37 protein-coding genes (1 of these 37 cut by a window edge) are annotated in these 43,787 nt (G+C 73.3%); 13 read left to right on the top strand and 24 right to left on the bottom strand.

All coding sequences use genetic code 11. The features are described from left to right. Positions 1 to 193: 193 nt before the first annotated feature. Complete coding sequence (locus ACIQ87_RS32410) at positions 194 to 625, top strand: hypothetical protein (protein WP_402413776.1); 432 nt, start codon at positions 194 to 196, stop codon at positions 623 to 625. Positions 626 to 656: 31 nt separating this feature from the next. On the opposite strand, the gene ACIQ87_RS32405 is transcribed toward ACIQ87_RS32410, so the two are convergent. Both ACIQ87_RS32405 and ACIQ87_RS32400 read right to left on the bottom strand, forming a co-directional pair. Further along, complete coding sequence (locus ACIQ87_RS32405) at positions 657 to 2,060, bottom strand: SDR family oxidoreductase (protein ID WP_402413773.1); 1,404 nt, start codon at positions 2,058 to 2,060, stop codon at positions 657 to 659. Between the two features lie 149 nt (positions 2,061 to 2,209). Continuing rightward, positions 2,210 to 3,733 (bottom strand): carbohydrate binding domain-containing protein, encoded by a 1,524-nt coding sequence (locus ACIQ87_RS32400; RefSeq protein WP_402413771.1) that lies wholly within the window; start codon positions 3,731 to 3,733, stop codon positions 2,210 to 2,212. A 426-nt stretch (positions 3,734 to 4,159) separates the two neighbouring features. On the opposite strand from ACIQ87_RS32400, the gene ACIQ87_RS32395 reads away from it, so the two are divergent. Both ACIQ87_RS32395 and ACIQ87_RS32390 read left to right on the top strand, forming a co-directional pair. Further along, positions 4,160 to 4,804, top strand: a complete 645-nt coding sequence (locus ACIQ87_RS32395; protein WP_402413769.1) for a GDSL-type esterase/lipase family protein — start codon at positions 4,160 to 4,162, stop codon at positions 4,802 to 4,804. Between the two features lie 167 nt (positions 4,805 to 4,971). Beyond that, a complete protein-coding gene (locus ACIQ87_RS32390; RefSeq protein ID WP_402413766.1) occupies positions 4,972 to 5,925 on the top strand; it encodes an aldo/keto reductase in 954 nt (317 codons plus the stop codon). Positions 5,926 to 6,050: 125 nt separating this feature from the next. Here the strand turns inward: ACIQ87_RS32390 and ACIQ87_RS32385 are convergent, their stop codons facing one another. The 4 genes from ACIQ87_RS32385 to ACIQ87_RS32370 all read right to left on the bottom strand — a co-directional run bounded on the left by ACIQ87_RS32385 (position 6,051) and on the right by ACIQ87_RS32370 (position 10,738). Beyond that, positions 6,051 to 6,653 carry a GNAT family N-acetyltransferase gene (locus ACIQ87_RS32385; protein ID WP_402413763.1) on the bottom strand — a complete coding sequence of 201 codons (603 nt, stop codon included), beginning with the start codon at positions 6,651 to 6,653 and terminating at the stop codon, positions 6,051 to 6,053. 119 nt (positions 6,654 to 6,772) lie between these two features. Further along, positions 6,773 to 7,456: a nitroreductase family protein gene (locus ACIQ87_RS32380; RefSeq protein ID WP_402413760.1), complete on the bottom strand. Its 684-nt coding sequence runs from the start codon at positions 7,454 to 7,456 to the stop codon at positions 6,773 to 6,775. A gap of 210 nt (positions 7,457 to 7,666) precedes the next feature. Continuing rightward, positions 7,667 to 9,304, bottom strand: coding sequence for an ABC-F family ATP-binding cassette domain-containing protein (locus ACIQ87_RS32375; protein WP_402413758.1), 1,638 nt, complete (start codon positions 9,302 to 9,304; stop codon positions 7,667 to 7,669). A 210-nt stretch (positions 9,305 to 9,514) separates the two neighbouring features. Continuing rightward, a complete protein-coding gene (locus tag ACIQ87_RS32370) occupies positions 9,515 to 10,738 on the bottom strand; it encodes a trypsin-like serine peptidase (protein WP_402413755.1) in 1,224 nt (407 codons plus the stop codon). A gap of 537 nt (positions 10,739 to 11,275) precedes the next feature. On the opposite strand from ACIQ87_RS32370, the gene ACIQ87_RS32365 reads away from it, so the two are divergent. Next, positions 11,276 to 12,889, top strand: a complete 1,614-nt coding sequence (locus ACIQ87_RS32365; protein WP_402413753.1) for an ABC-F family ATP-binding cassette domain-containing protein — start codon at positions 11,276 to 11,278, stop codon at positions 12,887 to 12,889. 30 nt (positions 12,890 to 12,919) lie between these two features. Here ACIQ87_RS32365 and ACIQ87_RS32360 read toward each other — a convergent pair whose 3' ends face one another. Next, entirely contained in the window at positions 12,920 to 14,419 is a 1,500-nt protein-coding gene (locus tag ACIQ87_RS32360; RefSeq protein ID WP_402413750.1) for a S41 family peptidase, read from the bottom strand. Positions 14,420 to 14,659: 240 nt separating this feature from the next. On the opposite strand from ACIQ87_RS32360, the gene ACIQ87_RS32355 reads away from it, so the two are divergent. Both ACIQ87_RS32355 and ACIQ87_RS32350 read left to right on the top strand, forming a co-directional pair. Further along, positions 14,660 to 14,872 carry a hypothetical protein gene (locus tag ACIQ87_RS32355; protein WP_402413747.1) on the top strand — a complete coding sequence of 71 codons (213 nt, stop codon included), beginning with the start codon at positions 14,660 to 14,662 and terminating at the stop codon, positions 14,870 to 14,872. Positions 14,873 to 14,972: 100 nt separating this feature from the next. Continuing rightward, positions 14,973 to 15,362, top strand: coding sequence for a toxin Doc (locus tag ACIQ87_RS32350; RefSeq protein WP_402413744.1), 390 nt, complete (start codon positions 14,973 to 14,975; stop codon positions 15,360 to 15,362). 24 nt (positions 15,363 to 15,386) lie between these two features. Here the strand turns inward: ACIQ87_RS32350 and ACIQ87_RS32345 are convergent, their stop codons facing one another. From ACIQ87_RS32345 to ACIQ87_RS32310, 8 genes are all read right to left on the bottom strand, one after another. Beyond that, positions 15,387 to 16,127, bottom strand: a complete 741-nt coding sequence (locus tag ACIQ87_RS32345; protein ID WP_402413741.1) for a Pr6Pr family membrane protein — start codon at positions 16,125 to 16,127, stop codon at positions 15,387 to 15,389. A 158-nt stretch (positions 16,128 to 16,285) separates the two neighbouring features. Then, positions 16,286 to 16,978, bottom strand: coding sequence for a response regulator (locus ACIQ87_RS32340; RefSeq protein WP_402413784.1), 693 nt, complete (start codon positions 16,976 to 16,978; stop codon positions 16,286 to 16,288). An 8-nt stretch (positions 16,979 to 16,986) separates the two neighbouring features. Then, positions 16,987 to 18,315, bottom strand: coding sequence for a sensor histidine kinase (locus ACIQ87_RS32335; protein WP_402413739.1), 1,329 nt, complete (start codon positions 18,313 to 18,315; stop codon positions 16,987 to 16,989). After that, positions 18,312 to 19,289, bottom strand: coding sequence for a hypothetical protein (locus ACIQ87_RS32330; protein ID WP_402413736.1), 978 nt, complete (start codon positions 19,287 to 19,289; stop codon positions 18,312 to 18,314). Before ACIQ87_RS32330 ends, ACIQ87_RS32335 begins: the two co-directional genes overlap by 4 nt. Before the next feature lie 199 nt (positions 19,290 to 19,488). Then, positions 19,489 to 20,040, bottom strand: coding sequence for a GNAT family N-acetyltransferase (locus ACIQ87_RS32325; protein ID WP_402413734.1), 552 nt, complete (start codon positions 20,038 to 20,040; stop codon positions 19,489 to 19,491). 80 nt (positions 20,041 to 20,120) lie between these two features. After that, a complete protein-coding gene (locus tag ACIQ87_RS32320) occupies positions 20,121 to 21,182 on the bottom strand; it encodes a hypothetical protein (protein WP_402413732.1) in 1,062 nt (353 codons plus the stop codon). Between the two features lies 1 nt (position 21,183). Next, entirely contained in the window at positions 21,184 to 23,307 is a 2,124-nt protein-coding gene (locus tag ACIQ87_RS32315) for a hypothetical protein (protein ID WP_402413729.1), read from the bottom strand. A gap of 22 nt (positions 23,308 to 23,329) precedes the next feature. After that, a complete protein-coding gene (locus ACIQ87_RS32310; RefSeq protein ID WP_402413727.1) occupies positions 23,330 to 23,797 on the bottom strand; it encodes a hypothetical protein in 468 nt (155 codons plus the stop codon). A gap of 255 nt (positions 23,798 to 24,052) precedes the next feature. Here ACIQ87_RS32310 and ACIQ87_RS32305 point away from each other — a divergent pair, with 255 nt between their 5' ends. The 4 genes from ACIQ87_RS32305 to ACIQ87_RS32290 all read left to right on the top strand — a co-directional run bounded on the left by ACIQ87_RS32305 (position 24,053) and on the right by ACIQ87_RS32290 (position 29,999). Beyond that, positions 24,053 to 25,234: a CaiB/BaiF CoA transferase family protein gene (locus tag ACIQ87_RS32305; protein ID WP_402413725.1), complete on the top strand. Its 1,182-nt coding sequence runs from the start codon at positions 24,053 to 24,055 to the stop codon at positions 25,232 to 25,234. 2 nt (positions 25,235 to 25,236) lie between these two features. Beyond that, positions 25,237 to 26,379, top strand: coding sequence for an acyl-CoA dehydrogenase family protein (locus ACIQ87_RS32300; RefSeq protein ID WP_402413723.1), 1,143 nt, complete (start codon positions 25,237 to 25,239; stop codon positions 26,377 to 26,379). A gap of 146 nt (positions 26,380 to 26,525) precedes the next feature. Continuing rightward, positions 26,526 to 27,740, top strand: coding sequence for an acetyl-CoA C-acetyltransferase (locus ACIQ87_RS32295; protein WP_224279338.1), 1,215 nt, complete (start codon positions 26,526 to 26,528; stop codon positions 27,738 to 27,740). A gap of 33 nt (positions 27,741 to 27,773) precedes the next feature. Next, on the top strand, positions 27,774 to 29,999 hold the full coding sequence (locus tag ACIQ87_RS32290; RefSeq protein ID WP_402413719.1) for a 3-hydroxyacyl-CoA dehydrogenase NAD-binding domain-containing protein: 2,226 nt from the start codon (positions 27,774 to 27,776) through the stop codon (positions 29,997 to 29,999). A 173-nt stretch (positions 30,000 to 30,172) separates the two neighbouring features. On the opposite strand, the gene ACIQ87_RS32285 is transcribed toward ACIQ87_RS32290, so the two are convergent. The 4 genes from ACIQ87_RS32285 to ACIQ87_RS32270 all read right to left on the bottom strand — a co-directional run bounded on the left by ACIQ87_RS32285 (position 30,173) and on the right by ACIQ87_RS32270 (position 34,750). Next, on the bottom strand, positions 30,173 to 30,931 hold the full coding sequence (locus ACIQ87_RS32285) for a MerR family transcriptional regulator (protein WP_402413717.1): 759 nt from the start codon (positions 30,929 to 30,931) through the stop codon (positions 30,173 to 30,175). A 273-nt stretch (positions 30,932 to 31,204) separates the two neighbouring features. Continuing rightward, positions 31,205 to 32,284: an isopenicillin N synthase family dioxygenase gene (locus tag ACIQ87_RS32280; RefSeq protein WP_402413714.1), complete on the bottom strand. Its 1,080-nt coding sequence runs from the start codon at positions 32,282 to 32,284 to the stop codon at positions 31,205 to 31,207. A 418-nt stretch (positions 32,285 to 32,702) separates the two neighbouring features. Then, the gene (locus tag ACIQ87_RS32275; RefSeq protein WP_402413712.1) at positions 32,703 to 33,350 is read right to left on the bottom strand and encodes a response regulator; all 648 of its coding nucleotides are present in this window, start codon (positions 33,348 to 33,350) and stop codon (positions 32,703 to 32,705) included. Beyond that, entirely contained in the window at positions 33,302 to 34,750 is a 1,449-nt protein-coding gene (locus ACIQ87_RS32270; RefSeq protein WP_402413709.1) for a histidine kinase, read from the bottom strand. Before ACIQ87_RS32270 ends, ACIQ87_RS32275 begins: the two co-directional genes overlap by 49 nt. Positions 34,751 to 35,027: 277 nt before the next feature. Here ACIQ87_RS32270 and ACIQ87_RS32265 point away from each other — a divergent pair, with 277 nt between their 5' ends. Further along, positions 35,028 to 35,741, top strand: coding sequence for an ABC transporter ATP-binding protein (locus tag ACIQ87_RS32265; protein WP_402413707.1), 714 nt, complete (start codon positions 35,028 to 35,030; stop codon positions 35,739 to 35,741). After that, positions 35,738 to 38,131 carry an FtsX-like permease family protein gene (locus ACIQ87_RS32260; protein WP_402413705.1) on the top strand — a complete coding sequence of 798 codons (2,394 nt, stop codon included), beginning with the start codon at positions 35,738 to 35,740 and terminating at the stop codon, positions 38,129 to 38,131. The genes ACIQ87_RS32265 and ACIQ87_RS32260 overlap by 4 nt, the downstream gene beginning before the upstream one ends. 269 nt (positions 38,132 to 38,400) lie before the next feature. Here ACIQ87_RS32260 and ACIQ87_RS32255 read toward each other — a convergent pair whose 3' ends face one another. The 4 genes from ACIQ87_RS32255 to ACIQ87_RS32240 all read right to left on the bottom strand — a co-directional run bounded on the left by ACIQ87_RS32255 (position 38,401) and on the right by ACIQ87_RS32240 (position 42,484). Continuing rightward, positions 38,401 to 39,159 carry a MerR family transcriptional regulator gene (locus tag ACIQ87_RS32255; protein WP_402413703.1) on the bottom strand — a complete coding sequence of 253 codons (759 nt, stop codon included), beginning with the start codon at positions 39,157 to 39,159 and terminating at the stop codon, positions 38,401 to 38,403. 142 nt (positions 39,160 to 39,301) lie between these two features. Continuing rightward, positions 39,302 to 40,366 carry a DUF2332 domain-containing protein gene (locus ACIQ87_RS32250; RefSeq protein ID WP_402413700.1) on the bottom strand — a complete coding sequence of 355 codons (1,065 nt, stop codon included), beginning with the start codon at positions 40,364 to 40,366 and terminating at the stop codon, positions 39,302 to 39,304. Positions 40,367 to 40,518: 152 nt separating this feature from the next. Beyond that, positions 40,519 to 41,655, bottom strand: a complete 1,137-nt coding sequence (locus ACIQ87_RS32245) for an SUKH-4 family immunity protein (RefSeq protein ID WP_402413698.1) — start codon at positions 41,653 to 41,655, stop codon at positions 40,519 to 40,521. A 238-nt stretch (positions 41,656 to 41,893) separates the two neighbouring features. Continuing rightward, the gene (locus ACIQ87_RS32240) at positions 41,894 to 42,484 is read right to left on the bottom strand and encodes a DinB family protein (protein ID WP_402413696.1); all 591 of its coding nucleotides are present in this window, start codon (positions 42,482 to 42,484) and stop codon (positions 41,894 to 41,896) included. A 167-nt stretch (positions 42,485 to 42,651) separates the two neighbouring features. Between ACIQ87_RS32240 and ACIQ87_RS32235 the strand changes: the two genes are divergently transcribed. Next, positions 42,652 to 43,491, top strand: coding sequence for a class I SAM-dependent methyltransferase (locus ACIQ87_RS32235; RefSeq protein WP_402413694.1), 840 nt, complete (start codon positions 42,652 to 42,654; stop codon positions 43,489 to 43,491). Between the two features lie 141 nt (positions 43,492 to 43,632). On the opposite strand, the gene ACIQ87_RS32230 is transcribed toward ACIQ87_RS32235, so the two are convergent. Continuing rightward, positions 43,633 to 43,787 carry the end of a dihydrofolate reductase family protein gene (locus ACIQ87_RS32230; protein WP_402413691.1) on the bottom strand. It continues 418 nt past the right edge of the window, so only the last 155 of its 573 coding nucleotides appear in the window; its start codon lies beyond the right edge, outside the window; the stop codon is at positions 43,633 to 43,635.

Here is a 43,787-nt window from a genome sequence, read left to right as displayed (position 1 = left end):
ATCGGCACGCCAGGCTCAACGACCGGCACCCCACCGAGGTACCGGTCGCATCACCACATCATCCGAACTCGTTATGTGCGAAGGACGGGGCTAGCGGGCCGCTCCCCGCCGGCCGTAGCGGGCCGGTCCCCGCCGGCCGCCGGGCACGCTCCCGCGCCGGGCCGTTGTCACAGGTCACCCGTAGGGTTCGTCCGTGAACGTTCCCGAGGTCATCCCGATCAGGCACGAGCCCGGCTACCGCACGGACACCATCGGCCGCTGGCAGGGCGGCCAGTTCCTCGCCTCGGCCCTCCGCCTCGGCGTCGGCCGGTACTACGCCGTCCTGCACCGCTTCGACGCCGCCGGTCGGCACCTCGACTCGCAGATACGCGCCACCGGCGCGGAGCCGGAGGCCGAGCGGCTGCTGGCGGAGTGGCTCGACGCCCTGCCGGGCCGGGAGTACGGGGACATCGCGATCGCCCCGTTCGCCGTGCACGTCGACGGCGAGCTGTTCGGCCTGGTCCGCGAGGACTACGAGGAGGACGACGTGGACGAGGACGCCGGGGAGGACGAGCGGGTCCACTTCGAGCTGTACCCGGACGGCCTCGGCTTCGACGCCCCCTGGTGCGGCTGCTACGACACCTGAGCCGTCCCGGCCGCCCGTCGCCGCGGGCGCGTCACCACTGCGCCACCCGGTAGTCCTTGAGGAACACCCCCGACACCGGGTCCCCGGCCTCGCCGCGGACGATCGGGTCGTAGACCCGGGCCGCGCCGTCCACGATGTCCAGCGGGGTGCGGAACCCCTGGGCGGCGAGGTGCGCCTTCTTCGGGGCGGGGTTCTCGTCGGTGATCCAGCCGGTGTCGACGGCGCACATGTGCACGCCCCTGGTGGCGAGTTCGGCGGCGCTGGTGCGGGTGAGCATGTTGAGCGCGGCCTTCGCCATGTTGGTGTGCGGGTGCCGGGCGGTCTTGTTGCGGACGGCGAACCGGCCCTCCACCGCCGTGACGTTGACGATGTAGCGGGCGGGGTGCGGCGAGGCCAGCAGCAGGGGCAGCAGCCGGTCGCAGAGCAGGGCCGGGGCCAGCGCGTTGACCAGCTGGGTCTCCAGCATCTCCGCCGGGTCGAGCGAACCGAGCGTGGCGGACCAGGAGTTGGCGGGCGCGAGGTCGGGCAGCAGTCCGGCCTCGTCGGCGAGGTCCAGCAACGACCCGGCGCCCGAGGACAGTTGGGTGAGACCGGTGACCGGCCGGAAGCCGGGCGCGTGGTCGATCGCCCGGCGGTCGGCGGCGGGCAGGGCGTCCTGCTCGCCCGCGGCCAGCAGCGCGTACGACTCCGGCGGCCGGCGCAGGGTCTGCGCGGCGTTGTTGACCAGGATGTCGAGCGGACGCCCCTCGGTGCGCAGCCGCTCGGTCAGGCCGATGACCTGGCGCGGGTCGCGGAGGTCGATGCCGACGACGCTGAGCCGGTCCCACCACTGCCCGCTGCCCTCGGCGGCGCGGAAGCGGCGGACGGTGTCCTGCGGGAAGCGGCTGGTGACGACCAGCTCGGCACCGTCCCGCAGCATCATCAGGGCGAGCTGGAAGCCGATCTTCACCCGGCCGCCGGTGAGCAGCGCCCGGCGCCCGCGCAGGTCGGTGCCCAGGGCCCGGCGGGCGGTGTTGTCGGCCGCGCAGTCGGGGCAGAGCATGTGGTAGAAGCCGTCGACCTGGCGGTACGGCTGCTTGCAGACGTAGCACTTGCGCGGCACCAGCAGCTCGCCGACCGGCCCGTTCGCGGGCGTCAGCGGCGCGTCCTCGCGGCGGGTCCGGCTGCCGGTCGCGGTGGTGGCGAGCAGGTCGGCGTCGGCCTGCCGCAGTGCCTGCCGGGCCTCCTGGCGGCGGCGCTTGCGGCTTTCCATCACGAAGGAGCCGAGCTGCCGCTCGGCGTGCAGTCGGGTGCGGTCGTGGGCGGGGAGCGCCCGCAGCCGGCCGAGGGTGCGGCTGAAGGCGGCGAGTTCCTCGGCGGTGACGTCGCCGGCGCAGGCGGCGTCGCCCGCCGGATGGATGGTGATCAGTTGGTCGTGGTCGTCCCGGACCGTCATGTCCGCCCCCTCGTGCCGTACAGGTGGGAGGGACTGTAACGGACGGTCCGGGACGATGAGATGCCAATTTCCGCCGGTGGGTGACCTCAGGTGGTGACCTCAGGTGGTGATGTGGGGTGGTGATGTGCGGCCGGCGGCGCCCCGTGGGCTCAGCCCGCGTACTGGCCGAGGATCTTCGCGAACTCGTACGGCTGCTGCGGGATGTTGGTGCACGTGGACAGCGAGCCCCCGGTGCAGGCGTTGGCGTCCCGGGTGGCGTCCCAGAAGGAGAGCATCCCGATGTGGTTCTGCCGGGCGAAGGCCACCAACTGCTGGGCGTCGGCCTGGTTGTAGATCTGGTGGTCGTCGTTCTCGCCGATCATCGGGGTGACGCCGACCATCGCCCACAGCTGGGCGTCGGTCTTCGCCGGGTAGAGCGCCTTGAGCTGGCCGAACAGCGACTGCGCGGCCTGTACGGCGGCGTTGCCGTAGTCGGTCCCGCTGCGGTAGTAGTCCATCGCCATGATGTTGACCAGGTCGACGGCCACCCCGGCGTCCCGGGCGGACTTGACGATGGCGACGCCCTCGGCGGTCAGGCCCTCGGGCAGGACGGGCAGGGTGAAGGAGACCCTGAGGCCCGGGTGGGCCTGCTGCAGCTTGGCGAGCGCGGCGGAGCGGCGCTCGTTGGCGGCGGTGTCGGCGATGGCCGCGCCCTCGATGTCGAAGTCGACGTAGCGCAGGCCGTAGGCGCTCACCACGGCGTCGTACTCGGCGAACAGCGAGTCCACCGTGGTGCAGGCGGCGGCGAGTTCGGTACCGGCCGCGCCGCCGAAGGAGACCTTGACGTCGCCGCCGGCCGCGCGCAGCGCGTCCACCTGGTCCTTGGCCCAGGCGGTGCGCGGGTCGTAGGCGTTGAACCAGCTGGCCTTGCAGCCGACGCCGGTGACGAAGCCCATCGTGTAGCCCTTGAGGTTGCCGGCCTTGGCCATGGCGGGCATCGAGGGGGTCGGCCAGGCGCCCATGTCGATGTAGGGGGCGACTGGGAGCGCGACGTTCGGCGCCGGGGTGGTCGGGCCGCCGGTGGGCGTGCCGGTCGGGGTGCCGGTCGGGCTCGGCGGGGTCGAACTCGGCGGCGGGGTGGACGGGTTGCCGCCGCCGGGGCCGGTCAGGGCGACGTCGTCGGCGAGGTAGCCGCCCTGCCCGTACCAGCCGTGCAGGTAGACGGTGACACTGGTGGTGGCCGGTCCGGTGGTGAAACTGGTGGACAGCTGCTGCCAGTCGGCGCCGCCCGCGGTCCAGGTGGCCGGGTCGGTGATGCCGCTGCCGGTGGCGCCGAGGTAGACGTACTGGCCCCGCACCCAGGCGCTGAGGGTGTACTTGGTGTCGGGCTGGACGCTGACGGTCTGGCCGCACTGCGCGGTGTCGCCGGCGCTCACCGCCCCTTTGAGGGCGTACGTCCCGCTGTGCGCACCGGAGCCGACCACGCTGCCGGTGCCGGCGGAGCAGCTCCAGGGGCCGAGCGCGCCGCTCTCCAGGCCGCCGTTGGCGAGCAGGTTCCCGTCGGCGGCGCCGGCGTTCCCGGCGAGGGCGGCCAGGCCTCCGGCGGCGAGCGCGGTGGCGGCGGCGAGGCTCAGCAGGGTGGTCCGGCGGGCGGGGCGGCGGTGCGTGGGGGCGTGCTGGGGCGCGCTGGGCATGGGGGTGCCTCTCGGGACGTGGTGGCCGCCCGCGCCGCGAGGGGGGAGACGCGGGGCGGGCGGCGGCCTGGGGTGGTCCGGTGCGTGGGGGAGCGCGGTGCTGAGCATCAAACTGGACTAGACCAGCTGTGCACGTCAAGCACTTCCCGGGCCCGGACGCTTCACCGAGGGCAGGTTTTAGGAGCGGTTAAGACGGCCGTGGTCAGAGCGTCGACCGTCGCGGCCGACCCTGCCGAGTCCGGACCGGTGGCGCCCGGTGGTGCGGGGGGTTCGTGAGCGGGCTCTCGTGCGCCGGTTTGGCGGGTGGCCACCGGTGGTGGCCGGATGGAAGGTGTGGGAGCGAAGAACGAGGGTTGACGGCCGGGGCTTTGTGCCCGGTGGTGAAACCGGAAGCGAGCGCCCCGCACACACCCCTACGGTGGGTCGATGACCATACGAACCAGCTTCGATGCCCCCCGGATCTGCTTCCTCGGCGACTCCTTCGTCCAGGGGCTCGGCGACCCGGAGTTCCGCGGCTGGGTCGGCCGGGTGCTGCAGGCCGCCGCCCAGGGCGCCACCGCCTTCAACCTCGGTGTCCGGCGCGATACTTCGGCGCAGGTGCGGCGCCGCTGGTGGGCCGAGGTCGAGGCGCGGACCGTCCCCGGCGCGGACAACCGGCTGGTGCTCTCCTTCGGCGCCAACGACGCGGTGGTCGAGGACGGGGGGCCGCGGGTGGCGCCCGACCGGACCCTCCGGAACCTCACGGCGCTGCTCGACGACGCCCGCGAACTCGGCCTCGGCGCCCTGGTGGTCGGTCCGCCGCCGGTGGTCTGCGGGGGAGCGGACCACCTGGAACGACTGCGGCGGCTCGTTCCGGCGATGGCCGGGATCTGCGCCGCGTCCGAGGTCCCCTTCGTCGACGTCACCGAGGCCCTGGCGGCCGATCCGGTCTGGACGGCCGAGGCGGAGGCCGGGGACGGCGCGCACCCGGGAGCGGGCGGATACGGACGGCTCGCGGAGCTGGTCCTGGCAGGCGGCTTCCGGGAGTGGATCGGAACGGACCCGAACTCGACCGGCTCCGAACGGGCTTGACCTTGAGTGCACTCCAAGGTGAATGCTGAGGGCGTTGATCACGCACCACCGCACGCACCACGCACGCATCACCGCACGCACCACCGCACGCACCACGCACGCACCACCACGCTTACACCCGCGGCGACCACCACGGACACCGCGGAACCCACGATGGGAGCACCGTCATGCGCAACGCCTCGTTCGGTACCAGCGGCCCCGAGATCGGCGTCATCGGTCTCGGCTGCATGGGCATGACCTGGGCCTACGACATGCAGAGCCGGGACGACGAGAACTCGGTCCGGGTGATCCGGCAGGCGCTGGACCTCGGCGTCGGCCTGATCGACACCGCCGACATGTACGGCCCGTACACCAACGAGGAGGTGGTCGGCGCCGCGCTGGCCGGCCCGTACCGGGAGCGCGCCTTCCTGGCCACCAAGGTGGGCATCGTGCCGGGCGGCTCGGGCCAGCACGAGCGCAACGGCCGCCCCGAGCACGTGCGCCGCTCGATCGACGAGAGCCTGCGCCGGCTGGGCACCGACCACGTCGACCTCTACCAGCTGCACCGGGTCGACCCGGACGTCCCGATCGAGGAGACCTGGGGCGCGTTCGCCGAGGTCGTCGCGGCGGGCAAGGCGCGCAGCATCGGGCTCTCCGAGGCGACGGTCGAGGAGATCAAGCGGGCGCAGTCCGTGCACCCGGTGGCCTCGGTGCAGTCCGAGCTGTCGCTGTGGACCCGGGACGTGCTGGCCGACGTGCTGCCGTACACCGAGTCGCAGGGCATCGCCTTCCTGCCGTTCTCCCCGCTCGGCCGCGGCTTCCTGACCGGCGGCATCACGTCCTTCGACGAGCTGCCCGAGGGCGACTTCCGGCGCCGGCTGCCGCGCTTCCAGCAGGACGCGCTGAAGGCCAACCTGGAGCTGGTCGGGAGGGTCCGGGCGGTCGCCGGGCGGATCGGCGCCACCCCCGCGCAGGTCGCGCTGGCCTGGGTGCTGGCGCAGGGCCGGTACGTCTTCCCGATCCCGGGCACCAGGACGCCGCGCTACCTGGAGGACAACGTGGGCGCGGCCGCGGTCGAGCTCTCGGCGGCGGACCTGGCCGAACTGGACGCGCTGCCGGCCGCGACCGGCGGACGTTACTGACGGTGCTGCCGTGACGGTGCCGCCGACGTCCGGGCGCTGCTGACGGTGCCGCCGACGCCCGGGCGCCACTGACGGGCCGCTACCGACGGCGCCGCCGGTGCCGCCGACGTCCGGGCGGCAGCCGGTCAGCGCTCCATCACCCACACCAGCTGCCGTCCGGTCTCGCCCGGAGCCCGGACGGCGGCCTCGGCGATCCGGTCCAGCCGGTAGCCGAGCTTGCGCGGGACGGCCGCGCTGGCGCCGTTCGCCTGGTCGCAGCGGATCTCCACCCGGGTGATCCCGGGCAGTGCCAGCGCGGCCTCGGTCAGCGCCCCGGCCGCGGCGGTGGCGATGCCGCGGCCGACGTGCCGGGCGGCGACCCAGTAGCCGATCTCCAGCCCGCCCGGGCCGATCCGCCCGTGCAGGCCGAGGGCGCCGATCACACCGCCGGGTTCGGCGTCCAGGCCGGCCAGGTACATGAAGTCGGTGCCGGCCTCCCAGGCGGCCGCGCCGGCCCTGGTCAGCTCGGCGGTCTGCGCCCGGGAGGGGGCCTCGGCCGCCCACTCCATCCAGGGCCGCAGGTGCTCCAGGTTGGCGCGGACGGCCCGGTTCAGCGCCGCCGCGTGGGTGCTGCGGCGGCGCCGCAGCCAGAGGCCGCCGGGCAGCCGCAGCTGTTCCGGCGGCCGCCCGGCGGTCACCTCCACGGCCGGTGGAGCGAGGCCACAGGACCGTGACTGTGCTTGGCTCATGACGGCGATTATCGCCTTGGCCAGGACCTGTCAGCACCCGGATTACCTCCGGTGGCGGGCGCGTCCGGCCATGAGCCGGCTCTGACGGGCCCGGTCGCGCCCGGTCGCACCCCGGCGCGTCAGAGCCGGACCATCACCTCGTTGAGCTCCTTGCGCCGCAGGTCCGGCACGCGCGCCCCCTCGGCCGGGTAGCCGACCGGGATCACGTACGCCGCGCGCTCCTCCGCCGGGCGGTCGCACACCTCGTTGAGGAACTTCATCGGGCTCGGGGTGTGGGTCAGCGTGGCCAGTCCGGCCTGGTGCAGCGTGGCCAGCAGCAGACCGACCGCGATCCCCACCGACTCCTTGGTGTAGTACGGGCGCGGCGAGTCGGGGCCCTTGTGCACCTCGAACACCACGATCACGGCCGGCGCGTCCTCCAGGAACGGCTTGCGCCAGTCGGTGCCGATCGGGGCGAGCGCGGCCAGCCACTCCTCCGACGCCCGATGCCGGTAGAACTCGCGCTCCTCGGCCTCGGCGGCCTCGCGCAGCCGGCGCTTGCGCTCCGGGTCGGTGATCACGACGAACCGCCAGGGCTGGACGTGTGCGCCGCTGGGCGCGGTGCTCGCGGTCCGGACCGCCCACTCGACCACCCCGTCCGGGATCGGGCGGGTGGAGTAGTCGCGGACGGTCCGGCGCTGGGCCATCACCTCGTGGAAGGACCTGCTGCGGGCCTCGGCCTCGTGGGCGGGCACCGTCATGGGGGTGAGCGGGACGGTCGGGTGGGACGTTCCCGCCACGGCGCTGTCTGTGCTGTCAACCATGGCGGACAGCACAGCACATGACGGCCCCTCCGGGAAGAGGTACAGACCGGGAGGTAGAGACCAATCATCGGTCAAGCACCGACTCGGAGGTCGGCACCGGTTCGAGACCGGCACCGACTCGGAGGCCGGCACCGGTTCGAGGCCGGCGTCGACTCGGAGGCCGACACCGACCCGGAGACCGGCGCCGGTCTCCGGATCGGCCATGCCGGCTCAGTGCTCGTGCACCCGCCCGTCCCGGACCTCGATCCGCCGGTTCACCGACACCGTGTCCAGCATCCGCCGGTCGTGGGTGACCAGCAGCAGGGTGCCGGTGTACGAGCCGAGCGCGGACTCCAACTGCTCGATCGCGGGCAGGTCCAGGTGGTTGGTGGGCTCGTCCAGCACCAGCAGGTTCACCCCGCGGGCCTGCAGCAGCGCCAGCGCGGCCCGGGTGCGCTCGCCGGGGGAGAGGGTGTCGGCCGGGCGCAGCACGTGCACCGCCTTGAGGCCGAACTTGGCCAGCAGGGTGCGCACGTCCTCCGGCGAGAGCTCGGGTACGGCGGCCGCGAAGGCCTCCAGCAGCGGCTCCCCGCCGAGGAACAGTCCGCGCGCCTGGTCCACCTCGCCGACCACCACACCGGAGCCCAGCGAGGCGCTGCCGGCGTCGAGTTCGAGCCGGCCCAGCAGGGCGGCCAGCAGCGTGGACTTGCCCGCGCCGTTGGCGCCGGTGATGGCGACCCGGTCGGCCCAGTCGATCTGCAGGTCCACCGGACCGAAGGCGAAGTCGCCGCGCCTGGCGCTCGCCCCGCGCAGGGTGGCGACCACCGAGCCGGAGCGCGGCGCGGTGGCGATCTCCATCCGCAGCTCCCACTCCTTGCGCGGCTCCTCGACCACGTCCAGCCGCTCGATCATCCGCTGGGTCTGCCGGGCCTTGGCGGCCTGCTTCTCGGTGGACTCGGTGCGCATCGCGCGGCCGATCTTGTCGTTGTCGGAGGACTTGCGGCGGGCGTTGCGCACGCCGTTCTCCATCCAGCCGCGCTGCATCCGCGCCCGGGCCTCCAGCCCGGCCTTGGTGTCGGCGTACTCGTCGTACTCCTCGCGGGCGTGCCGGCGGGCCACCGCGCGCTCCTCCAGGTACGCCTCGTAACCGCCGCCGTACAGGTTGATCTGCTGCTGGTGCAGGTCCAGCTCCAGCACCTTGGTCACGGTGCGGGCCAGGAACTCGCGGTCGTGGCTGATCAGCACGGTGCCCGCGCGCAGGCCCTTGACGAAGGACTCCAGCCGCTCCAGGCCGTCCAGGTCGAGGTCGTTGGTGGGCTCGTCGAGCAGGAAGACGTCGTAGCGGGAGAGCAGCAGCGAGGCGAGGCCGGCCCGGGCGGCCTGGCCACCGGACAGGGCGGTCATCGGCAGGTCCAGCGAGACCTTCAGTCCGAGCGAGTCGGCGACCTCCTCGGCGCGCTCCTCCAGGTCGGCGCCGCCGAGGTCCAGCCAGCGCTCCAGACCGGCGGCGTACGCGTCGTCGGCGCCCGCCCGGCCCTCGACCAGGCCCTCGGTGGCCTCGTCCAGTGCGGCCTGCGCGGCCGCCACGCCGGTGCGGCGGGCCAGGAAGTCGCGCACCGACTCGCCTTCGCGGCGCTCCGGCTCCTGCGGCAGGTGGCCGACGTTGGCGCTCGCCGGACTCAGCCGCAGCGAGCCGCCCTCGGGGGTGTCCAGGCCGGCCAGCAGGCGCAGCAGGGTCGACTTGCCGGCGCCGTTCACGCCGACCAGGCCGATCACGTCGCCGGGGGCGATGACCAGGTCCAGGCCGGAGAAGAGGGTGCGTTCGCCGTGGCCGGCGCTGAGGTCCTTGACTACGAGTGTCGCGCTCATGATGGGGCCGATTGTAGGAGGAGTGGGGCGCGCGGCAGAAAAAGCGGGGGCCGCGGCTGTCCCGCCGCGGCCCCCGCCCCCGGATCGCTCGGGCCCGAGCGATCGGCCCGGAGCACTCGATGCCGATCACTCCGTGCCGATCGCTCCGCGCCGATCACCTGGTGCTGATCACTCCGTGCCGATCACTCGGCGCTGATCACCTGGTGCTGATCACTTGGCCTTCTTCGAGAAGTACTCGAACATGTGCTGGGCCACGTCCTCCAGGTAAGGACCGGCCTCGTAGGTGTTCGCGCCGTTGCCGATGGAAGTGTCGCTGACCAGGGCGGGCTTGCCGTCCTTGGTCGCGTACCAGCCGCCGCCGCTGCTGCCGCCGGTCATGTTGCAGCCGATCAGCAGCATCGCCGGGCGGCTCGGGTCGCCGGTCTTCTTGGACGGCTTGCCACCGTCGCAGTGCTCCAGCTCCACGCCGTCGAAGGGCTTGCCCTCCGGGAAGCCGTAGTTGCTGACCGCACCGACCTGGTCACGCGGGGCGTTGAACCAGAGCGGGACGGAGCCACCGACGGTCTCCTCCAGCGACTTGCCGCCCGGGTTGGGGTTGGCGACCTTGATGATCCCGAAGTCGTACTGGCTCCAGGGGCCGCCCTTCTCCGGGTCGGCCTCGGCGGCCCACTGCGGCGAGACCATGCCGGAGGTGGCGGTCCACTCGCCGTACGGCTCGGCGTCCTCCAGCTTGGCCTGCTTGTTGCCGTTGCTCAGCACGCCGTTGCTGTTGAAGGCCGGGGCGAAGGTGATGTCGGTGTAGTACTTGTTGCCCTTGCCGCCGTGCAGGCAGTGGCTGGCGGTCCACACCAGGTTGCTCTTGCCCGGGTTGGCCGGGTCGGAGACGACGGTGCCGGAGCAGACGTAGTCCTCGTTGCCGTCCTTGAAGAAGATCTTGCCGTTGACGTGCATGTTCTTCGGGAACGGGTGCGCCACGGGCTTGGCCGGGACGACGGCGGGCAGCTGGTCTGCGCCGCCGGGCTGGGCCGCGGTGGGCTGCGCGGTGGGCGCGGCCGCGGTGGGCGCGCCGGTGGCCGGGGCGGCGCCGGTGGGCTGCGCGGGCGGCTGGGTCGCGTCCGGCGCGGGCTGCGGCAGCGGCTTCGGCTTGGCCTCCAGCAGCTTCTGCAGCGTCCAGTAACCCTTGACCGCCGGGGTGATCACGTTGGCCTGGGCCCACTTGTCCCAGTCCTCCAGCTTCCAGGTCTTGAGCTCCTCGAGCGTCGGAAGCTTGATCGGAGCCGCCCCCGGGGTGCCGGCGGCGCTGGCCCCGGCGGTGGGAGCCGCGGTCGCGGGCGGGTCGACGTTGTCCGGCCCGCAGGCGGTGGCGACCACCATGGTCAGCGCGGCGACGGAGGCGCCCAGGACGGCACGGCTCGGCCGGGATATCGGTGACATGCGTTCAAATCCCCCTGTTGACTACCGCCATGCGGCCCGTTCCCCGGGCGCGGCCCCACTCGGCCGCAGGCATGGCAGGTGAGGAGTCTGCCATGCGGTCGGGGGCCTCCCGGCATCCGCCCCGGACCGGGACACGGCCGTCACCGGATCGGCACGGGATCGGCACCGGGCCTCCGTGGGGCCTTCGTGGGGCCTCCGTCGCGGCGCCGCTGCCGAACAAAGCCGGCGCCGCCGGACAAGGCCGGGGCCACCGCCGGATAAATCGGTTGCACGCCTCGTACCGGTTGCCTAGCGTGGTCCGGGTCATCAGCCAGACAAGGAGAAGGCCGTTGCTCTACTGAGGTTCCGGGACACCGCCCCCGCCGCGCAGGCCCTGCTGCCGTTGCGCGGTGCGCGAGTGTGCGACCTCAGTCACGGCCCGTGGCGCTCCCCTGCGTGACGCCACCCCTTCGTCTCCTCCGGCCGTCCCCGGTTCCGCACCCGCGGTGTCTCCCGTGTTGCTCACCACCCCTTCGGCAACCACCCCGGGAGGCCTGTATGGCATACCAACCCACCACCACCGCCGTCCTCTGCACCGAGCTCTCGTTCGAGTGGCCCGACGGCAAGCCCGTCCTGGACGGCTTCCACCTCGCCGTCGGCCCCGGCCGTACGGGCCTGATCGGGCTCAACGGCGCGGGCAAGTCCACCCTGCTGCGGCTGATCGCCGGCGACCTCACCCCCACCGGCGGCACCGTCCGGGTGGGCGGCGAACTCGGCTATCTGCCCCAGGGGCTGACGCTCGACACCACCCTGAGGGTGGACGAGGCGCTCGGCATCCGCGCCACCCGCGAGGCCCTGCACGCCATCGAGTCCGGTGACACCGACCAGCGCCACTTCGACGCGATCGGTGACGACTGGGACGTCGAGGAGCGCGCCCGCGCCACCCTCGACCGGCTCGGCCTGCACCGCCTCGGCCTCGACCGCACCACCGGCGAACTCTCCGGCGGCGAGGCGGTGTTGCTGCGGCTGGCCGCCCTGCTGATGGCCCGCCCCGACGTCCTGCTGCTCGACGAGCCCACCAACAACCTCGACCGGTCCGCCCGCGAGCGGCTCTACGAGACGGTGGCCGGCTGGAACGGCGTGATGCTGATCGTCAGCCACGACCGCGAGCTGCTCCGGCACGTCGACCAGATCGCCGACCTCAGGGACGGCGAAGTCACCTGGTACGGAGGAAACTTCGAGGACTACGAACGCACCCTCGCGGCCCAGCAGGAGACGGCCGAGCGGCAGCTGCGCAACGCCGAGGCCGACGTCCAGCGCCAGAAGCGGGACTTGGCCGAGGCCCGGGTCCGGCTGGACCGCAGCGCCGCGTACGGGAAGAAGCGCTCGGTCACCCGCAACGACCCGCACATCTTCGCCGGGATGCTCAAGCGCAAGGGCCAGGAGACGGCCGGCCGTCTCCAGGGCATGCACACCGAGCGCCTGGAGGAGGCCAAGGCCCGGCTCGGCGTGGCCGAGGAGGCGGTGCGGGACGACGCCGAGATCAGGATCGACCTGCCCCGCACCGCCGTCCCGGCCGGGCGCACCGTGCTCACCCTGGACAAGGTCAGGCTGCCCTACGGCACCACCGCCGCCCTCGACCTGCGCGGGCCCGAGCGGATCGCCCTGGTCGGCCGCAACGGCGCCGGCAAGACCACCCTGCTGCGCACCATCGCGGGCGAACTCGCCCCGCTGGCAGGGGAAGTCATCACCCCGGTGCCGCTGCGGCACCTCCCGCAGCGGCTCGACCTGCTGGACGACGGGAGTTCCGTGGTGGAGAACGTCAAGCGGTTCGCCCCCGCCGCCGGGGACAACGCGGTCCGCGCCCGGCTCGCCCGCTTCCTGTTCCGCGGCGCCCGGGCCGACCAGCCCGCCGCCACCCTCTCCGGCGGCGAGCGCTTTCGCGCGACGCTGGCCGCCCTGCTGCTGGCCGACCCGCCGCCGCAGCTGCTGTTGCTCGACGAGCCGACCAACAACCTGGACCTCGCCAGCGTCCGCCAGCTCACCCAGGCACTGGCCGCGTACCAGGGCGCGCTGATCGTGGCCAGCCACGACCTGCCGTTCCTGCGCGGCCTGGGGCTCACCCGGTGGCTGGAGCTGGACGGCGAACTGCGGGCGGTGGCGCCGATGTAACGGGTGTGGCGGGTGCGGCCGCAGTGGCGACTACCGCTGTCGGTCCTCGTGGCCCTGGGAGTCCGGGGAACTCTGGGAGTCCGGGGCACCCTGGGAATCCCGGGTGCCCCGGGCGTCCGCAGTGAGCATCCGGCGGGCCGTGCTCAGGGCCGAGTCCCTGAGCCCGGCCAGCTCGTCGGGGGTGAACACCGGGGTGCGGACGTTCGGCGGGATGCCCGGTCCATCGAAGGTGCCGCCGTCCCGGGTGAGGTACTTCTCGTTCGGCAGGACGACCAGGAAGTCCGGCGAGAGCGTCTTGATCAGGATGTCGGAGAAGACGCCCTGGGTGTTCTCGCCGACCCGGAGCACGTGCGGGGAGCGGCCCATCATGGCCTGGGTGAACGTCTCCGCGGCACTGGTGGAGATCGAGGAGGTGAGGACCGCCACCGGCCCGGTGAAGTGCCCGCCCGCCGAGGGCCGTACGGTGATCGGCTCGGGCCGGGTGAACTTCGTCGCGTCGGCCGGGTCGTTGCGCGCCACCTTCCGGTAGGCGACGTAGGGACGATCGGTCAGCCGGGCGGCGATGTGCAGGGCGAGCGCGTCCGAGCCGCCGCCGTTCAGCCGTACGTCGACGACCAGGCCGGCGGGCCGGGCCGGTCCGGCCGGCAGGGCGTCCAGCGCCCGGTCCAGTTCGTCGACCTGGCTCTGGAAGTCGCCGTCGGTGTAGTCGTTGAAGCTGCTCACCCGGAGGTAGCCGATGCCGTCGGGGAGCCGGCCCACGCCGAGCCGGCCGCCGGCGAAGAGTTGCTCCTGGCCGGTGAGCTGGGCGGCCGAGGCCTGCCGGGCCCGGGCGGTCAGCTCGTCGGTCTGAACCGTCGTCCCGGGCCGCTGCCCGCTGTAGACGTCCTTGGGCTGCCCGTCGACCACCCGGGCCAGCCCGGTGTGGGCGTCGCCGAGCGGGCGGAGCATGTCCACGAAGACGTCCTGCAGTTGGTCGACGGTCGTCGTCGGGGTGATCGTGCGCCGCTTCTCGTCGCGGACGGCGTGCCAGTCGATGCCCTTGGCGGCGAAGAAGGGGTAGTTCTCCTCGAAGTTCTCCCAGAACCGGTCGAAGACCGCCAGGGGGTCGTTCGCAGCCGGCTTGGCGCACAGCGGCGGCAGGGCGTCCACACGGTTGAGCGACTTGCTGCCGACCCCGCCCTCCTCGTGTTCGACGGCCCGGTCGCGGCCCTTGGGCGTGAGCGTCAGGGCGAGGTTGTCCACGCTGTAGCGGATGGTGCCGTCCGGCCCGGGTGCCGCGGCCTGCGTCCCGGTGATCCAGCCGGGCACGCAGCTGTGTGCCGTCACGTCGTACGTGGTGAGCCGGGTCCCGGAGACCGCGATCAGCAGACCGTAGCCCTCCGTCCGCCAGACCCCCTCCAGCGGGTTCGCGCGCCCTCCCTGGAACGCGCTCTCCCCCTGGGCCGCGGCCGCCCCCGGCGCCGCCGACCCCACGGCCGCCGCGAGCGCCACCGCCGCGGCCGCCGTCCTGCTGATGTTCCTGCGTGTCATCTCCGGCCTCCGCCGAACCCGGTCTCCCCCGCGGAACCCCTCCGCCACCGCTCCCCACCGACGCTACGGCCGGCCCCGCCACCCGGACGTCATCCCGGGTGGCGCACCCGCTTCCTCCTCCGGGCCCATCCGCACCGGCTGGAATGGTCCCTGGCGGTCTCGACAACCGCGGTTTTGACTGCGGGTGAAAATCCGCCGTCCGCGGCCCCAACTGCCCCTGGCTCCAGTACCATCGGCGACATGCCTGCGCTCAACATCGAGTACACGGAGCACGAGCTCGCCGCGATCCGCGAGGCCGCCGCCGCGGACGGCAAGTCGGTGAAGGCGTACATCCACGACCTGAGCGTGCGGGAGCAACAGCGGAGGGTCTTCGTCGACCACGCGGTGGCGTTCTGGAAGGCGCACCGGGCCGAGTTCGACGCCGCGTTCCCCGAGGACGCGCCTGCGGCGTGAGCGGCCGTGAGGCGGCGGTGCGAGCGGCGGCCACGACGGGTGCGGCGGGCGCGGGCGCGGGTACGGCGGGCGCTGGTACGGCCGGTGCGGGCGTGACGCGGTGAGGGGCGGGGGAGCGGCGCTGCTCCACGTCGACCTGCGCTGGCTCCTCGACGTCCAGGAACTGGCCTCCCCGGAGGACCTCAGCGTGCGGGACTACTCGGCGCTTCAGGCCGCCGTCGCCCGGCACCGGGTGAACACGGCCCAGCTCGGCCACCACGCGGACCCGGCCTGGTGCGCGGCCACCCTGATGCACACCATCGTGCTGTTGCGCCCGCTTCCGGTGCGCAACAACCTGTACGCCTGCATGACGACGGCCGCGTACATGCACGCGGCCGGGGAGGGGATCGACTCGCCCTACGGGGCGTTGGTGGAGCTGGCCCGCGACATAGCGGAGGGCCGGGCGGACGTGTACGCGGCGGCCGACCGGATCCGCGCCTGGCGGATCTGAGGCCGGCCGGCCGCCGCGTCAACGTCAGTCCGAGGCCGAGGCCGAGGCCGAGGCCGAGCCCGCACCCGCACCCGAGCCCGAGCCCGAGCCCGCGCCCGTGCCCGCGTCCGTGTCCGTGCCCTGCGGCGCCGGCCGCAGCCTGCCCGCGATCCGCGTCCCGAGCCGGTCCAGCCCGACGACGAGCGCGGCGAGCACCACGAACTCGACGGTCAGCAGGGCGATCTGGCCCCAGACGTAGCCGTAGCCCTTGGTGGTCGGGTCGAAGAAGAAGTAGGGGTACGGCAGCGGGTAGTCGTCGAACAGCGCGTTGCGGGTGAGGACGATCGCCGCGTAGCCGAGCGGGAAGGCCAGCCAGAGCGGTATGTCCTTCCAGGCCGCGGCGTTGCGCGGCCTGAGTACCAGCCAGTCGACGATCACCATCACCGGTGTCACGTAGTGCAGGAAGAACGACGACCAGTGCGCCAGCCTGTCCGGCCCGCTGACCAGCCCGGGCAGCGGGTTGGCGCCGTGTTCGAGCAGGATGTGCGAGACCAGTCCGGTGATCAGGATGTAGAGCGTGGCGGCGCCGCGCAGCCGGGACGCGGGCGCGTCCACGGTGTCGCGCTTGAGCATCCAGTACACCGCGCCGACGAAGTAGCCGAACACGATCACGTTGCTCTGCACGGTGAAGTACACCAGCGGCGCGGTTCCGAGGATCAGGCCGAGGCCCGCCGAGAGCACGATGCCCATGCGCCACCACAGCGCGGGCCGGGTCCGGACTGTCATGCGGCCACCAGTTCGTTTCAGGCGATACGGGAGGTATCGGGCGTCAAAGGGGAAGGCTGCACTCTACTCGCTGGGGCCGAGCGGATGGAATCCGTGTTCGATCCGCTCCGGCTCCCGGGCTCCCCCTCCGGGAACTGATGATCCATCAGTTCGGTGTGTCAGCCGGGCAGTACGAAGCCCGACTCGTACGCCGCGATGACGGCCTGGGTGCGGTCCCGCGCGCCCAGCTTGGCCAGCACGCTGCCGACGTGCGTCTTCACCGTCTCCTGACTCACCACCAGCTGCCGCGCGATCTCGCCGTTGTTGAGCCCGGTGGCCATCAGCCGCAGCACCTGCCCCTCCCGCTCGGTCAGCCGCCCGATCGGCCCCCGGTCCGCTGCCCCGGCCTCCCGGCGGCGGTCCGCGGCGCGGCGCAGCGCGAGGTCGCGGACGGCCGCCGGGAACAGCAGCGAGTCGCCGCGCGCGACCAGCCGTACGGCCTGCACCATCTCCTCCGCCCGGGCCCGCTTCAGCAGGAACCCGGCGGCACCCGCGCGCAGCGCGTCGTACACGTGGTCGTCGTGCTCGAAGGTGGTGACCACCAGGATGCGCGGTGGCGGGGCCATCCCGTTGACCAGCTGCTCGGTGGCCCGGATGCCGTCGATGCCGGGCATCCGGACGTCCATCAGCACCACGTCCGGGCGCAGTTCGCGCACCAGTGGGACGACCTCGGCGCCGTCGGCGGCCTCGCCGACCACGGTGAGGTCCGGTTCGCTCTCGATCACCACCCGCAGGCCCAGGCGGACCAGCCGCTCGTCGTCCGCGATCACCACCCGGATGCCGTCGACACCCCGCTCCGCGCCGCTGTCCATGCCCTCGTTCACGTCGTCCCTCCCACCGGCAGCCAGACGGCCAGCCGCCACGTCGTTCCGTCCTCGCCCGGCCCCGCCGTGCTGCCGCCGTGCAGTGCCGCCGCCCGCTCCGCGATTCCGCGCAGCCCGCGTCCGCCGCCGGGGCGGCTCGGTCGGGCGGGGCCGAGCGGGTTGGTCAGTTCGATCTCCAGCCGTCCGCCCGCCAGTGCGACCCGCAGCCCGGCCGGGGCGGGTCCGGCGTGGCGCAGCACGTTGGTCAGGCCCTCCTGCACGATCCGGTACGCCTCGCGGGAGACCGCCTCGGGCAGGCCCGCCAGCCCGGGCGCCAGCTCGGCGTCCACCGCCACCCCGGCGCGGCCGAGTTGGCGCAGCAGGTCGTCCAGCCCGGCGAGGGTGGGCCCGGCCGGCTCGGCGGCCCGCGGGTCCTCCTCGCGCAACAGTCCGAGCACCGTGTCGAGTTCGGCGACGGCCGCCCGGGCGGTCTCCTCGATCGCCGCGAGCGCCTCGGCGGCGAAGTCCGGGTTGCTGCGCAACACCCGGGCGGCGGCCGAGGCCTGGATGCCGACGGCGCTGAGCGCGTGCCCGACCGAGTCGTGCAGCTCGCGGGCCAGCCGGTTGCGCTGGGCGAGCACGGTGGCCCGGCGCTCGGCGGCGGCCACCCGCTCCTCCGGGGTCGGGCCGAGCAGGACGGGCGCCCAACGGGCGAGCAGCGAGCCGCAGACGGCGTTGGTGCCGACGATCAGCAGCAGCACGCCGAGGCCGAGGGCGGGGCCGCTGGCCAGCCAGTCGGGGAAGTGCCGCTGCCACATCCGGACGAACTCCTCCGTCCCCGAGAAGCCGCAGACCAGCACCACCGCGAAGGGCGTGCCGGCCAGCGTCATCCCGGCGACCACCCCGCCGAACAGCACGTGCAGCACGTACCAGAGCGCGGTGCGCCGGCGGGCGGCCCAGGAACGGGCCGGTCCGGCGGCCAGCTCCTCCGGGCGGGGCACCGAGCACAGCGCCCGCGCGGCCGCGCCCTCCAGCCCCCGCACCATCGGCACCAGCGCGGTGACGGCGGCCATCGGCAGCGAGGTGGCCAACGACAGGACGTACAGCAGCAGTTGGCGGGCGGGCGACTGGTTCGGGTCGAGTGCGCCGAACAGCACCACCGACAGCATCCAGTACGGCATCAGCAGCGCGCCGCCCAGCACCAGGTGCACCCAGCGCAGCCGGGCCCGCCGCCCCAGCGCGGCTCCCGCCGCATGCCGCAGCCGGCCGCCCGGCCCCGCCGTACGCGGCAACCGGCCGCCCCCGCGCCCCGTACGCCGCAACCCGTCGCCCACCCCCGTGATCACCCGCGCGACTCTACGGCAGCGGTGCGCCGGCGGGCGGCCAGTTCGGTCAGCGCCATCGCCCCGACCGCCAGGACCAGCACCGCGGCCACCACCTGGGCGGCCTCCACCAGGGGCATCAGCCCGGGCACGGCCGTCCGCAGCTCGGTCACCCGGGTCGTCGTCGCCCCGAAGACCACCACCTGCCAGGCGCCCCAACCGAACAGTGAGCCGGCCGCCGTCCAGACCACCAGCAGCGGCCCGAGCAGCCGGCGCCCCGGACGGAACCGGAAGACCAGGACCAGCAGCGCCGTCGCCGCGGCCACCGCCATCACCGCGGTGACCCCGTTCATCACCGCCACGCCCCGGTTCCGCGAATCCGCCATGTCCTGCGGCAGTCCGGCGGTTCCCCCGAGCGCCCAGTAGACCCGGCCCGCCGTGACGCCCGCGGCGAGCAGCGCGGCGACGCAGGCGAGGGAACGCTGCACGCTCAGGGTGGGGGAGTCGGGCAGGTCGCCGATCCGCTCCCGCAGCAGCCCGGCCCAGCGCCGGCGGGCGTACAGCGCGAAGGCGGTGAGCAGGGCGAGGCCCTGGACGGCGAAGCCGCCGTACACGACGAGGAAGACCCAGTCGCCGATGCCCTTGTCCTCCGGGTCGGCGCGCTCCGGCCCGAGCACCAGCAGGCTCAACAGGTACAGCGGCAGCGCGACCAGGATGGTGCCGAGCAGCCCGGTCGCCACCCACATCGGGAACGCCACGAGTCCGGCCGGCGCCCGCCGCCCCCACGGGCGGACGAACGCCAGCGCCAGCGCCACGGCGATCGCGTCCATGCCGAAGGTCAGCAGGTTCACCAGCCACAGCCGGTCCATCCCGCCGGGGTCGTCCGCTCCCACCGGATGCCCGGTCAGCCAGAGCAGCTTCAGCGTCAGGTACGGCCCGGTCGCCGCCACCGCCGTCCAGGCCGCTCCGGCCCGCAACACGTGCTCGTTGATCCTCATGCCCCCACGGTCCCGCCGGGGCGCACCCCGGGGCCTCCGCCGGGGGCGCGATCCCCCTCCCCCTGGCGGGGGATCTCCGGCTCGGGACCGCGCCGTGGGCCGACCTCAGGCCGTGCCGCGGGCCGTGCCGCGGGCCGTGCCGCGGGCCGTGCCGCGGGCCGTGCCGCGGGCCGTTCCCAGGCCGTGCGGCAGACCGGCCTCAGGCCATGCGGTGGATCAACCGGTCCTCCTCGTCGGTCCGGCCGTCCGGGTCGGCGACCAGCCCGAGCCGCCCGGCGAGCCGGCGCGAGGGCAGGTTGTCGGCGTGGATCAGGGCGATCACCGGGACACCCGGGTAGCGCGGCAGCGCCTCGGCCATCGCCGCCCGGGCCGCCTCCGCTGCGAACCCCAGACCCCAGGCGGACGGCCGGAACCGGTAGTAGAGGTTGAACACCCGCTCCCCGTCCAGGGTGTGCAGGTACAGCCCGGCGAACCCGATGACCGTCCCCGGGTCCTCCCGGGTGGCGACGGCGCAGTACCCCACCCCGTCCCGCACCCAGTCGGCGACGAACCCGTCCAGCATCTCCTGCGCCTGGACGATCTCCCGCTGCGGCCCGTTCGGGTTGTACCGGTTGGTCTCCGGATCCCCGTGAATCGCGAACACCACCTCCACGTCGTCCTCCTGCGGCCGCGTCAGCACCAGCCGCTCGGAGACGGTGACGATCGTGCGGGCGGTGTGGTCGGTGCGGTCGGTCAGGTCGGTGGTGGGCATGGCGCTTCCCCGTGTCTCGCGTAATAGGCCTCACGCAAGATAGACCATTACCCCGACATCCGCCCGTCGATTTCCACCCGCTACAGGATCGGCTCGCAGCCGATCGCCTTGCCGCCGGCGGTGAGGAACTGCTGCCAGGTGGAGTCGCCGGCCGGTCCGGAGCTCCAGGCGCCGTTGAGTTCCATCCGGAAGGTGGTCGGCCGACCCTGGCAAGTCGCCGTCATCTCGCCGGGCCGCACCCAGCGGGCCCGGCCGATCCCCGGTTCGTCCTTCGGGGTTGCCGGGGCCAGGAGCCGGGGCTCGGTGCCGATGGTGAAGGTGATCGGGGACCTCGGATTCGCGTCCGAGTGGATGAGACAGGTCCACAGCGGGTCGGTCGAGGTGGTCACGGTCTCCCGGAGGGCCGCGCCGCCGAGGCTGGCGGGCGCAGTGAGCCCGGGCAGGCCGCAGACGGCGTTGCGGTCGAGGTCGTGGTCCTTCCCGGCAGCGGAGAGTTGGTGCGGCGCGGGCATGGACGACGTACCGCACCCCTGTTGGGACGCGACGCGGCCGGCCGTCGACACGGCGAGTGCGGCGAGCTTCTCGGCCCCGGGCCGGTTGTCGCGGTCGGCCCTGACGGTGATCCGCTGCCCGCTGTCGCACGCGTCGGGAAGCAGCGCCCAGGCCCGGTGGTCGAAGCCCGCGCCGGACGCTCCACCGTTGGCCGAAGCGGCGAACAGCCGGGCCTCCGCGTCGTTCGCGACGACGGAGAGATCGCCGTTCCTGCGCAGTTCAACGGTGACGGACCGCTCGTTGCCGAAGACCCCGGAACTCACCTTCGCCATGCAGAAGGCTGATCCGCTGCGCAGGTACCCGTTGCCGAACGCCTGATCGCTGACCTTGCCCGGCCCGAGCACGTCGTTCAGCAGATCCGCGCTCACGGCGCCCTCGCACACACTGTCGGGACCGAAGACGTTGGTCAGGTTGTCCACCAGAAACACCCCGGCCCCGGCCACGACCGCTGTCACCGCCACCGCGGCGACCGCCGCCCGCACCCGCAGCGGCCAGGTGGTGAACCCCCGTCGGCTGAGTGCCGTGTCCAGACGCCCGCCGACGACGCTCCCGTCGCCGGGCTGATCGGCGGTGTGCTGTGTCTTCTTCATCTCAGCGCCCTCCGAGTGCGTTGCGGTACGTCTGGTTGACGCCTGTCCCGTAGCTTTCGGACACGTCGTGCAGCAGCTTCTGGGGCACACCGGCGGTCGAGTTGATCTCCGCCTGGGTGAGACCGGCCAGTCCGGCCTTCTCGACGATCATCGTCTTCAGCTGGTTCTCTCCGGAGTTGAACATCTTGGACAGGTCCGCCTGCGTCTGCTGGTCCTGCTCGCTGTTGAGCCCGTTCGCCCACTCCGAGGTACCGACGTCGACCATGCGCTGGACGAAGTCGCCCACGACCGGTACGGGAGTCAGGGGCGTGCCGATGAGGTGGTAGTTCATCTTCGCCTGCCAGTTGTTCTGGAACACGACGTCGTCGTGGTGACGGGTCATGACGTCCGACTGTGCGCCGCTGAGCGCCCCCAGGACCTGGCCGGCCTCCCGTACGTAGCCTTCGATGCCGGGGCCGGGGTGTCCGGTGCTGTCCGGCCTGAACGCCTCGGCGGGGTAGGCGTCGAGTCGCCGGGCGATCTCCTGGCTCTCGGCGTAGTGGATGGCCTTGAACGCCTCCGGGTCGTCGGACACACCTCGGATGACCCGGATGAGGCGGTCCCGGTCGATGGCCAGCCCGCTGGTCTCGGAGTGCCCGTTGACCTCCTTGCCGATGATCTCGTACGTGTCGGCCGCGTAGTCGGCGATCATGTTGCCGAACGGCCGGCGCAGTCCGACGGGGAGTTCGGTCACATGGCCGGCGGAGTCGCCGCCGAAGTGGCTGATCGTGTCGGACATGATGCGCGCCATCGCCGCGTCGTGCGGGCGGACCGGCGGCTGGTTGCCGTGCGGATCGCGGCCGGTGGTGGCGGCCTTCAGGGCATCGCCGAACGCACCGCGGGAGGTGTCCCGCGCGAGCGTGTCCAGCTGGTTGTGTTCGTAGCCCTGGTTGGGCCACTGGCGGTCCTTCAGCAGGTAGGCAAGGTTCTTGTTGGCCGCGGGGTCGAGGAACTCCTTCGATGCCTCGGGGTGGCGGCTCATGGTCTGCATGAGGTCTCGCATCGGATCGCCCTGGTGGCCGGAGATGTTGCTCCAGTCCGGGCCCCACAGGCCTTCGCCCTTGAGTTTGCTGCCGCGCTCGTAGTCGACCAGGTCGGTGCCGACCTTGGTCAGGAAGCCCTTGTCGAAGCTGCCCTTCGCGTTGAGCAGTGCCGTCAGCGCCGGGTAGTTGTCGTTGTAACCCGCCGCAGACGCCCCGGGGCGACGGGCGGCGGCCAGCAGGCCGTCCTCCCAGGCCTTGCCCATTCCGCCGTCGCGGGTGGCGGTGGCCAGTGCGATGGACAGGCTGCCGTAGACGTCCTGGTAGCCCTTGGCGTTGTGGTTGCCGTGCGCGAGGCCGTCGTAGACCTTGCTGTACTCCAGCAGGGCGTCCGGACCCGTTTTGCCGCCGTAGTTGAGGCCGTTGAGCAGGGTGGTGGAGAAGTCCTTGCTCTCCGCGTTGGCGGCCATGAGCGCCTGCAGCTGCTTGAGCTGGTCGTCGGAGAGGCTGCCGCCCTTGGACATCAGGTCCTTGGCCCGGTTGGCGTCGGCGACCGGGCCGGCGCCGTACGGGGCGGCGTTGAAAGCGGTGGTGCTGGCGCCTATGTCGCCCTGGAGGGCCACGGTGGCCAGCTGGTCGGCGGCGGTGGCCTTCGCGACGGCCTTGCCGAGCCGGTCCGAGAGTGCCTGGGCGTTGGCCCGGATCGTGCGCTCAGCCTCGGGGTCGTTCCTCTCCTCCTTCGGGACGGTCCAGTTGACCGCCCCGTCGGCGGTGACGTTGAGGGTGGTGTCGCCCTGCGCGTCGTGCAGTGCCGTGTCGAGGTCGCGGCGGGCGGCGGCGAAGTCCTCGGCGGCGGTCTTCATGATCGCGGCGAGGGCGGTGGCGACGGCCGAGGCCTGCTTGAAGTCGCCGTCGATGCCCTGCATGGCCGTGGTCGCGGCGTCGGCGGCGTCGCCCTTCCAGCCGGCCCGTTGTGCGGTGCTGGTGAGGTCCTTGGCGACCCGGCCGTCCAGGGCGGTGAGGGCCTTGGCCACACCGGCCCAGGCTTCGGCGGCTTCGTTCACCCCGGAGAAGTCGGCCTCGTGCAGTTCCTTGAAGGACACCATCTGTCTGTTCCCCCGGTACCTGTCAGTTGTTCGAACGCATGTCGGCGGCGATTCCGGCCTCGTTGGCGCCGTAGAACCGCTGGGTCTTGTCGAGGTTTCCGGCGACGTTGCCGAGCTTGTCGTGCAGGGTCTTGCACTGCTGCAGCCAGCGCTCGGTGGTGCCGGTGAGGGCGCCGCCGAAGGAGAAGCCGCGGATCCTGGTCGACGCGGTGCTCGCGTACTCGGTGAGGCTGTGCGCGCCGGGGCCGGCCTTGCCGTTGGCGTTGTCCAGGTCGGTGGCGATCTGCCGGGCTATCCCGGCCGAGGCGTTGAGCTCGTGCGGGGTGTCCAGCCGGGTGGTGCCCAGGGCGGGTGGGATGAGCGCGGGGTTGCCGCCGGCGGCCGGGGTCGGAGGGGCGTACGGCGACTTCGCGGTGTACGTGGGCCCTGAGCTCGGCATCGGGTCCTTGGCCGGTGCGACCGGTCCCGTGGTGAAGTACGGGCTACCCATGTGCGAATCCTCCCCATTCGGTGAAGCAGCCGCTCCCCTGCGGCATGAAGACCGTACAGGGAGCCACTGTCAGTACACCGACCCACCCTCCGTGGTGCCGGATGTGCGGGGAGTGGTGGCGTTCAGCGGGGCTGTGCCGAGGGGGAATTGGCGGCTCGGCGCGAGGGCGGAGGTCTTGTTACCGGCGGGTCGCTTGCCTATCATCCCGAGTGTTACAGCTTTACTGTCAAACCCGTCGGAAGGGTTCAGCAGCCAGTGGGTGACGCGAGCAGGACGCCGGAGGCCGGGGGGCCGTTGGCGGGTGTGCGGGTGGTGGAGCTCGCCGGGATCGGGCCGGGGCCGTTCGCGGCCATGCTGTTGGGGGACCTCGGGGCGGACGTGGTGCGGGTGGACCGGCCGGAGCCCTCGCCGCTCGGTACGGACCCGGCGTACGACCTCAGCAACCGCAACAAGCGCTCGGTGCTGATCGACCTGAAGTCCCCCGAGGGCCCCGGGCGGGTGCTGGACCTGGTCGAGCGGGCGGACCTGCTGATCGAGGGCTACCGGCCGGGCGTCGCGGAACGGCTAGGGGTCGGGCCCGAAGCGTGCCTGGCGCGCAACCCGGCGCTGGTGTACGGGCGGATGACCGGCTGGGGGCAGCACGGCCCCAGGGCGGCGACCGCCGGGCACGACCTCGGGTACGCGGCGGTCGCCGGGGTGCTCGGGATGGTGGCGGCGCCGGGCGGGGCCGAGGAGCCCCCCGGCATCCCGGCCAACCTGCTGGGCGACTACGCCGGCGGCTCGCTCTACCTGGTCGTCGGCCTGCTCGCCGGACTGCACCACGCCCGGGCCACCGGCGAGGGCCAGGTTGTCGACGCGGCGATCGTGGACGGTGCGGCGCACCTCGGCAGCATGCTGTGGGGCCTGCTCGCGGCCGGCCACTGGCAGGACCGCCGGGGCGTCAACCTGCTGGACGGCGGCGCGCCGTTCTACGCGGTCTACCGGGCGGCGGACGGCGGCCACCTGGCCGTCGGCGCGCTGGAACCGCGCTTCTACGCGGAGTTCGCCCGGCTGCTGGAGCTGGGACCGGACGCGCCCGGCCAGTACGAGCTCGCCCGCTGGCCCGAACTTCGGGCCCTGATCGCGGCCCGCTTCGCCACTCGGACCAGGGCCGAGTGGGAGGCCGTCTTCGCGGGCTCCGACGCATGCGTGGAGCCGGTATTGACGATGCGTCAGGCATCAATGGACACCCACCTGTCGGCGCGCGGGACGTACGTCGAGGTGGGCGGCGTCACCCAGCCGGCTCCCGCCCCGCGCTTCTCCGCTACCCCCGGTGCCCTGCGCCGCCCGCCGGCCCGACCGGGTGCGGACACCGCCGAGGTGGCCAGGGACTGGGGTGTCCCCTCCCTCGATGTCAGTGCCCAATTCCCCAACGCTTCGGCAGAGCAAGGAGAGTAGCGTTGCAGCGCGAGATCTTCACCGAGCAGCACGACGACTTCCGGGCCACCGTGCGGGCCTTCCTGGCCAAGGAGGTGCTGCCGCACTACGACCGCTGGGAGAAGGCCGGCATCGTCGACCGCTCCGTCTGGCTCGCGGCCGGCCGCCAGGGCCTGCTCGGCCTCGCCGTCCCCGAGGAGTACGGCGGTGGCGGCACCCCGGACTTCCGCTACGCCGCCGTGCTGGCCGAGGAGTTCGCCCGGGCCGGTGCCTCCGGCCTGGCCATCGGCCTGCACAACGACATCATCGGCCCGTACCTCACCTCGCTCGCCACCGAGGAGCAGAAGCGCCGCTGGCTGCCCGGCTTCTGCTCGGGCGAGCTGATCACCGCGATCGCGATGACCGAGCCCGGCACCGGCTCCGACCTCCAGGGCATCCGCACCCAGGCGGTCGACCGGGGCGACCACTACCTGCTCAACGGCGCCAAGACCTTCATCTCCAACGGCATCCTCGCCGACCTGGTGATCGTGGTCGCCCGCACCACCCCCGAGGGCGGCGCGCGCGGGCTGAGCCTGCTGGCCGTCGAGCGCGGCACGCCCGGCTTCGAGCGCGGGCGCAACCTCGACAAGATCGGCCAGAAGGCCCAGGACACCGCCGAGTTGTTCTTCGAGGACGTCCGGGTGCCGAAGGAGAACCTGATCGGCGAGCTCAACGGCGGCTTCGTCCACCTGATGCAGAACCTCGCCCAGGAGCGGCTCACCATCGCCGCCGCGGCGATCGCCGGCGCCGAGTACCTGGTCGAGATCACCACCGACTACGTCAAGCAGCGCGAGGCCTTCGGTCGCCCGCTCGCCAAGCTCCAGCACGTCCGCTTCGAGATCGCCGAACTGGCCACCGAGTGCGCCGTCACCCGCGCCTTCGTGGACCGCTGCATCACCGAGCACAACCGCTACGCGCTCACCCCGGCGGACGCCTCGATGGCCAAGTGGTGGGCCACCGAGCTGCAGAAGCGCACCGCCGACCGCTGCCTCCAACTACACGGCGGCTACGGCTACATGAGCGAGTTCCCGGTCGCCCGGGCGTTCACCGACGGCCGCATCCAGACCATCTACGGCGGCACCACCGAGATCATGAAGGAGATCGTCGGCCGTTCCATCCTCGGCTGAGCTCCCGCCCCCGGGCCGGTTGCCCCGCAGACCCGCAGACCCGCACCCGCAGATCCAGAAGAACCCCGCAGACCCGAAGATCCGCAGACCCAGAAGAACCCCTCAGACCCACTTCCCCGAAGAACCCGCTGAAAGGCGTTCCCACCGTGACCACCGAAGCGTACGTCTACGACGCGATCCGCACCCCGCGCGGCCGGGGCAAGGCCTCCGGCTCGCTGCACGGCACCAAGCCGATCGACCTCGTCGTCGGACTGATCCACGAACTGCGCAACCGCTACCCCGGGTTGGACCCGGCCGCGATCGACGACATCGTGCTCGGCGTGGTCAGCCCGGTCGGCGACCAGGGCTCCGACATCGCCCGGATCGCCGCCATCGCGGCCGGCCTGCCCGACACCGTCGCCGGCGTCCAGGAGAACCGCTTCTGCGCCTCCGGCCTGGAAGCCGTCAACCTGGCCGCCGCCAAGGTCCGTTCCGGCTGGGAGGACCTCGTCCTGGCCGGCGGCGTGGAGTCGATGTCGCGGGTGAAGATGGCCTCCGACGGCGGCGCCTGGTTCGCCGACCCGATGACCGCGTACGAGACCAACTTCGCCCCGCAGGGCATCGGCGCCGACCTCATCGCCACCATCGAGGGCTTCTCCCGCACCGACGTGGACGCCTTCGCCGCGGAGTCCCAGGCCCGCGCCGCCAAGGCCCAGGCCGACGGCCTGTTCGACCGCTCGGTCGTCCCGGTGCGCGACCGCAACGGCCTGGTCGTGCTGGAGCGCGACGAGTTCATCCGCCCCGGCACCACCGTCGAGACCCTGGCCGGCCTCAAGCCGTCGTTCGCCGCCATCGGCGAGGCCGGTGGCTTCGACGCCGTCGCTCTCCAGAAGTACCACTGGGTCGAGGCGATCGACCACGTCCACCACGCGGGCAACTCCTCCGGCATCGTGGACGGAGCCGCGCTGGTGGCGATCGGCAACCGCGAGGTCGGCGAGCGGTACGGGCTGCGCCCGCGCGCCCGGATCGTCTCCGCCGCCGTCTCCGGCTCCGAGCCGACCATCATGCTCACCGGCCCCGCCCCGGCCACCCACAAGGCCCTCGCCAAGGCCGGTCTCACCGCCGCCGACATCGACCTGGTCGAGATCAACGAGGCCTTCGCCGCCGTCGCGCTCCGCTTCATCCGCGAACTCGGCTTCCGCCACGACCAGGTGAACGTCAACGGCGGCGCGATCGCGCTCGGCCACCCGCTCGGCGCCACCGGGGCGATGCTGCTCGGCACCGTGATCGACGAACTGGAGCGGCGCGACTTGCGCTACGGCCTGATCACCCTCTGCGTGGGCGGCGGCATGGGCATCGCCACCATCGTCGAGCGCATCTGACTCCCTCCCCGCAGATCTGGAGACCGTGAACCCATGAGCGACACCACCACCATCCGCTGGGAGCAGGACCAGGACGGCGTGGTCACCCTCGTCCTCGACGACCCCACCCAGTCCGTCAACACCATGAACGAGGCCTTCGTCGCCGACTTCGAGGCCGTCGTCGAGCGGCTGGCGGACCTGGCCTCCCAGGAGGCCTCACCGGACGCGCTGCGCGGCGTGGTGATCACCTCCGGCAAGAAGACCTTCTTCGCCGGGGGAGACCTGCGGATGCTCTCCGCCGCCCGCCCCGAGGACGCCGAGGCCGTCTTCGAGAAGTCCATGCGGATCAAGCGTTCGCTGCGCAAGCTGGAGACCCTCGGCAAGCCGGTCGTCGCCGCCGTCAACGGCAGCGCGCTCGGCGGCGGCCTGGAGATCGCCCTCGCCTGCCACCACCGGATCGCGCTCGACACCCCCGCCAGCCGGATCGGCCTGCCCGAGGTCACCCTCGGCCTGCTGCCGGGCGGCGGCGGCGTGGTCCGTACGGTCCGGCTGTTCGGCATCACCGACGCCCTGCTGAAGTTCCTCGTCCAGGGCCGCCAGTACCGCCCGGCGCAGGCGCTGTCGCACGGACTGGTGCACGAACTGGTCGACACCCCCGAGGAGTTGGCCGCCCGCGCGAAGGCCTGGATCGAGGCCAACCCGAACGCCGTCCAGCCCTGGGACGTCAAGGGCTACAAGATCCCCGGCGGCACCCCGGCCACCCCGGCCTTCGCCGCCAACCTGCCCGCCTTCCCCGCCAACCTGCGCAAGCAGCTCAACGGCGCGCCCTACCCGGCCCCGCGCAACGTCCTCGCCGCCGCCGTGGAGAGCGCCCAGGTGGACGTCGACACCGCGATGGCCATCGAGGCCCGCTACTTCACCGAGCTGGCCTGCGGGCAGACCAGCGCGAACATGATCCAGGCGCTGTTCTTCGACATGCAGGCGGTCAACTCCGGCGCCGGGCGGCCGAAGGGCGTCGAGAAGCGGCTGGTCCGCAAGGTCGCGGTACTCGGCGCCGGGATGATGGGCGCGGGCATCGCCTACGCCTGCGCCAAGGCCGGCATCGAGGTCGTGCTCAAGGACGTGAGCCTGGAGGCCGCCGAGCGCGGAAAGGCCTACTCCGAGGGGCTGTTGAACAAGGCCGTCGCCCGCGGGCGCTCCACCGAGGCCAAGCGCGACGAGCTGCTGGCCCGGATCACCCCCACCGCCGAGGCCGCCGACCTGGCCGGCTGCGACGCGGTCATCGAGGCGGTCTTCGAGAACACCGAGCTCAAGCACAAGGTGTTCCAGGAGATCGAGGGCGTCGTCGGCCCCGACGCGCTGCTCTGCTCCAACACCTCCACCCTGCCGATCGGCCTGCTCGCCGAAGGCGTCGAGCGCCAGGGCGACTTCATCGGCCTGCACTTCTTCTCGCCGGTCGACAAGATGCGGCTGGTCGAGATCATCCGCGGGCCGCAGACCGGCGACGAGGCGCTGGCCCGCGCCTTCGACCTGGTCCGGCAGATCGACAAGACCCCGATCGTGGTCAACGACTCCCGCGGCTTCTTCACCTCGCGGGTGATCGGCCAGTTCCTCAACGAGGGCGTCGCCATGGTCGGCGAGGGCGTCCACCCGGCCAGCATCGAGCAGGCCGCCGCGCAGGCCGGCTACCCCGCCAAGGTGCTCTCCCTGATGGACGAGCTCACCCTCACCCTGCCGCGCAAGATCCGCGACGAGCACCGGCGCTCGGTGGAGGCCGCCGGCGGCACCTGGACGCCGCACCCGGCGGACGCCGTGGTCGACCGGATGGTCGACGAGTTCGGCCGCCCGGGACGCAGCGGCGGCGCGGGCTTCTACGAGTACGGCGAGGACGGCAAGCGCGGGCGGCTCTGGCCGGGGCTGCTGGAGCACTTCGGCGGTTCTTCCGGCGGTTCTTCCGGCGGTTCTGGGGTCGGTTCTGCCGTTGAGGTCCCCTTCGAGGACCTCAAGGAGCGGATGCTGTTCAGCGAGGCGCTGGACTCGGTGCGCTGCCTGGAGGAGGGCGTGCTGACCTCCGTCGCCGACGCCAACGTCGGCTCGATCCTCGGCATCGGCTTCCCGGCCTGGACGGGCGGCGTGTTCCAGTACATCAACGGGTACCAGGGCGGACCGGCCGGCTTCGCGGCCCGCGCCCGCGAACTCGCTGCCGCGTACGGCGAGCGGTTCGCGCCGCCGGCACTGCTCGAGCGGGTCGCGGCCGAGGGCCGGACCTTCACGGACTGAGCCGCGCTCCCGGGCGGGGCCGGTTCCCTGCCGGGGCCGGTTCCCTGCCGGGGCCGGTGAGGCCGCAGGCGCCGTGCGACGCGCGGCGCCTGCGGTCTGCGGCCAGGTCTGTGGCCCGTGGTCACCGGTTTGTGGTCCGGGGGTCTGCGGTCCGCGGTCCCAGCGGGCTTCCGCTACCGCTCCGGGCCCGGCTCCTGGCTCAACTCCTCGTCCAGTTCCTCCCGCAGGGACCGCTGGAAGGCCGTGACCAGGGCCTGCGCCACCATCGGCTGGATGTGGTCCGTCAGCGCCCGCATCCGGTCCAGCTCCTCCGGCGCGGGCTCGCTCTCCCGGTACGGCTTCCACACCGTCTCGCGGAACAGCCGGTGCAACTCCCGTGCCGTCGCCCGACTGTGCTCCAACACCACCGCCCGGGCGGCCAGCAGCGTCTCCAACGGGATGGGCACGTCCAGGATCCGCACGCCCAGCGGCAGCAGCCCTGGATCCACCCGGAACACCTCCGGATCCGCCGTCCGCTCCAGCGCCCCCATCGCGGCGAGCCGTTCGACCTGCTCCTCCGTCAGCCCCCGCCCGGCCCGCCGCTCCAGCTGCGCCCTGGTGGCCTCCTCCGGGGTCTCCGGCGTCCAGGACGCCACCAGCGCGCGGTGGATCGCCAGGTCCAGCGGCGTGCTGTCCTCCGGAAGCCGCGCCAGGTACCGCTCGATCGCGGCCAGCGTCAGCCCCTGCCGCTGCAACTCCTCGATCAGCTCCAGCCGGTCCAGGTGCGCCGCCCCGTACAGCCCCACCCGGCGCGGCCCCAACTCCGGTGGCGGCAGCAGGCCCTTCGTCCCGTAGAACCGTACCGTCCGCACCGTCACCCCGGCCCGGGCCGCCAGCTCGTCCACCGTCAGCCGCAGCCCGGGCCCGGCCCCCGCCCCGCCGTGCTCCCCCATCTGCCGCCTCCCGCGCTGGCACACTCCTGCTGTGACAGCAGCAGTGTGACAGTGCCACCCCGGCCGGTCCACCGATGGGGGAGGGCGGCGGGCGGTGGGTGGTGAGTGGTGCACGGTGGGCGTGGGCGTGGGGGGCGGGGGTGAGGCGTACGGGTGCGGATACGCCGACACCCCTGCCCTCCGCCAGGGCCGGCTTCCGGCGGAGGACGGAGGACGGAGGACGGAGGGCGGAGGGCGTCGGGCGGGGGCCTCGGGCAGAGGCGTCGGGCGGGGTCAGGCGAGGGCGGCGTGGTGGCGGCGGGTGACCTCGGGGTGGGCCCGGGTGTAGCCCTTCCACTCGTTGAGGCCGAAGTCGGCGAAGAGCGGGTTGTCCGGGTCCTCGGTGGCGCCGGGGGCGTGGTGGGCGAGCGGGAAGTCCAGCGGCTCGACGTGGGCGTCGAGGCGGGGGTTGTAGAAGAACGGCACGGAGAAGCGCTCGCGGGCGCCGGGCGGGCTCACCACGCGGTGGCTGGTGGCCTTGAGGTAACCGTCCGTGGCCACCTCCAGCAACTCGCCGAGGTTGACGACGAAGGCGCCGTCGAGGGGCGGGACGTCGAGGAAGGTGCCGTCCGCGCGCTCGACCTGGAGGCCGCCGACGGTGTCCTGCAGCAGCAGGGTGATGAAGCCGTAGTCCTTGTGGGAGCCGACGCCCTGGCCGGCGCCGTCCGGGGCGGTGCCGGGGTAGCGGACCAGCTTGAGACGCAGGTGGGGGTGGCCCGCGAAGGCCTCGTCGTAGAAGTCCGGGCGGGCGCCGATCGCGGTGAGGAGTTCGTGCAGCAGACGGCGGGCGACCCCTCCGAGGTGGTCGATCCAGCCGAGTGCGGCGGTGCGCAGCTCGGGGAGCGCCTCGGGCCACTGGTTGGGCCCCTCCAGCCACCAGTACGGGGGCTCGCCGCCGCTGGGGACGTGCGGGGGCAGCTCGGCGCCGATGTCCAGCTGGTCGCGCCAGTCCTGGCTGCCGCCGGTGCGCTCGTCGCCGGTGCGGGTGTAGCCCCGGTAGTGGGGGGAGTTGAGGTTGCTCACGGCGAGCCGGTCGGCCTCGGGGAGCGCGAAGAAGGCGCGCATGGCCCGGGTGAGCGCGGTCGTCTCCTCCGGGGTGACGCCGTGGCCGACGAGCTGGAAGAAGCCGACGCCGGTGGCCGCGGTGCGGAGTTCGTCGTGCAGGCGGCGGCGGTCGTCCGGGCTGCCGTCGGCGAGCGAGAGGTCGATCACCGGGAGGGCGTCCGCAGGGGAGTTCGCCGGGGCGTCCGCAGGGGCGTCCGCCGGAGTGGAGCCGGTACCGGTCTCGGATATGGGCGTGTACTGCTGCGTCATGTGTGACATCCGCTGGGTCTCGTCCCGGCTGGTCCTGGTGGTCGACCGGGGACGGCCGGAGCAGTGCCTGGTGCGGCGGGTGCTCCGGGAGCCGGGAGGTGGTGGCGGCCGGGCAGGGGCCGCCGGTGAGGGGGGTGGCGCGAGGTTCAGCCGGAGCGTCGACAGGACATGGTCGTCACGCGGAGCAGGTCCACATGGCGGCGGCGAACAAGGATGAGCACCTCACCAGCGTAATTGACCCGTTCTGCGGCGGGCGAGCCCCCTGCGGCGGAGGGCCACTCGCCACTTGTCGGTGATCTATCAAGCTGTGGGGTGGTGGGGCGACGGTGCCGGAGTGCGGCCGACTGGGGCTCCGTTCGGATGGGCGATCCCTCGGATGGCAGACCCCTTCGGACGGACGATCCCTTGGCGGCTCCCTTCAGGAGTTGTTGAGGTAGGCCAGGACGGCCAGGACCCGGCGGTTGTCGTCGTCGGAGGGCTGGAGGTCGAGCCGGACGAAGATCGACGCGGTGTGCTTGGCGACGGCTCGCTCGGTGATCACCAGCTGTTGGGCGATCGCCGCGTTGGACCGCCCCTCCGCCATCAGCCCCAGCACCTGCCGCTCACGCGGAGAGAGGGTGGAGACCGGGCCGGCCGAGGAGTTGTGGGTGAGCAGCCTGGTGATCACCTCCGGATCCATCGCGGTGCCGCCCTGGGCGACCCGTCGTACGGCGTCGATGAACTGGGTGCCGTCCATCACCCTGTCCTTGAGCAGGTAGCCGATCCCGCCGGTGCTGCCCGCCAGCAACTCGCGGGCGTACAGCTGCTCCACGAACTGCGACAGCACCAGGACGGGCAGGCCAGGGTGGGCCCGGCGGGCCGCCAGCGCGGCCCGCAGCCCCTCATCCGTGAAGCTCGGTGGCAGCCGGACGTCCACCACGGCGATGTCGGGCCGGTCCGCGGCCACCGCGGCGAGCAGTTGCTCGCCGTCCTCCACCGCCGCGGTGACCTTCATGCCGTTGGCCTCCAGCAGCCGGGTCAGGCCGTCCCGGAGGAGGAAGAGGTCTTCGGCGATGACAACGCGCACGGGATCTCCAGGTTCACGATGGTCGGTCCGCCGGACGGGCTGCTGATCGCGAGCACCCCGTCGAAGGCCGCCAGACGGCGTTCGGTTCCGCTGAGGCCGGTTCCCCGGGACGGCTCGGCGCCGCCGCGCCCGTCGTCGGTGACCGATATCCGCAGCAGCCCGTCACTGTGCCCTATCTCGATCCACACGTGCGAGGCCCCGGCGTGCTTGACCACGTTGGCCAGCAGCTCCGTCACCGCGAAGTAGGCGGCCGACTCCACCGGGGCCGGCGCCCGGCCGGGCAGGCCGCCGGTGAAGCTGACCGGCAGCGGCAGGTCCAGCGCCGTCGCCTGTACCGCGTCGGCCAGGCCGCGGTCGGCGAGCACCGGGGGATGGATGCCGCGGACCAGGTCCCGCAGCTCGCCCAGCGCCTTCACCGAGGACAGCCGGGCCTCGGCCAGCAGCGGCCCGAGGGCGTCCGGGTCGTGCTTCAACTGCTCGGCCACCGTCAGCAGCATGCCCAGCGCCACCAGCCGGGCCTGCGCCCCGTCGTGCAGGTCCCGCTCGATCCGGCGCAGCTCGGCCGCCCCGGCGTCGATGGTGTCCGCCCTGGTCCGTGCGAGATGGCTGACCTGGCGGGCGAGCTCGACCTGCCGGGACGGCCCGAGCAGCGCCCGGGCGGCCTTCTCGTGGATCCGCAGGACCGGTGGGGCGGCCCACAGGGCGGCCAGCGGGGAGAAGGTCAGGCCCATCGAGTAGACGACACCCAGGGCGAAGAACCGGCCGTCCCGGCCGAAGACCTCCAGGGCGGCCGGCGCCAGCAGGACGATCACGGCGGTGAGTAGCACGGTGACGCCGGTGAGCAGCGTCCAGGCGAAGTCCCGCCACGTCGCCGGGTCGGCGAGCCAGCCGCCGGCCCGCAGCCGCTGCCAGGGCCCGGCGCCGGCCGGACCGCGGTACGGCACCGGGATCGGCCGCCCGCTCCACTTCCCGACCGTCCGCCTGCTCTCCGTCGCGATCCAGCGGGCGCCGAACAGCCCGAGCACCACCAGCGAGGGCGCCATCCAGAGTGAGCCGGCCCGGCCGCCGGGGGCGGCACCGCCGTAGAGGTGCGCCGCCATCAGCGCTATCGCCCCCGGGGCGAACAGCGCGGCACCGAGCGCCCGGCCGCCGCCCCCGGTGGCCCAGCACAGCGCCCAGAGGGCGACCGGTGCCATCGGCACCGCCAGGACCAGCGGCCCGCCCGGGTGGAAGTCCCGGGGCTCGTCCGGACCGAACAGCGCGGTGGCCAGCAGGACCGGCCCCGCCAGCAGCGCGAGGAGGCCCGTCACGGCCAGCGTCACCGCGTACCAGGCACGCACCCCGTCCGTGCAGGCCCGGCCGACCCGCAGGGCCGCCCCGTTCAGCACTCCCGCGTTCATGACGCGCCCCCTTTTCCTTCCGAGACCGCCGTCCGGAGGCCTCGAAGCCACCGCTCCGGAGCCCCCCGTGGGCCCCGGTTCCGATCTTTCGCCGGGTCAGTCTGCCCGGCCGGAGCCTCCGGCGCTCTAGGCCTGAACACCCAGTTCGGGGTGTATCTGGATACACCCCGAGGAGGCCGTCCAGACGGCTGTCGGCATCCCGCCGCCGATTCGTAGCGTGATGTTCCGTCAGCCGGCCCGGGATTCCCGGTGCCGGATCTCGAACCGTGGAGGGCCCGTGAACGCGCCGATCATCCGGATCCGCGGCGTCAGCAAGACGTACGACCGATCCGATGCCGCCCGCCCCGCCCTGGCCGGGCTCGACCTGGAGGTCGGGGCCGGCGAGGCGCTGGCCGTGCTCGGCCGATCGGGCAGCGGCAAGTCCACCCTGCTGAACCTGATCGCCGGCCTCGACCGCCCGAGCGAGGGCGAGGTGGAGGTGGACGGCGTGGCCCTGCACCGGCTCGGCGAGGCCGCGCTGGCCGAGTACCGGCGGGCGCGGATCGGCATGGTGTTCCAGTTCTTCAACCTGCTGGACGACCTGAACGCGGTGGACAACGTGATGCTCCCGGCCCAGCTGGCCGGGATGCGCCGGGAGCAGGCCCGGGCCCGGGCCGGGGAGCTGCTGGAGCGGCTGGGGGTGGCCCGGCACGCCAAGGCCTTCCCCGGCCGGCTCTCCGGCGGCGAGCGCCAACGGGTCGCGGTGGCCCGGGCGCTGATGAACCGCCCGCCGCTGCTGCTGGCCGACGAGCCCACCGGGGCGCTGGACTCGGCCTCGGCCGCCGACGTCCGCGACCTGCTGCGCGGTCTCAACGCGGACGGCCAGACGATCCTGCTGGTCACCCATGACACCGCCCTCGCCGAGGCCTGCGCCGACCGGACGATCGAACTGCTCGACGGCCGGCTGGTCAGGGACACGGCCGCCCTGCCGGTACCGGGCGGTGGCCGATGAGCGCGCTCGGCAAGGTGGTGCGCGCCGGGGTCGGCCGGCGGCGGGTGCAGACCCTGGTCATGGTGCTCACCACGATGATGTCCGTGACGGCGTGCGTCCTCGCGCTCGGGCTGCTGGTCGCCGCCCGGGGCCCGTACCAGCGCTCCTTCGCCGACCAGCACGGCGCCCACCTCAACGTGCTGTACGACCAGGCCGAGGCGAGCCCCGCCCAGCTCGCCGCGGCGGCCCGCGCGCCGGGCGTGACGGCCTCGGCCGGCCCCTACCAGGCGGTCACCGTCCAGCCGCGCTCCGGCCCCGGCACCAGGATCCCGCCGGCCGGGAGCCCCCTGCCGCCGACGACGCTGGTCGGCCGCGGCGAGAAGGGCCCGCTGGACGATCTGCGGATCACCGAGGGCCGGTGGGTCGCAGGCCCAGGGGAGGTGGTGTTCCTGGACGGGCACTCCCCACTGGCGGTCGGCGACACCATGGAGTTCCCAGGCCTTCCGGGGCACCCGACGCTGAAGGTCGTCGGCCTGGCGGCCTCGGTCTCCTGGAGCGCGGACGGCTGGGTCGCCCCCGAGCAGGTGCCCGGGCTGACGGCGCCCGGCACCACGCCCGCCGCCCAGTACCTCTACCGCTTCGCCCACGCCGGCAGCGACGCCGAGGTGGAGGCCGACCGCGCCGCGCTCGCCGGCGCCGTCCCGGGCGGGGCGCTCGCCAAGGCCACCTCCTACCGGCCCGTCCAGGAGGAGGCGAACCGGACGGCCTCGACCTTCGTCCCGTTCGTCACGGCCTTCGGGGCGCTCGGGCTGGCCATGTCGGTGCTGATCATCGGCGTCGTGGTCAGCGGCGCCGTCAGCGCCGCCACCCGGCGGATCGGCATCCTCAAGTCCCTGGGCTTCACCCCGGCCCAGGTGGTGCGCGCCTACGTCGGCCAGGCGCTGATCCCCGCCGGGGTCGGCACGGCGCTCGGGGTGCTCCTCGGCAACCTGCTGTCCGTCCCGGTCCTCGGGCTGGCCCACAAGGCCCTGCGTGGCGGACTGCTCGGCATCCCGGTCTGGGTGGACGTCGTGGTCGCGGCGGTGGCCCTGGGGGCCGTGGCGGGCACCGCGCTGGTGCCGGCGCTGCGGGCCGGTCGGCTGCGGACGGTGGAGGCGCTCGCGGTCGGCCGGACGGCGCCGGGCGCCAAGCGGGCGGCCGCCCGCGGCGCCGCCGAGGGGGCCGGTGCGGCCGGCCCGCTGTCCCGGGTGCAGGACCTGATCGGCCGACTTCCGGTGCCACGGGCCCTCAGCCTCGGACTGGCCTCCCCGCTCAACCGGCCGGGCCGTTCGGCGACCACGGGTGCCGCCGTGGTGCTCGGCACGGTCGGGGTCACCCTCTGCGTGGGCCTGACACTCTCGCTGAGCTCCCTCCAGGACGGCCTGATGGCCGGCCGCGCCGGCAAGGTGGTGGTCCAGGCCCCGATCGAGGGCTCCGCGCCGTTGACCGACTATGTGGACGAGGCGGCCGTGGCCAAGGCCATCGACTCCCGCCCGGGCACCCGGGCCTGGTACAGCAACGTCCCGACCCCGGTCGCCCTGGCCGGCAACACCGGTCGCTCCGAGGTGGTAGCGCTCGGTGGCGACGCCTCCTGGAGCGGCTTCCAACTGATCTCCGGCCGTTGGCTCCACGGCCCCGGCGAGGTCGTGGTGGCCGCCGCCTACCTGCGGGCCAACCAGGCGAAGGTCGGGGACACCGTCACCCTCACCGACCACGGGCGCAGCACCCCGGCGAAGATCACCGGTGAGGTCCTGGCCACCAACGACGTGGTGTTCACGGACCGGTCCACACTGGCGCCGCTCGGCGGCGCGATCCACGCCGAGGCGCTCACCTTCCACATCGACCTCACCCCGGGCACCGACGCACAGGCCTATGCCGATGCGCTGGACCAGGTGATGAGACCCCTGGGGCTGAGCGCCGACCCCGGCGGGGAGCACCTCAACATCGTGGTGCTGGCGATGAACACCCTCGCGGGCACGCTCACACTGCTGCTCTCCGTGGTGGCGGGGCTCGGAGTGCTGAACACCGTGCTGCTGGACACCAGGGAACGGGTGCACGACCTCGGGGTGCTCAAGGCACTCGGGATGTCACCCCGGCAGACCGTCGGCATGGTGCTCACCTCGGTCTGCGCCAGCGGGCTGGCGGCCGGGCTGATCGGGGTCCCGCTCGGCATCCTGGTGCACCACCAGGTGATGCCCGCGATGGCCCGAGCCGCCGGAATCGGTGTGCCGGACGCCGACCTCGCCGTGTTCGACCCGTCGGTGGCGGGGCCGCTGATACTCGGCGGCCTGGTGCTGGCCCTGCTCGGAGCCGTCCTCCCGGCCACCTGGGCGGCCCGCACCAGGACGGTCACGGCGCTGCGGACGGAGTGACGGCGGGGGAGAGCGAGGAGAGGATACGCCCTGCGCCCGGCCTCTGCCGGGGAGCCCGAGGGAGCCCCCCGTAAGGCTCCCAGGCAGAGCCGGACCGGACCGAGCCAGGCCGGGCCGAGTTAGGCCGGGCCGAGTTAGGCCGGGCCGGGTCAAGTGGGATCGGACAGAGCCGATCCCACCCGAGCCGGACGGGCAGCCAGCCCAGCGCGACCAAGGGTCGCGTCGGCCCGGCCGCCCGACCAGGCCCGGCCGCCCGACCAGGCCCGGCCTCAGGACAGCCGAGCCGCCGCGTACGTCTCCATGGCGGCACGCTGGTACGCGGCCAGGCCCGGGGCGATGGCCTCGTACGCGGCGCTCCACTGCTCGTTCTCGGTGCAGGAACGGGCGATCGCCAGGTACTCCTCGGTCGGGACGGACCGGATGGTGCGCAGCAGCCGGTACTCCTCGTCGATCGTGCTCTGCACGGGCTCGGCGTCGGCCGGGTGGCCGGCCGCCATCAGCTCCGCCAGGTGGATCATGCGGGCGGTCCGCTCGCGCTGTCCGGCCTCGATCTCGGCCTGGGTCATCGCGGCCGTCGCGCGCCGGGCCGCCTCGGCGTGCTCGGGGAAGTCCCGCAGGCTCGCGTCGACGTCGTCGGGCTGGATGCCCTCGAAGAGGTTCTCGGGGCGGTTGATGGTCATGGGCGTGCCGTCCTTCCGGGCGCGTTCCAGGTCGGCGATCGTGCGGGAGACGGTGGCGGCCAGGGCGTCGAGCCGGTCGCGTTCGGCGACCAGCCGCCGACGGTGGCCCCGCAGGGCCTCCAGCTCGTCCACCTGATCGCCCAGGATCCGGGCGATCTCGGTCAGCCCCACGCCCAGCGCCCGCAGTACCAGGACCTGTTGCAGCTGGAGCAGCTGCCGCTCCTCGTAGTAGCGGTGGCCGTTGGAGCCGATCCAGGCCGGAGGCAGCAGCCCGATCTCGTCGTAGTGCCGCAGTGTTCGGGCAGTCACTCCGGACATCCGGGCCACTTCGGCGATGGGCCAGGCCATGGTCCGCCTCCCTCGTCTCCACGTCCCACGTTCGCGTGGACCGGGGCCGGTTCTCCGGCCCTGGTCACGACGGTAGAAGCTGCCGCTGCGGCAGCTTCAAGCCCGAGGGCGCGCCGCCGCCCGCGCGCCGCCCGCGCGCCGCCTACGCCCCGCCGAACCAGTCCAGGGACTGTCCGTGCGGCCCGGTGAAGGCGACCGGCCGTTCGTCCAGGGCGAGCACGAACAGGCCGGAGCCGGCCGGGGCCGGGCGGGGGAGGCGTCGGGCGACGGTCGGCAGTACCGATACCGCCTCATTGGAGATCCAGTGTCCGGAAAGCCCGCGCATCGTCGCCGCGAACTCCTCCCGCCCCTCCGGCGGCAGGTACGCGAGCACCGCGCTGTGGAACACCACCGGAGTCGCCCCCGCCGGGGCCTGTGCCACCAACTCCCGTACCGTCGCGTTGAGATCGCCGCGCACCAGCAGTGGCGGTTCGGCCCGGGCGACCCGGACGGCACCGCGCAGCCGGTCCAACCGGTGGGTCTGCTCGGGCCAGACCAGCGACTCCAGCCAGCGCATGTCCTCCTCGGCCCGCACGTCCAGCGGATTGAGGTCGATCCCGGCCCGCCAGACCACCTCGGGCAGCCGCTCCCGCAGGGAGCCGGGGAACGGCACCGGCCCGGTCACCGAGCAGTCCAGCGTCACCGGGCTCGCCGCCGCGCCGAACTCGGTGCCGAAGTCAGTGCCGAGCTCGGCGCCGAACTCGGTGGCCGTGGCGCCGGAGCCAAGCCCGACTCCCTCCCCCTCCCCGGCCGGGAAGCGGTACCGGTACCGATACCGGTCCGGGTACAGGCAGAGCCCCGCCGAGGCGCCCACCTCGATCAGGGCGAGCGGTTGCGGCAGTGTGGCCAGCAGCGGCAGCAGGGTGGCGCAACGGCCCGCCTCGTTGGTCTGCGTCCGCCGCTCCAGCATCGTCGCCGAGACCTCGGCCCAGTGCTCCGCCACCCAGCGGTGGAAGGCCGGCCAGCCGTCCGTCACCGGCCCACCCAGGTGCCGCACCGCGCCGAACAGCAGGTTCGGCTGCCGCTTCGCGGCCGGAAGCCCGTCGAGCAGCGCACACAACTGTCCGTCCCCGGCGACGCGTTCGGCCAGCTCCTGGTAGACCGGCGAGTTGCCGCGCGCCTCCCGCTCCGCGAACGCCCGGTAGAGGTCCCCCGTAACGCTGCGCATCCCCCACACGTCCTTCCGACGCCTTCTCGAGTGATCGAATCGGCCCAGACTACGCCCGGTCCGACGCGCCGCCCTCCGTCCGGAACCGACCCGGAACCGACCCGGAACCGACCCAGGGCTACGCCGACGGAAGGCCGCGCCGACCGACGCGCTCAGCCGAGCAGACCGCCCATGTGGCCGTCCTCGGCGAGCAGTCGCCACGAGCAGCCGGGCGAGGCGAACGCCTCGGGGTCGACGGCCTCCACCAGCCCGTCCACCACCGCGCTCAGCAGCGCCTGCGGGTCGAACACCGCCCAGGTCTCCCGGGCCCGGCCGTACTCCCAGCGGTCCCACTCGGCGCGCAGCCGCTCGTACGTCCAGAGGGAGTAGAGCAGGGCGGAGAGGTCACGGTTCAGGTAGGCCTCGGGGTGGCCGTCGTCGTACCAGTCCGGCAGCTCCAGCCGGCCGGTGGCGCCGTCCAGGGCGATCGTCAGATCGGTCGGCCAGTCCCCCAGGGCGAGGAACTCCCGCTGGTACGGGCGCTCCTCCTCGCCGTCGAAGTACTCGGGATAGGCCTCGCCCATGGTGACCAGCGGCTCCTCGCACACCCCGAACATCGCCCCGCCCAGCGGCAGGCCGACCTCGGTCAGCAGCCGTCGGGTCGGCCCGTGCACCAGGGCGGCGGGCAGGTCCTCGGGCCGGAAGAGGTGCACCCGGCCGGGGCCGCCGTCCTGGTCCGTCAGCGCCGCCAGTTCCGCCACCAGCTCCGGGGCCACCTCGTACGCGGGCCCGCCCGGGCCGCCCGGCAGCGCACCCCAGCCCAGCGCCCGTACCAGCAGCGCGGTGCCCCAGTGCGGGGGCGGGGCGGAGCCGTCGCCGAACAGCCCGGGATCGATCTCCCGCATGCGCCGCTCGGCCTGCGCCAGCACCTCGGCCATCACGGCCGGGCCGCGCCGCCCGTCCAGTGCCTCCGGGCGCCGGGCCGCCTCGGCCACTGCGTCCACCTCGCGCACCAGGCCCGCCAGCGCGGCGACGCCGGAGGCCAGCAGGTCCCGCCGCGGGCCGCCGTTGTCCAGGAAGACCTCGCCGGTCACCCCGTCCAGCAGCACCAGGCTGCCGCCGGCGGCGAACGGCGTGCAGTACGCCGTCTCCCCGAGGACGAACAGCCGCTCCGCCTCCGCGGAGACCGTCGCCGGCTCCCCGTGCCCGAGCACCTCGAAGTCCAGGAACGCCCCGGCCTCCGGCAGCCCCTCCCGCGCCAGGAACTCCCGACTCCCCGCGTGCACCACTCCAGCCGGAAGCTCCACCACCCGCTGACACCCCACGTGCCCCACCTCTCCCGGCCTACCCCGTGACCCCCAGACCCTAGCGGCCCGCCCCGACAGCACCGGGGCACCCGCCGAGCGGGGCAACCGGTGGGAGCCGACCGGTTGCTGCGGCGCCGGGCCCTTTCCGCCGGCTCGGGCCCTCCCCGCCTCACCCCCGCCGAACCCCGCCTCACCCTCCCCAACCCCCGCCTCACCCCCGCGAACCCCGCCCCCTTCCTCCTCAGCCGAGGCCGCCGGCCTCCCGGGCCGCCTGCTCCACGCGGTCGTGGTGGGCCCGCCACCAGTCGGCGTCGCCAGGGGCGGTGTTGGCGCCGTCGGAGCGCTGGCCGGTGGCGCCGTCCACGAGTTCGCGGACCAGGTCGGCGTGGCCGACGTGACGGTGGGTCTCGGCGATCATGTGGACGAGCACCCGGTGAAGGGTCTGCTCGTGGCGGGCACCGAACGGCACCTTGCCGACGGCGTCCAGCGGCAGGGCCTCGATGGTGGCGTCGGAGTGGGCCCAGACCCGCCGGTAGCGCCCGACGATCTCCTCGGTGCTCTCGTCCGCCCGCGCCCACATGTCGCCGTTGGGCTCGGTCTGTCCGGTGATCCACACGGGGGCCGGTTCGGGGAAGGGACGGCCGAAGGTGTCGCCGAAGTACAGCGCCTCGGCGCCGGTGACGTGCTTGACCAGGCCCAGCAGGTTGGTCCCGGTGGGGGTGAGCGGGCGGCGCAGGTCGTACTCGGAGAGGCCTTCGAGCTTCCAGAGCAGGGCGTCGCGGGCATCCTGGATATAGATCCGGAGATCGTTCTTGTCGTCGGTCGAAGTCATCGGACCAGTCTGTCGGCTGCAGGATGCCTGTCCATCGGTTTCCCGTCCCGGCCGACCACGGCCGACCACGGCCGTCCCGTTCGGTCCCGGCCAGCCACGACCGGGCGTCAACACATGCCATGATCAAGGCCGTTCACCGAACGTCAGGGTCCTTCGAAGGAGTGGCGATGACCGGCGAGGCCTGGTCCTGGGACGAGACGCTGTTCGCCGGAACAGCCGCCCACTACACCCGCGGCAGGCTCCCGTACGCCCCCGGACTGGCGGAGGCGTTGGCCGAGGAGCTGGGGCTCGACGGGCGGGGACGGCTGCTCGACGTGGGATGCGGGCCGGGCACACTGGCGCTGGGCCTGGCGCACCTGTTCGACGAGGTCGTCGGGGTGGACCCGGACGCCGGGATGATCGCCGAGGCGCGCCGGGTGAGCACCGCGGAGCCCAAGGCCACCTGGGTGCGGGCCCGGGCCGAGGAACTGCCGTCGGGCCTCGGCACCTTCACACTGGCGGTCTTCGGCCAGTCCTTCCACTGGATGGACCGCGACCTGGTGGCGGCGACCGTACGGCGCATGCTGCGGCCCGGCGGCGCCCTGGTGCACCTCTCGGACCTGAAGGGCGAACCGCGTCCCACCGAGGGGCTGCCGCACCCGCCGGTCCCGTACGCCGGGATCGGGGAACTGGTCCGGCACTACCTCGGCCCGGTCCGCCGCGCCGGTCAGGGGCTGCTGCCGTACGGCACGCCGGACGACGAGGCCGCCGTCCTCGCCCGGGCGGGCTTCACCGGTCCGCGGCGGATCGTCGTCCCGGGCGGGCGGCCGTTGGAGCGCACGGCCGACGAGGCGGTCGCGGGCGTCTTCTCGCTCTCCTCCTCGGCGCCGCACCTCTTCGCCGAGCGCCGTCCGGCCTTCGAGTCGGACCTCCGCCGACTCCTCGCCCTGACCTCGCCGTCGGGGCTCTTCTCGGAGCGGCAGCCGAGCAGCGAGGTGTTCGTCTGGCGCACAGCGGACGGGTGCTGACCACCAGAGCCGCGCTGACACCAGGGCGCTGACCACCAGAGCCGCGCTGACCACCAGAGCGCTGACCATCAGGGAGGCGACGGCCAGGGAGACGGCGGCCAGGAAGGCGACGACCCGGGCGGGGCGGACGGGCCCGTCCGGTCAGCGGACCACGTCGAAGACCTGCTTCTGGAGGCCGTTCCTGTACACCTCGTGCTCGACCAGCTTCAGCTTCTGGGCGTCCTTGTCCGTCGTGCTGAACAAGCGCTTGCCGGCGCCGAGCAGCAGCGGGAAGACGAGCAGGTGGTAGCGGTCGA

Origin of the sequence: Kitasatospora sp. NPDC096204 (assembly GCF_044763205.1) — a bacterium.
Taxonomy (GTDB): domain Bacteria; phylum Actinomycetota; class Actinomycetes; order Streptomycetales; family Streptomycetaceae; genus Kitasatospora.
The sequence above is the reverse complement of the archived record's forward strand: the minus strand, read 5'-3'. Positions and strand labels throughout refer to the sequence as shown.

Coding starts and splice junctions, on each gene's coding strand:
- ACIQ87_RS32405 (WP_402413773.1), bottom strand. CDS start 2,060: ATGACGGTCCGGGACGACCACGACCAACTGATCACCATCCATCCGGCG.
- ACIQ87_RS32400 (WP_402413771.1), bottom strand. CDS start 3,733: ATGCCCAGCGCGCCCCAGCACGCCCCCACGCACCGCCGCCCCGCCCGC.
- ACIQ87_RS32395 (WP_402413769.1), top strand. CDS start 4,160: ATGACCATACGAACCAGCTTCGATGCCCCCCGGATCTGCTTCCTCGGC.
- ACIQ87_RS32390 (WP_402413766.1), top strand. CDS start 4,972: ATGCGCAACGCCTCGTTCGGTACCAGCGGCCCCGAGATCGGCGTCATC.
- ACIQ87_RS32385 (WP_402413763.1), bottom strand. CDS start 6,653: ATGAGCCAAGCACAGTCACGGTCCTGTGGCCTCGCTCCACCGGCCGTG.
- ACIQ87_RS32380 (WP_402413760.1), bottom strand. CDS start 7,456: ATGGTTGACAGCACAGACAGCGCCGTGGCGGGAACGTCCCACCCGACC.
- ACIQ87_RS32375 (WP_402413758.1), bottom strand. CDS start 9,304: ATGAGCGCGACACTCGTAGTCAAGGACCTCAGCGCCGGCCACGGCGAA.
- ACIQ87_RS32370 (WP_402413755.1), bottom strand. CDS start 10,738: ATGTCACCGATATCCCGGCCGAGCCGTGCCGTCCTGGGCGCCTCCGTC.
- ACIQ87_RS32365 (WP_402413753.1), top strand. CDS start 11,276: ATGGCATACCAACCCACCACCACCGCCGTCCTCTGCACCGAGCTCTCG.
- ACIQ87_RS32360 (WP_402413750.1), bottom strand. CDS start 14,419: ATGACACGCAGGAACATCAGCAGGACGGCGGCCGCGGCGGTGGCGCTC.
- ACIQ87_RS32355 (WP_402413747.1), top strand. CDS start 14,660: ATGCCTGCGCTCAACATCGAGTACACGGAGCACGAGCTCGCCGCGATC.
- ACIQ87_RS32345 (WP_402413741.1), bottom strand. CDS start 16,127: ATGACAGTCCGGACCCGGCCCGCGCTGTGGTGGCGCATGGGCATCGTG.
- ACIQ87_RS32340 (WP_402413784.1), bottom strand. CDS start 16,978: ATGGACAGCGGCGCGGAGCGGGGTGTCGACGGCATCCGGGTGGTGATC.
- ACIQ87_RS32330 (WP_402413736.1), bottom strand. CDS start 19,289: ATGAGGATCAACGAGCACGTGTTGCGGGCCGGAGCGGCCTGGACGGCG.
- ACIQ87_RS32325 (WP_402413734.1), bottom strand. CDS start 20,040: ATGCCCACCACCGACCTGACCGACCGCACCGACCACACCGCCCGCACG.
- ACIQ87_RS32320 (WP_402413732.1), bottom strand. CDS start 21,182: ATGAAGAAGACACAGCACACCGCCGATCAGCCCGGCGACGGGAGCGTC.
- ACIQ87_RS32315 (WP_402413729.1), bottom strand. CDS start 23,307: ATGGTGTCCTTCAAGGAACTGCACGAGGCCGACTTCTCCGGGGTGAAC.
- ACIQ87_RS32310 (WP_402413727.1), bottom strand. CDS start 23,797: ATGGGTAGCCCGTACTTCACCACGGGACCGGTCGCACCGGCCAAGGAC.
- ACIQ87_RS32290 (WP_402413719.1), top strand. CDS start 27,774: ATGAGCGACACCACCACCATCCGCTGGGAGCAGGACCAGGACGGCGTG.
- ACIQ87_RS32285 (WP_402413717.1), bottom strand. CDS start 30,931: ATGGGGGAGCACGGCGGGGCGGGGGCCGGGCCCGGGCTGCGGCTGACG.
- ACIQ87_RS32280 (WP_402413714.1), bottom strand. CDS start 32,284: ATGACGCAGCAGTACACGCCCATATCCGAGACCGGTACCGGCTCCACT.
- ACIQ87_RS32270 (WP_402413709.1), bottom strand. CDS start 34,750: ATGAACGCGGGAGTGCTGAACGGGGCGGCCCTGCGGGTCGGCCGGGCC.
- ACIQ87_RS32260 (WP_402413705.1), top strand. CDS start 35,738: ATGAGCGCGCTCGGCAAGGTGGTGCGCGCCGGGGTCGGCCGGCGGCGG.
- ACIQ87_RS32255 (WP_402413703.1), bottom strand. CDS start 39,159: ATGGCCTGGCCCATCGCCGAAGTGGCCCGGATGTCCGGAGTGACTGCC.
- ACIQ87_RS32250 (WP_402413700.1), bottom strand. CDS start 40,366: ATGCGCAGCGTTACGGGGGACCTCTACCGGGCGTTCGCGGAGCGGGAG.
- ACIQ87_RS32240 (WP_402413696.1), bottom strand. CDS start 42,484: ATGACTTCGACCGACGACAAGAACGATCTCCGGATCTATATCCAGGAT.
- ACIQ87_RS32235 (WP_402413694.1), top strand. CDS start 42,652: ATGACCGGCGAGGCCTGGTCCTGGGACGAGACGCTGTTCGCCGGAACA.